At 59.7% G+C, this 57322-nt stretch carries 52 protein-coding genes and 1 riboswitch (2 of these 53 running past the window's edge); of the genes, 16 read left to right on the plus strand and 36 right to left on the minus strand.

Annotated features, from left to right (window positions below):
- The 3 genes in view from pcaH to pcaD are tightly spaced (at most 11 nt apart) and all read right to left on the minus strand, a layout consistent with a single transcriptional unit that may run on beyond the window.
- Window positions 1-240: the start of a protocatechuate 3,4-dioxygenase subunit beta gene (gene pcaH, locus R6X40_RS02660; RefSeq protein WP_318410717.1), read on the minus strand. 510 nt of this gene lie to the left of the window's left edge; only the first 240 of its 750 coding nucleotides appear in the window; the start codon lies at window positions 238-240; its stop codon lies beyond the left edge, outside the window.
- A gap of 11 nt (window positions 241-251) precedes the next feature.
- Window positions 252-656: a 4-carboxymuconolactone decarboxylase gene (gene pcaC / locus R6X40_RS02665; RefSeq protein WP_318410719.1), complete on the minus strand. Its 405-nt coding sequence runs from the start codon at window positions 654-656 to the stop codon at window positions 252-254.
- Window positions 649-1461, minus strand: coding sequence for a 3-oxoadipate enol-lactonase (gene pcaD / locus R6X40_RS02670; RefSeq protein WP_318410721.1), 813 nt, complete (start codon window positions 1459-1461; stop codon window positions 649-651). Before pcaD ends, pcaC begins: the two co-directional genes overlap by 8 nt.
- 94 nt (window positions 1462-1555) lie before the next feature.
- On the opposite strand from pcaD, the gene pcaQ reads away from it, so the two are divergent.
- On the plus strand, window positions 1556-2485 hold the full coding sequence (gene pcaQ / locus R6X40_RS02675; RefSeq protein ID WP_318410723.1) for a pca operon transcription factor PcaQ: 930 nt from the start codon (window positions 1556-1558) through the stop codon (window positions 2483-2485).
- A gap of 143 nt (window positions 2486-2628) precedes the next feature.
- Window positions 2629-4614 (plus strand): adenylate/guanylate cyclase domain-containing protein, encoded by a 1986-nt coding sequence (locus R6X40_RS02680; RefSeq protein ID WP_318410725.1) that lies wholly within the window; start codon window positions 2629-2631, stop codon window positions 4612-4614.
- Window positions 4615-4617: 3 nt separating this feature from the next.
- Here R6X40_RS02680 and R6X40_RS02685 read toward each other — a convergent pair whose 3' ends face one another.
- Together R6X40_RS02685 and R6X40_RS02690 are read right to left on the minus strand one after the other, a co-directional pair.
- Window positions 4618-5274 carry a sulfite oxidase-like oxidoreductase gene (locus R6X40_RS02685; protein WP_318410727.1) on the minus strand — a complete coding sequence of 219 codons (657 nt, stop codon included), beginning with the start codon at window positions 5272-5274 and terminating at the stop codon, window positions 4618-4620.
- Between the two features lie 160 nt (window positions 5275-5434).
- A complete protein-coding gene (locus R6X40_RS02690) occupies window positions 5435-7222 on the minus strand; it encodes an APC family permease (RefSeq protein WP_318410729.1) in 1788 nt (595 codons plus the stop codon).
- 292 nt (window positions 7223-7514) lie between these two features.
- On the opposite strand from R6X40_RS02690, the gene R6X40_RS02695 reads away from it, so the two are divergent.
- Window positions 7515-9884 carry a DUF1989 domain-containing protein gene (locus R6X40_RS02695; protein WP_412178306.1) on the plus strand — a complete coding sequence of 790 codons (2370 nt, stop codon included), beginning with the start codon at window positions 7515-7517 and terminating at the stop codon, window positions 9882-9884.
- A 22-nt stretch (window positions 9885-9906) separates the two neighbouring features.
- On the opposite strand, the gene R6X40_RS02700 is transcribed toward R6X40_RS02695, so the two are convergent.
- The 13 genes from R6X40_RS02700 to R6X40_RS02760 all read right to left on the minus strand — a co-directional run bounded on the left by R6X40_RS02700 (window position 9907) and on the right by R6X40_RS02760 (window position 22021).
- The gene (locus tag R6X40_RS02700) at window positions 9907-10197 is read right to left on the minus strand and encodes a type II toxin-antitoxin system RelE/ParE family toxin (protein ID WP_318410731.1); all 291 of its coding nucleotides are present in this window, start codon (window positions 10195-10197) and stop codon (window positions 9907-9909) included.
- Window positions 10190-10456 carry a type II toxin-antitoxin system ParD family antitoxin gene (locus tag R6X40_RS02705; protein ID WP_318410733.1) on the minus strand — a complete coding sequence of 89 codons (267 nt, stop codon included), beginning with the start codon at window positions 10454-10456 and terminating at the stop codon, window positions 10190-10192. The genes R6X40_RS02700 and R6X40_RS02705 overlap by 8 nt, the downstream gene beginning before the upstream one ends.
- Window positions 10457-10564: 108 nt before the next feature.
- A complete protein-coding gene (locus R6X40_RS02710) occupies window positions 10565-11164 on the minus strand; it encodes a PAS domain-containing protein (protein ID WP_318410735.1) in 600 nt (199 codons plus the stop codon).
- A gap of 127 nt (window positions 11165-11291) precedes the next feature.
- Complete coding sequence (locus tag R6X40_RS02715; protein ID WP_318410737.1) at window positions 11292-12629, minus strand: NAD(P)/FAD-dependent oxidoreductase; 1338 nt, start codon at window positions 12627-12629, stop codon at window positions 11292-11294.
- Window positions 12630-12848: 219 nt separating this feature from the next.
- Window positions 12849-13889 carry a DUF3445 domain-containing protein gene (locus R6X40_RS02720; RefSeq protein WP_318410739.1) on the minus strand — a complete coding sequence of 347 codons (1041 nt, stop codon included), beginning with the start codon at window positions 13887-13889 and terminating at the stop codon, window positions 12849-12851.
- A 107-nt stretch (window positions 13890-13996) separates the two neighbouring features.
- Window positions 13997-14962 (minus strand): PDR/VanB family oxidoreductase, encoded by a 966-nt coding sequence (locus tag R6X40_RS02725; RefSeq protein ID WP_318410740.1) that lies wholly within the window; start codon window positions 14960-14962, stop codon window positions 13997-13999.
- Window positions 14959-15564 carry a dimethylamine monooxygenase subunit DmmA family protein gene (locus R6X40_RS02730; RefSeq protein WP_318410742.1) on the minus strand — a complete coding sequence of 202 codons (606 nt, stop codon included), beginning with the start codon at window positions 15562-15564 and terminating at the stop codon, window positions 14959-14961. The genes R6X40_RS02725 and R6X40_RS02730 overlap by 4 nt, the downstream gene beginning before the upstream one ends.
- A gap of 4 nt (window positions 15565-15568) precedes the next feature.
- Window positions 15569-16702: an aminomethyltransferase family protein gene (locus R6X40_RS02735; protein ID WP_318410744.1), complete on the minus strand. Its 1134-nt coding sequence runs from the start codon at window positions 16700-16702 to the stop codon at window positions 15569-15571.
- Between the two features lie 276 nt (window positions 16703-16978).
- On the minus strand, window positions 16979-17227 hold the full coding sequence (locus R6X40_RS02740) for a DUF982 domain-containing protein (RefSeq protein WP_318410745.1): 249 nt from the start codon (window positions 17225-17227) through the stop codon (window positions 16979-16981).
- A 131-nt stretch (window positions 17228-17358) separates the two neighbouring features.
- Window positions 17359-17595, minus strand: a complete 237-nt coding sequence (locus R6X40_RS02745; protein ID WP_318410746.1) for a hypothetical protein — start codon at window positions 17593-17595, stop codon at window positions 17359-17361.
- A gap of 10 nt (window positions 17596-17605) precedes the next feature.
- Entirely contained in the window at window positions 17606-18826 is a 1221-nt protein-coding gene (locus R6X40_RS02750; RefSeq protein WP_412178307.1) for an aminomethyltransferase family protein, read from the minus strand.
- Complete coding sequence (locus R6X40_RS02755; protein ID WP_318410748.1) at window positions 18823-20415, minus strand: NAD(P)/FAD-dependent oxidoreductase; 1593 nt, start codon at window positions 20413-20415, stop codon at window positions 18823-18825. The genes R6X40_RS02750 and R6X40_RS02755 overlap by 4 nt, the downstream gene beginning before the upstream one ends.
- Window positions 20402-22021 carry an NAD(P)/FAD-dependent oxidoreductase gene (locus tag R6X40_RS02760; protein WP_318410749.1) on the minus strand — a complete coding sequence of 540 codons (1620 nt, stop codon included), beginning with the start codon at window positions 22019-22021 and terminating at the stop codon, window positions 20402-20404. Before R6X40_RS02760 ends, R6X40_RS02755 begins: the two co-directional genes overlap by 14 nt.
- A 147-nt stretch (window positions 22022-22168) precedes the next feature.
- Here R6X40_RS02760 and R6X40_RS02765 point away from each other — a divergent pair, with 147 nt between their 5' ends.
- Genes R6X40_RS02765 through R6X40_RS02780 form a run of 4 tightly spaced genes read left to right on the plus strand, consistent with a single transcriptional unit; the run spans window position 22169 to window position 26085 of the window.
- Window positions 22169-22972 (plus strand): class I SAM-dependent methyltransferase, encoded by an 804-nt coding sequence (locus R6X40_RS02765; protein ID WP_318410751.1) that lies wholly within the window; start codon window positions 22169-22171, stop codon window positions 22970-22972.
- Window positions 22973-23013: 41 nt separating this feature from the next.
- Window positions 23014-23673 (plus strand): transcriptional regulator BetI, encoded by a 660-nt coding sequence (betI, locus tag R6X40_RS02770; protein WP_318411293.1) that lies wholly within the window; start codon window positions 23014-23016, stop codon window positions 23671-23673.
- Window positions 23674-23704: 31 nt separating this feature from the next.
- Window positions 23705-24787, plus strand: coding sequence for an extracellular solute-binding protein (locus tag R6X40_RS02775; protein ID WP_318410753.1), 1083 nt, complete (start codon window positions 23705-23707; stop codon window positions 24785-24787).
- Window positions 24784-26085 (plus strand): flavin monoamine oxidase family protein, encoded by a 1302-nt coding sequence (locus R6X40_RS02780; RefSeq protein ID WP_318410754.1) that lies wholly within the window; start codon window positions 24784-24786, stop codon window positions 26083-26085. Before R6X40_RS02775 ends, R6X40_RS02780 begins: the two co-directional genes overlap by 4 nt.
- Here the strand turns inward: R6X40_RS02780 and R6X40_RS02785 are convergent.
- Genes R6X40_RS02785 through R6X40_RS02795 form a run of 3 tightly spaced genes read right to left on the minus strand, consistent with a single transcriptional unit; the run spans window position 26049 to window position 28871 of the window.
- Window positions 26049-27122: an ABC transporter ATP-binding protein gene (locus tag R6X40_RS02785; protein WP_318411294.1), complete on the minus strand. Its 1074-nt coding sequence runs from the start codon at window positions 27120-27122 to the stop codon at window positions 26049-26051. The genes R6X40_RS02780 and R6X40_RS02785 overlap by 37 nt on opposite strands.
- A gap of 7 nt (window positions 27123-27129) precedes the next feature.
- Window positions 27130-27954, minus strand: coding sequence for an ABC transporter permease (locus tag R6X40_RS02790; protein WP_318410756.1), 825 nt, complete (start codon window positions 27952-27954; stop codon window positions 27130-27132).
- A complete protein-coding gene (locus R6X40_RS02795) occupies window positions 27951-28871 on the minus strand; it encodes an ABC transporter permease (RefSeq protein WP_318410758.1) in 921 nt (306 codons plus the stop codon). The genes R6X40_RS02790 and R6X40_RS02795 overlap by 4 nt, the downstream gene beginning before the upstream one ends.
- Before the next feature lie 248 nt (window positions 28872-29119).
- Between R6X40_RS02795 and R6X40_RS02800 the strand changes: the two genes are divergently transcribed.
- Complete coding sequence (locus R6X40_RS02800) at window positions 29120-30532, plus strand: aminotransferase (protein ID WP_318410760.1); 1413 nt, start codon at window positions 29120-29122, stop codon at window positions 30530-30532.
- 94 nt (window positions 30533-30626) lie between these two features.
- Here R6X40_RS02800 and R6X40_RS02805 read toward each other — a convergent pair whose 3' ends face one another.
- Together R6X40_RS02805 and R6X40_RS02810 are read right to left on the minus strand one after the other, a co-directional pair.
- On the minus strand, window positions 30627-31829 hold the full coding sequence (locus R6X40_RS02805; protein WP_318410761.1) for an aromatic ring-hydroxylating dioxygenase subunit alpha: 1203 nt from the start codon (window positions 31827-31829) through the stop codon (window positions 30627-30629).
- A 188-nt stretch (window positions 31830-32017) separates the two neighbouring features.
- Complete coding sequence (locus R6X40_RS02810) at window positions 32018-32815, minus strand: DUF1194 domain-containing protein (protein ID WP_318410764.1); 798 nt, start codon at window positions 32813-32815, stop codon at window positions 32018-32020.
- A 156-nt stretch (window positions 32816-32971) separates the two neighbouring features.
- Between R6X40_RS02810 and R6X40_RS02815 the strand changes: the two genes are divergently transcribed.
- Together R6X40_RS02815 and R6X40_RS02820 are read left to right on the plus strand one after the other, a co-directional pair.
- Window positions 32972-34261 carry a glucoamylase family protein gene (locus tag R6X40_RS02815; RefSeq protein WP_318410766.1) on the plus strand — a complete coding sequence of 430 codons (1290 nt, stop codon included), beginning with the start codon at window positions 32972-32974 and terminating at the stop codon, window positions 34259-34261.
- 36 nt (window positions 34262-34297) lie between these two features.
- Window positions 34298-35155 carry a (2Fe-2S)-binding protein gene (locus R6X40_RS02820; protein ID WP_318410767.1) on the plus strand — a complete coding sequence of 286 codons (858 nt, stop codon included), beginning with the start codon at window positions 34298-34300 and terminating at the stop codon, window positions 35153-35155.
- A gap of 44 nt (window positions 35156-35199) precedes the next feature.
- On the opposite strand, the gene R6X40_RS02825 is transcribed toward R6X40_RS02820, so the two are convergent.
- Both R6X40_RS02825 and R6X40_RS02830 read right to left on the minus strand, forming a co-directional pair.
- The gene (locus R6X40_RS02825; RefSeq protein ID WP_318410769.1) at window positions 35200-35970 is read right to left on the minus strand and encodes a CbtA family protein; all 771 of its coding nucleotides are present in this window, start codon (window positions 35968-35970) and stop codon (window positions 35200-35202) included.
- A gap of 192 nt (window positions 35971-36162) precedes the next feature.
- Entirely contained in the window at window positions 36163-36339 is a 177-nt protein-coding gene (locus R6X40_RS02830) for a CbtB domain-containing protein (protein ID WP_082512317.1), read from the minus strand.
- Window positions 36340-36386: 47 nt separating this feature from the next.
- Window positions 36387-36657: riboswitch (cobalamin riboswitch) on the minus strand.
- Between the two features lie 265 nt (window positions 36658-36922).
- On the opposite strand from R6X40_RS02830, the gene R6X40_RS02835 reads away from it, so the two are divergent.
- Window positions 36923-38686, plus strand: coding sequence for an EAL domain-containing protein (locus R6X40_RS02835; protein ID WP_318410774.1), 1764 nt, complete (start codon window positions 36923-36925; stop codon window positions 38684-38686).
- Window positions 38687-38707: 21 nt separating this feature from the next.
- Here R6X40_RS02835 and R6X40_RS02840 read toward each other — a convergent pair whose 3' ends face one another.
- Entirely contained in the window at window positions 38708-39556 is an 849-nt protein-coding gene (locus R6X40_RS02840; RefSeq protein WP_318410776.1) for a LysR family transcriptional regulator, read from the minus strand.
- Between the two features lie 183 nt (window positions 39557-39739).
- Here R6X40_RS02840 and R6X40_RS02845 point away from each other — a divergent pair, with 183 nt between their 5' ends.
- The 3 genes from R6X40_RS02845 (at window position 39740) to R6X40_RS02855 (ending at window position 46080) form a co-directional block, all read left to right on the plus strand.
- Complete coding sequence (locus R6X40_RS02845; RefSeq protein WP_318410778.1) at window positions 39740-42187, plus strand: FAD-dependent oxidoreductase; 2448 nt, start codon at window positions 39740-39742, stop codon at window positions 42185-42187.
- A complete protein-coding gene (locus R6X40_RS02850; RefSeq protein ID WP_318410780.1) occupies window positions 42184-44631 on the plus strand; it encodes an FAD-dependent oxidoreductase in 2448 nt (815 codons plus the stop codon). Before R6X40_RS02845 ends, R6X40_RS02850 begins: the two co-directional genes overlap by 4 nt.
- Window positions 44632-44847: 216 nt before the next feature.
- On the plus strand, window positions 44848-46080 hold the full coding sequence (locus R6X40_RS02855; protein ID WP_318410781.1) for an aromatic ring-hydroxylating dioxygenase subunit alpha: 1233 nt from the start codon (window positions 44848-44850) through the stop codon (window positions 46078-46080).
- Here the strand turns inward: R6X40_RS02855 and R6X40_RS02860 are convergent.
- On the minus strand, window positions 46077-46523 hold the full coding sequence (locus tag R6X40_RS02860) for an Lrp/AsnC family transcriptional regulator (RefSeq protein ID WP_318410783.1): 447 nt from the start codon (window positions 46521-46523) through the stop codon (window positions 46077-46079). The two genes, R6X40_RS02855 and R6X40_RS02860, sit on opposite strands and share 4 nt — an antisense overlap.
- 118 nt (window positions 46524-46641) lie before the next feature.
- Here R6X40_RS02860 and R6X40_RS02865 point away from each other — a divergent pair, with 118 nt between their 5' ends.
- Window positions 46642-47199, plus strand: coding sequence for a cysteine hydrolase family protein (locus R6X40_RS02865; protein WP_318410784.1), 558 nt, complete (start codon window positions 46642-46644; stop codon window positions 47197-47199).
- Window positions 47200-47264: 65 nt separating this feature from the next.
- Here R6X40_RS02865 and R6X40_RS02870 read toward each other — a convergent pair whose 3' ends face one another.
- Window positions 47265-47783, minus strand: coding sequence for a hypothetical protein (locus R6X40_RS02870; RefSeq protein WP_318410786.1), 519 nt, complete (start codon window positions 47781-47783; stop codon window positions 47265-47267).
- Between the two features lie 161 nt (window positions 47784-47944).
- Between R6X40_RS02870 and R6X40_RS02875 the strand changes: the two genes are divergently transcribed.
- Window positions 47945-48445 (plus strand): ferritin-like domain-containing protein, encoded by a 501-nt coding sequence (locus R6X40_RS02875; RefSeq protein ID WP_318410788.1) that lies wholly within the window; start codon window positions 47945-47947, stop codon window positions 48443-48445.
- Between the two features lie 43 nt (window positions 48446-48488).
- Here R6X40_RS02875 and R6X40_RS02880 read toward each other — a convergent pair whose 3' ends face one another.
- From R6X40_RS02880 to R6X40_RS02915, 8 genes are all read right to left on the minus strand, one after another.
- A complete protein-coding gene (locus tag R6X40_RS02880; RefSeq protein ID WP_318410789.1) occupies window positions 48489-49601 on the minus strand; it encodes an ABC transporter substrate-binding protein in 1113 nt (370 codons plus the stop codon).
- A complete protein-coding gene (fhuF, locus tag R6X40_RS02885) occupies window positions 49598-50260 on the minus strand; it encodes a siderophore-iron reductase FhuF (RefSeq protein WP_318411296.1) in 663 nt (220 codons plus the stop codon). The genes R6X40_RS02880 and fhuF overlap by 4 nt, the downstream gene beginning before the upstream one ends.
- A 100-nt stretch (window positions 50261-50360) precedes the next feature.
- On the minus strand, window positions 50361-52541 hold the full coding sequence (locus R6X40_RS02890; RefSeq protein WP_318410791.1) for a TonB-dependent siderophore receptor: 2181 nt from the start codon (window positions 52539-52541) through the stop codon (window positions 50361-50363).
- 240 nt (window positions 52542-52781) lie between these two features.
- Window positions 52782-54209, minus strand: a complete 1428-nt coding sequence (locus R6X40_RS02895; protein WP_318410792.1) for a gamma-aminobutyraldehyde dehydrogenase — start codon at window positions 54207-54209, stop codon at window positions 52782-52784.
- Between the two features lie 75 nt (window positions 54210-54284).
- Window positions 54285-55100 (minus strand): ABC transporter permease, encoded by an 816-nt coding sequence (locus tag R6X40_RS02900; protein WP_318410793.1) that lies wholly within the window; start codon window positions 55098-55100, stop codon window positions 54285-54287.
- Window positions 55090-56043, minus strand: coding sequence for an ABC transporter permease (locus tag R6X40_RS02905; protein WP_318410795.1), 954 nt, complete (start codon window positions 56041-56043; stop codon window positions 55090-55092). The genes R6X40_RS02900 and R6X40_RS02905 overlap by 11 nt, the downstream gene beginning before the upstream one ends.
- The gene (locus R6X40_RS02910) at window positions 56040-57038 is read right to left on the minus strand and encodes an ABC transporter ATP-binding protein (protein WP_318410797.1); all 999 of its coding nucleotides are present in this window, start codon (window positions 57036-57038) and stop codon (window positions 56040-56042) included. The genes R6X40_RS02905 and R6X40_RS02910 overlap by 4 nt, the downstream gene beginning before the upstream one ends.
- Before the next feature lie 155 nt (window positions 57039-57193).
- Window positions 57194-57322: the 3' end of an ABC transporter substrate-binding protein gene (locus R6X40_RS02915; protein WP_318410799.1), read on the minus strand. The gene runs 1032 nt beyond the window's last position; only the last 129 of its 1161 coding nucleotides appear in the window; its start codon lies beyond the right edge, outside the window; it ends in the stop codon at window positions 57194-57196.

Below are 57322 nucleotides of genomic sequence, written 5' to 3' on the forward strand. Positions count from 1 at the left end.
GGCGCTTTCGCCGGGCTTGGCAAAATTGTGGATCAGGTCGTTATCCAGTTCGCCGAGCAGGGAATGGCCAAAGACAGGGCCGGTGATCTCGGAAATCGTGCCGTCGAGCGACAGCAGCGCCTTTTGCGGTGAGCGCAGCACAGAGGTCTTGTAGCCGGGTGTTAGGGCAGGCGCATGCCAGGTGCGGTCGCGCTGGAAGAACGCGCCGGTCTCAGGTTTCTTGTTGGAAAGATCGGACATGTCGTTCTGCCTCATGCCGCCTGTTCGGCGTCCATCTGTTCGAAAACCTGCTTGGCGATCTTGATGGCACGGTTGGCGGCGGGAACGCCGGCATAGATCGCTACATGCAGGAGTGCTTCGCCGATATCCTCGCGGCTGGCACCGGTATTGGCGGTGGCGCGCACATGCATTGCTACCTCTTCGTCATGGCCAAGGGCGGCCAGCAGGGCGATGGTGACGATCGAGCGTTCGCGCTTCGTCCAGGTCGGCCTTGACCACAGATTTCCCCAGGCAGCTTCGGTGATCAATTCCTGAAACGGCTGGTCGAAATCGGTGGTCGCTGATTGCGCCCGGTCGACATGGCGATCGCCCAAAACCGCACGGCGGGTGATCAGGCCCTGGCGGTAACGTTCGGTGGACACTGCGGCGTCACTCATGGGCTTCTTCTCCAGACAGAACGGTATCGATAAAGGCGCGTAGCACGGCCGTCAGCGCTTCAGGCCGCTCGACGCAGGGGATATGGCCTGCATCCTTGATGACCTCGTAACGGGCGCCGGGGATGAGTTTTGCGGTCGACAGGACGACATCGGGCGGCGTCGAGCCATCCTGATCGCCGACAATGCAGATCGTTGGAACTGCAATGTGCTTGGCTGCCTCGGTGAAATCGGCATCACGGATCGCAGCGCAGGTGCCGGCATAACCGGCCACCGGCTGGCGGACGAGCATGTTGCGATAGCCATGGTAGGCATTGTTTTCCGGCCGCCGGAAGGCGGGGGTGAACCAACGCTCAAGAATACTGTCAGTGATGCTGGCGATGCCGTTCTGCTCGATGGCAGCGATGCGGGCGTTCCAGATTTCTGCCGTGCCGATCTTGTGGGCGGTGTCACACAGTGCCAGGGCACGCACGAGATCCGGCCGGGCGGCGTAGAGGCCTTGCGCAATCAGACCGCCCACCGACAGGCCGCAGATGATGGCCTGCTTGACGTCCAGCAGATCCAGCAGGCCAGCGAGATCGGCGACGTGTAGGTCCATCGAATAGGGCATGTCGCCGACATCGGAGAGGCCGTGACCGCGCTTGTCATAGAGAACCATGGCAAAATCACCCGCGAACCGGACGATCACATCGCGCCAGATACGGAAATCCGTGCCGAGCGAATTGGCAAAGACCAGCACTGGTTTGTCATTGGCAGCGCCAATGACCTGATAGTGAAGGTTGACGTCGTTGATGCGGGCAAACTGCACGGAAATTCTCCTCGGAAAACAGATTGGAACTTTAATCCGGTTCGGTAAAATGACATTTTATTGCCTATCATTAACTCCTGAGTTATGAGTTGTCATGATCGACGCTCGCGTGAAATTCCGCCATTTGCAGACCTTTGTCGAGGTCGCCCGCCAGAAGAGCGTGATGAAGGCGGCTGGCCTTTTGCATGTGAGCCAGCCGGCGGTGACCAAGACCATTCGCGAGCTGGAAGAGGTTTTGGGCGTGTCGGTCTTCGAGCGCGATGGCCGCGGCATCAAGATCACCCGGTACGGCGAAGCTTTCCTGCGGCATGCGGGCGCGGCGCTGACGGCTCTCAGGCAAGGGCTAGATTCGGTATCGCAGGAGCGTTCCGGCGATGGGCCGCCGGTGCGGATCGGTGCTCTTCCAACGGTCTCGACCCGGATCATGCCGCGGGCCATGGCGAATTTCCTCAAGGAGGAAACCGGCAGCCGCATCAAGATCGTCACCGGTGAAAATGCTGTTCTTCTGGAACAGTTGCGCGTCGGCGATCTCGATTTGGTCGTCGGGCGGCTTGCGGCGCCCGAGCAGATGACCGGGTTTTCCTTTGAACATCTCTATTCCGAGCAGGTCGTCTTCGTCGTGCGCGCAGGACATCCGCTGCTGTCGGCAAAGCAGTCGGTATTCGATAATCTCGGTGTCTACCCGGTGCTGATGCCGACGCGCGCTTCGATCATCCGGCCCTTCGTGGAACGGTTCCTGATCACCAACGGTGTCGCCAGCCTGCCCAACCAGATTGAAACCGTCTCAGATTCCTTCGGGCGGGCCTTCGTGCGCGCCAGCGACGCCATCTGGATCATTTCGACAGGCGTGGTGGCTGGCGATATAGAGGATGGGATACTGGCTGCCTTGCCGATCGATACCAGCGAGACGAAGGGGCCGGTTGGGCTGACGATGCGGGCAAATGCGATCCCTTCGATGCCGCTGGCGATCCTAATGCAGACGATCCGCGAGGCGGCGGCCGAGGTTTCCGCAGGCGGCAGTTGATCGCTCGAACGGCCGGCAGGTCTTTTGAGTGAAAAATCCGATCCCGTTTGGCAGTTTTCCTGTACGATATTGCTACCCGCTGATAACGTGTTTTCAACTCCAAGTTTTGGTTTTCACTGACGTATTCGGGACAGAGGCAAAGCATGACGGACGTAGCGCTTGCGGCTGCCGCAAAAGAACAGCCCAAGGTGTGGACAAAACCTTTGCGGTCTCTTCTCGGACTGGCGATGGCAGCGCTGCTGGTCGCCGTCTCGGGGACGTTGGTCGGGCTCGATTATTGGCGGGCAAGGGATGCTGCGATCATCGATGCGCAGGCGGATATGCGTGCGTTCTCAGAGCGCCTTGTCGATCGTCTCGGCATTCTGTCGGGAAGCACGACTGCGCTGGTGGGGTTTGCAGCGTCGATTGCCAATTCGCTTCTCGTTCCTCCGCCCGATCGCATGGACGACAAGATCAAGCTCCTGCGCGAGATCATCGCCCAGTCTCCCAATCTCGACGGCATCTATGCCGGCTATCCGGATGGATCCTTCATTCAGGCGGTCGATCTCAGGGCGCCGGCGTGGCGCAAGTCGCTCGAGGCACCCGATCTGGCGGTCATTGCGATCAGAGCGATGCAGCCGGATCTCGGCGGGCTGTCCAGCAACCGGCTTATCTTTCTCGACAAGGACGGCGGGCAGATGCTGGAACGCCGCCTGCTGCCAACCGGTTTTGATCCTCGAAACCGGCCTTGGTACCAGGTCGCGGTGAATGGCACGAAGCCGGCGTCGATCGGTCCCTACAATATGGCAACCACCGGTGCACCCGGCATGACCATCTCGCAGGCCCACCGTGGCAATGGTGGTATTGTCATCGGTGCAGATATCGATCTCGGCACGATCACCGAATTTCTCGCACGCGAACGTCTCACCCCGGGCACCGTTGCTTTCATCATGAATGCAAGCGGCAAGCCGATCATTCATTCCGACCGCGCGATGATGAACCGTATGCTGGCGCCAAAGGAGAGAGGGGACCGCGATATCGCCGGAACCGCCGATCCGCTGGTCAGCGGGTTGAAAGCAAGCTTGCCCAAGGACGATGGTGTCAGCTTTGCCGAGATCGGCGGACGCACATACGTTGTCATGGCAACGTCGGTGAAATCGGCGCTTCTTTTGGCCGGACACCGGACGGTTGTTGCGGCACCGCTTGATGAGTTGACCGAGACGGCCAACCGGTACCTCTATCAGGGGCTCGCCATATCCGGCGCAATCGTACTTCTGGGTTTGCTGGGCGCTCTTTTTCTCGCCCGCCTCATCACGCAATCGCTTGGTCAATTGACGGCAAACGCCAACCGGCTGCAGGATCTCGATTTTACCGCACCGAGCCACGTATCTTCGCATGTCACCGAGATATCGACACTCGGACGGGCAATGAGCCGGGCACGCGATGCGATCTTCACCTTCGCGCTTTATGTGCCGAAGGAATTGGTGCGCAAGGGCATCGAATCCGGCCAGTTCGCGGGCCGCGGCGCGCGGCGACAGGAGGTGACCGCCTGGTTTACCGATATCTATGACTTCACGACACTGAGCGAACAGCGGACGCCGGAAGAGGTGGTGGCGCTGCTGTCGGACTATTTCGACATCTTCAACGAGACCGTCAGCGAGCATGGCGGCGAGATCATCCAATTCCTTGGCGATTCGGTTTTTGCCATGTGGAACGCACCGGTTGCCGATGAGCACCATGCGGAAAACGCCTGCCGTTGCGCTCTGGCGGTGGAGCAAAAACTCCGCGTGTTCAACGCCAACCTGAAGGCGCAGGGGCTGCCGGAATTGCGCACCCGCTTCGGCATTCATACAGGCACGGCAGTTGTCGGCAGTGTCGGAGCCAAGGAACGGCTGCAATATACCGCCATGGGCGACACGGTAAACGTGGCGTCGCGGCTTGAGGGCATGAACAAGGTCTATGGCACGACGATCCTTGCCAGCAGCGCGGTGGTTGCGTTGTGCGGAGATGCGATTGCCTTTCGTGCGCTTGGCGAAGCGCAGGTGAAGGGCAGGGCGACGGCGTTGCAACTGTTCGAAGTTGTCAGTGAAAAGGATCACGTGCCGATGTCAATGCACTGTCCGCAGCCGCAGGCACCGGCGCGGACCTGACGATCAATCGTCGGAATATCGCTGTTCGCGCCAGGGATCGCCGAGCATGTGGTAGCCGTTCTTTTCCCAGAAACCGGCCTGATCGCCCACCAGAAATTCGATGCGGCGCAGCCATTTGGCGCTTTTCCAGAAATAGAGATGCGGAATGACGAGGCGCATTGGACCGCCATGGTCACGCGTCAGCGGCTCGCCTTCCCAGGCCGTTGCCAGGATGGCGTCTTCCGAGGCAAAATCGGCGAGCGGCAGGTTGGTGGTGTAGCCATCATAGCCGGTCAGCATGACGAAATTGGCCTCCGGCCTCGGCATCACCAAGTCAAGCAGATCGTGGGTCGATACACCCTGCCAGCGGTTATCGTAGCGCGACCATGTCGTCACACAATGGATGTCCGACAGCTTCTTGCTCTGCGGCAGGCGGTGGAACGCATCCCAGTCGAGTTTTACAGGGTTTTCGACGCCACCGACGATCTGAAGCATCCATTCCGCTTGCTGAATACGTGGCTGCTGACCGAGATCAAGCACTGGCCAGTTCGTGACCAGGTGCTGGCCGGGCGGCAGGCGGTCGGTCTCCGGGCGGGTAATCCTGCCGGTCAGGAATTTACCCTGTTCGGCCCACCGCCGCTTGGAGGCTGTGAGTTTCGTTTCCGGGCTTGTATCGGTCATGATGGGAACTCGCTGCTTGTGCCATGCCGGGGTTGGGCAGCGAAATTACAGGCGTAATCGGCGAACGTGTCAAGGCATCCCGAAAGCCTGCTGCACTCTGAAACGGACAAGGCCGCGCACCCTTCGATGCGCGGCCTTGTCTCACGTTGCCCCGGTCAGGTCAGGCCGGCAGTTGGAAGTAAGCGTTTGCTGCGAGCACCACGGCGAGGCCGCCGGCAAGTGCGACATAGGGCAGAATGCCTGCCTTCTTGACGCCGAGGTCCTGGCCGACGAGGCCCAGATCTTCCATCGCGCCCGCCGGGAATTTTCCGCCGTCACGCACATAGTGGCGATAGGCAAAGACCGGCAGAATGAGGGCGGCGAAGATGAAGCCGACCCAGAGCGCGTTGGAATAGCCCCAGACCTTGGCTCCAGCGCCGAGGAACAGCGCGTTGACGAAGGCGAGAACGGTGTTGAGACCGATCAGCCAGGTCGGTGCCTTCCAGGGGCGCTGGATGTGGCTTGAGTCCATGCGGTGGATCCAGCCGGCATTGAGGTTGAGGAAGTTGAAGATGATGTAGCCGACATTGGAGACGGCCAGCACGAAGAAATAGCCGGCCACGTCAGAGGCGATGGCAAGCAGGATCAGGTTGAAGGCGAAGTCAGTCCACATGGCGCGGGTTGGGGCGCCGTGCTCGTTGACGTGATCGAGATACTTTGGCAGCCAGCCGTCCTTCGAGCCCTGATAGAGGGTGCGCGACGAACCGGCCATCGCCGTCATGATGGCGAGGAACAGCGCCATAATCATCAGGATGACAAGGATCTGCGTGACGATGCGACCACCGTGGACGAGGCTTGCGAGTGCTTCCGCTACGCCCGTGCCATCGACGATGCCGGGTGCGAGCATGCCGGCATGGCCGAGCACGCCCTGGAACGTGAACGGAATGAGGAAGAAGAACAGGCAGCAGAGCAGGCCCGAATAGAAGATGGCCTTGAACGTGTCGGTCTTCGGGTTCTTCAGTTCGCGGGTGTAGCAGACGGCCGTTTCAAAGCCGTAGGTCGACCAGGCGGCGATATAGAGGCCGCCAAGAAACAGCGTCCATCCGCCATTGCTCCAGACACCGTCAATACCGGAATAACCGGCCGTTGGCGGCACCAGATTGGTGATGTTGACGCTGTCTATCTGACCGGAGAAGATCGGATAGAGACCGATGATCAGGAGCGGCAGGAGAACGATGATGGCGAGCCATTTCTGGACGCTTGCCGTTCCCTGGATGCCACGATGCTGGATCGCGAAGATCACCAGCATCAGGATGCCGCCGATGACGAAGGTGGCGTTGAGGTTTGCGGTTGCGAGGAACGGAATGTCAAAGGTGATCAGCGACCAGCTGCGGATCGCCGGGGTGAGGGCAGCGATGGCGTCGGTGGAGAGCAGCGCCGAGATGGCATCCTGCGGTGCCTTGCCGGCATTGGCGGCAAGCCATTCAACGACACGCGGACTGTCGGCCGTCAGTGTTGCCATATTGGCATTGATCCATTCCATCACAGCCGGGGAGGTGGCGCCGGGAATGGGGAAGAGGGCGTTCAGAATGTAACCCGCCGCAATCGCGCAGCCGAGCGACAGTACCGGTGACCAAGCGAACCAGTTGCACCACACCGACAAGGGCGCGATGAATTTCGAATAGCGCAGCCAGGCAGTCGCACCATAGATCGATGCACCGCCGGATTTGTTGCCGAACATGCCGGCGATTTCAGCGTAGGTGAAGGATTGCAGGAAGCCCATCACCATGGAAATGATCCAGACGACGAAGGCGAGCTTGCCTGTCGTGCCTGCAATGCCGCCGATGGAGAAAAGCACAAGCGGCGGTACGCCGGCAGCGACCCAGAATGCCCCTTTCCAGTCCAGCGCGCGGATCAGGCCGGTGCTGGGCGCAGCGGCAGACCCGTCGGTCTCAACGATAGATGCCATAAACAGTCTCCTCGACCAGTTTTGTCTTGAAGCGCGTTTCCGCGCGTCCCCTTTAGGATGGTTTTCGCTGCGGCTTCTTCGCTGGATGGCGCCTGCGTTTTCGCAGTGTCACCATCTGTTCCCGTTACAATTTCGCGACCGCAACTTATCTTCATAGTGAATTTTTTTTCCTCTGGGTCAAGTCTCTCTTTACTTTCGACAGGCTCCTATAGGATAGTTTGGCCATATTGCCGGTGCATAAAGTGGTGCCTATAGACCACTGGACCGACTGTGCCTTCGGGTGGGAGCTGAGATGACCGATTCCGGACGATTTGCCGGCGCCTTGATGCCGCCGCGGCCCAGCACGATTCTGCGGCCGGGCATCCCCGCGCTTGCCGCAGGCGTCGAGCGCTACCGCGTCAAAGGGCGCGGAACGACGGTTATCAAGGTCATGACGGGTGACCGGATCAGCATCAAGGATATCGAGGGCGGCCAGCTTTGCGAGGTCAGCTTCGTCGATGCCCGGGGCCGTTTTAATGCGGCTGGTCTTGGCGTCGGGTTTTCGCGGCCAGCCTATGGGCTCCAGGAGATTCTTGCCCGCGACGAGGACAGCGCGCGGCGAACGTTAGGTGCTTTGAAACGACGAAATGTCGATCCGGCTGGCGCACAGGCGCTGGTGCTGTTCGGTGAAAGTTCATCACCGGGGGCTGCGGCCGAATTGGTCATTGCGCTCGACGGGCTGCTGATTGTTGCGGCTCCTGCGCCGCCAATGGATGCGGAGGCACAGAATACCGCGACCGCGCTGGAATTACGCGTGACGCGTTCGAAGATAGAACGTTCCTATGAGGAAATGCTGCCGGAACCGATGGCCGATCCGGTGCAGGATCTGCGCATTCGGGCGGCACGGGCTTCGGCCTATTTCGTGCGGGCCGGTGAGTTCATTCAGGTCATCGACGTTTCGGGCCGTCAGTGCACCGACTTTCAGGCTTTTTCGGCCCGCAAGGTCGATAAGGGGTTGGATCTGGCGCTCGATGCGACGGTGACGCGGACGTTGCTGGGACGGAGCTATCCGACGCCTGGCCTGCCATCCAAGGCGTTCGACCGGGATTTCGAGCCGCTGGTGGAGATCGTGCAGGATACGGTCGGGCGCCATGACGCCTTCGCGACCGCCTGCAATTCACGCTATTACGACGACATGGGCTATCCGGGACATGTGAATTGCACTGATAACTTCAACCATGCGCTGGCGCCCTATGGCATTGCGCCGCGCAAGGGCTGGGAAGCGCTCAACTATTTCTACAACACCAATGTCGACCACCATAACCAGCTCTATCTCGACGAGCCCTGGTCGCGACCGGGCGACTATGTGCTGATGCGGGCGCTGACCGATCTCGTCTGCGTGTCGTCGTCCTGTCCTGATGATATCGATGCGGCCAATGCGTGGAACCCGACCGACATTCATGTCCGCACCTATTCGGACAAGGAAAAATTCTCGCGCGCCGTCGCCATCCGAATGACCCCAGATGCAGAGCCCGAAATGACCCAGGAAACCGCCTTCCACCCGCGCCTCTCAAGCCTGACCCGCAATCATGTGGAATATCGCGGCTACTGGCTGCCGAACCGATTCAACAATGAAGGGCCGATCGAGGAATACTGGGCGTGCCGGGAAAAGGCGGTGGTGATGGACCTGTCGCCGCTCAGAAAATTCGAGGTGACTGGCCCGGATGCGGAGGCGCTGCTGCAATATTGCGTTACCCGCGATATTCGCAAGCTGTCACCGGGGCAGGTGATCTATACGGCGATGTGCTACGAGAACGGCGGGATGATCGATGATGGCACGGTGTTCCGGCTGGGTGACAACAATTTCCGCTGGATCGGCGGCGATGATCTGAGCGGCATCTGGCTGCGCGAGCAGGCGGAGAAGATGGGCTACAAGGCCTGGGTCCGTTCATCCACCGACCAGATGCACAATCTGGCGGTTCAGGGGCCGAACAGCCGCGAGATCATCAAGGAAATCATCTGGACAGCGCCGTCGCAGCCATCGATTGGCGAACTTGAATGGTTCCGCTTCGCCGTCGGCCGCATTGGCCATTTCGAAGGTGCGCCGGTGGTTGTTTCACGCACCGGCTATACCGGCGAACTCGGCTACGAAATCTTCTGTCATCCCAAAGACGCGCTCACCGTTTTCGATGCAGTCTGGGAAGCGGGTCAGAAGCATGGGCTGAAACCGATGGGGCTGGAAGCGCTCGACATGGTGCGCATCGAGGCGGGGCTTGTGTTTGCCCATTACGATTTCTCTGATCAGACCGATCCTTTCGAAGCCGGTATCGGTTTCACTGTTCCGCTGAAATCGAAGACCGAGGATTTCATCGGCCGCGAGGCGCTGATCAAGCGCAAGGAAAACCCGCGCTACAAACTGGTCGGGCTCGATATCGACGCCAATGATGCGGTCGGCCATGGCGATACGGTGCATATCGGCCGGGCACAGGTTGGCGTCGTCACCAGTGCGACGCGCTCTCCGCTTTTGAAGAAGACGATTGCGCTGGCGCGGATGGATGTGCTGCATTCGGAGATTGGTACGGAGGTGGAAATTGGCAAGCTGGATGGCCAGCAGAAGCGGTTGCCGGCGAAGATCGTGCCGTTTGCCCATTACGATCCGCAGAAGCTGAAGCCGCGGTCGTGATGGGGATGGGCTCGGTAAGTCCTTAGAGTTTCAGAAGGCGAACGCTTTTTGCTGGCACGAGTGCGAGGATGATGAGGGTCTCTCTTGCTTCTTCGTAGAGAATGATATGGCTCTGATGCTCGTGCCGCCGTACACCTTCGCCGATCAATGGGGCGAGCCGTCCCATCTGCGGACGCGATGCTATCAGCTGAAAACAGCGGTCCAGTTCATCCTTATAGCGACGGGCCTGAGCTAGGCCGAACATTTCGATGCCATCGAGAAACAGAGCGAGCAGGTCATCTTCGGCACGCTCAGTTAGCGTGTAGCTAATCACGCACAACGCCCCTTGCTCTGGCAAGGCGCTCGGCATTTTCGAAAATCTCGTCGATGCTTTGCTTGCCGGGTCCGCTCGAACGGGATTCCGCAACGATCTGGCGCAAGTCTTCAATCGTCAGTTCCTGATCTTTGCGGGATCGATCGCGGCGCACGAGATCGCGCACATAGTCGCTTGTGCTAGCGTATTCGCCCTTGCTGATCTGGGCTTCGATCCATTGTTTCATGGGATCAGGCAGGGATATGGTCATGGTTGCCATGCGGAGTACTCCTTTCGGGCATTCTATCATGGATAAGAAGAAATCACAAAAACGCTTATTGTGAGCTGTGCGACCCGTCAGAGTCTTGCGCTCCGGATCTGAAACGGGTCAGCCCGATTTGCCTTGCGCCGTCGCAATCTGCCGCGCGACCGCTTCGGAATCGTTGGCCAGCGTGCGCATTTCCGAGGCGAGGACGGCGAAGCCGGCGCCGGCTGCTCCGGCGCGGGCCGCCTCGATGCCGGCGTTGACGGCGAGCAGTTTCAGGTAGCGCAGGGAATGCAGGATTTCAGCGGTGCGGGAGGCGGTCGCGCGCATGTCGGCGGTCTGTTCGTCGATGCGCTGGTAGAGGGATTCGATATTGACGATACTGCCCTCGAGATAAAGCAGTTCGCCATTTTCGTTCCAGACGCCGCCACCGGTTTCCGTGACCCAGATGAAATGACCGCTGTTGTGGCGGATACGGTATTCCAGCGTCCAGTCGGTGCGGTTTTCCAGCGCCTTGCCGACGACCGCGTCCATGGCGGGTACGTCCTCCTCGCACATGATCGAGGTGAAGGTGCGCACACGGTTGCCGACGATCTCGTCGGAGGGATAGCCGAAGATCCGTTGAATACCGTTGGTCATGTCGAGCATCGTATAGTGCTCGTCGGCCCGGCAGCGATAGAGAAACCCGTTCATGCGACCGAGGACACTGCTCAGAAAGTCCATGGCTAATCCGGTCATGGCTGGAGGGGTGGTAAAAGACGGGTGATTTGTTGGGAATATATTGGCGAGCTAAAATCATTACGCCGAAGGCCGGGGAAATGGCCTTCGGCGGTCTTATCGGGAAATGCGGTCAGTTCTTCAGATAGACTTCCAGCGTATCATCCATCGCTTCCAGCCACGGCGTGTGATGTTTTGGCGCCATGGTGCCGGTCATCAGCGATTTGTAGGCATTGTCGCGGAAGCCCATGATGTTTTCGCCCTTGTGGTGCTCCCATTCCATAAACGTCTGATTGGTGCCTTCGACATCGAACTTCGGATAGTCGGTGTCCGCAAGCAGTTCGATGACATAATCGCCCTGGAACCAGATCATCTGTTCGGCATCTTCAAGCGTTTCCTCGCGGGCACGCCATGTGTCGAAATGCGCCTTCATCGCGTCCTTTGAGGGGAGCTTGATCCGGTCCATGATGACATCACGGGCGAACCAGGCCTGGGCGTCGAACATGTTGAAGGTGTAGAACTGGTCCTGCATGCCGATATACATCAGCTGCGGATTGTCCTCGTAGACGACGCCCTTGTAGAGGTTGTCGGACCACAAGCGATTGGCGGTCTTCAGGCGCAGATCGTCGGGCAGGAACGGGAAGTGGTGGAGATAGCCGGTGCACAGGATCAGCGCGTCGACTTCCTTGGTCGATCCGTCAGCGAAATGGGCTGTCTTGTTGACCAGTTTCTGCAATAGCGGCCGCTCTTCGAAGCGTTCCGGCCATTTGAAGCCCATTGGCTTGGAGCGGTAGGTGGTGGTCACGGATTTCGCGCCATATTTCCAGCATTGCGATCCGATGTCCTCGGCCGAATAGGAACGGCCGACGATCAGCACGTTCTTGTCCTTGAACTCCAGCGCATCGCGGAAATCATGGGCATGCAGGACGCGGCCGCCAAAGGTTTTCACGCCTTCGAAATAGGGGACGTGCGGAGTGGAGAAGTGGCCGGAGGCGACGACGACGTAATCGAAGATTTCGTCGTACATCACGTCGTTGACCCGATCATGGGCAGTGACGGTGAAGGTCTTGCTCTCCTCATCGAACCGGACCATGCGCACCGGTGTCGAGAAGCGCACCCATTTTCGCACGTCTGCTTTTTCAACGCGGCCTTTGATATAGTCCCAGAGCACGGCGCGGGGCGGGTAGGAGCCGATCGGCTTACCGAAATGCTCCTCGAAAGAATAGTCGGCGAACTCCAGGCACTCCTTGGGGCCGTTCGACCAGAGATAACGGTACATGCTGCCATGGACTGGCTCGCCATATTCGTCGAGGCCGGTGCGCCAGGTGTAGTTCCACAGGCCACCCCAGTCGGCCTGCTTTTCGAAGCAGACCACTTCGGGAATATCCGCACCCTTCTGGGCGGCGGACTGGAAGGCTCTCAATTGGGCGAGGCCCGAAGGCCCGGCGCCGATCACGGCTACTCTGGTCATATGTGTCAGTTCCCTTTGTTTTCAGGCGTTTTTTGTCGCCTTTGTCTTGATAGTCGCAGGGCCGTTTTTCTCTCCGTCATCCTCGCGCTTGTGGCGGGGATCCAGCAGCGGCGCGTCCGCGCCGCTAGAAGACTCTTTTCACGCGACGGACGTCGCGTGGCTGGATTCCTGTGACAAGCACAGGAATGACGGAGTGAGAGGATTGCCCTCATCAGATCCTCAATCCGGATAAATCCCCGCACTCGTCGGTGCGCCGTCATCATATTTCGCCAGCCAGTCGATCATGATCGGGCGGTTGCGGGTGAGGCCCTTGTAGTCGATGATTTCTGGCGGCAGGCTTTTGAGGACGCGTGGCAGGCGGCGGCCCCATTTGGGGACGGTTACCAGTTCGTCGAGGCTGATCAGGTAGCAGCGGATGACGAAGAGGATGGCGTTGGAGCGCGGCAGGCGCCAGAGGCTCTGCAGTTCGACGCGCAGGTGCATTTTCTCGCCGACATTCTCGGGCGTCACGGTCAGGCGGTCCGGACCCCATTTGTGGTAGTTTTCCGGCGAGGTATCGAGCCGCGGATTGACGGTCATCGTCCAGTTGAGGCGGCGGGTCGGCTTGCCTTGCTGCAGGTTGAGCAGGAATTTCAGTGCCCGGTCGAAGACGCCGATCTGGTGGGCGAGCGGCACGGGGCCATGCCATTCCATGAAATTCATGCCGATATCGAAATCGAGCGACCAGTCGGCCTGGGTGGTGACCATGCCGGCATCCATCCAGAGATTGTTGTCGCGCTGATCGACGATGCAGAAATCGCCCTGGGCCTGGCGGGTGATGTATTCCATCGGCGGATAGGGCAGGGTGGATGGGTCGCCGAAGGTGAAGGTGTCGTCGATCCCCATCGGCCGGTTGATCCAGCGCCAGCGGTCGCCGTTCTTTGTGAGAGTGAAGTGCGCGGGGTAATCCTGTGCCTGATGCTCCATCAGCAGTTCCAGCACGTCCCACTGCGCCGCCATCATGTGCGGCAGGGCCTGGCATCGCAGCGGGTCTTCCTTCAACACCATCGCCCGGTCCTGCATCTCGGCGACGTAGTGCTCGTCGACGTCGATCAGGTTTTCAAAGACGCTGTCGGCCTTGCCGCGGGTATGCGGCTCCATATTGACGGAATACATGTATTCGTCGCGGTCGAAGGGGAAGGGAAAGCGCCTGATGTTGGTGAGGCTGTTGCGGAAGGTGAAGTCGTTGCGGAACGTTTCGCTCCTGAACGTAATGGTCATCTGTCCGGCCCTCCGGGGTTCGAGCAGTTCCAGGAAAAGTGCGAAGCGGTTTTCCGTTTGGAACTGCGGCAAAACAATTGGATAAAACGCCTTATCGTCGAGGTGTTCTAGAGTTGAAGAACGAGTTGCTGGCCTTTGAAGCGCGAGACGCAGATCATCACTTTCTTGCCGGACGCCTTTTCCTCGTCCGACAGGTAGATATCGTTGTGCTCGAGCGCGCCGTCACAGGACGAGACCTCGGTTTCACACTGGCCGCAGGCGCCGCCGCGGCACATGTAGGGGGCATCGCAGCCATGGGCCTCGGCGGCCTCCAGAATGCTCTGGTGCTCGCCGACGGTCATATGGATGTTGGATTTTTCGAGGAAGACCTGGAACGGTAGACCGGCCGGCGGTGCAAGGAAGCGCTCCGAGTGCAGGTTTTCCTTCGGCCACCCGGCTTTAAGCCCAGTCATCAGCACGCCGTCGATCATGCCGGCCGGACCGCAGACATAGAGATGCGTGCCGAGTGGCTGGTTTTCGACGATTTCGGCGACGGGGATATAGGTCTTTTCCTCGTCGACATAGATCTTGATGCGGCGCGGGCCATATCGGTCGAGCAGCTGTTGCCAGTAAGCGCCGTGCGAGCGCGAGCGGATGGCATAGTGCAGTTCGAAGGCGATATTGTCGCGGCTGAACTGTTCCATCATGGCGATGAACGGGGTGATGCCGATGCCGCCGGCAAACAGGATGTGCTTGCGGCCGCGATGATCCGGGGCAAACAGGTTGACCGGCTGGCTGACTGTCAGCTGGTCGCCGGGGCGAACCTGTTCGTGCATGAAGACCGAGCCGCCGCGGGAATTGGGAACTCTGAGCACGCTGATTTCATAGGCGCTGTTGTCGTCCGGATTGGACATCAGCGAATAGGGGTTGCGGCGCAATAGGCCGTTGTCGTTCATCGAGACGACGACATGGGCGCCGCCGGAAAAGAACGGCATGGGATGGCCGTCCAGCCGCTCGAAGCGGAAGCGCTTGACCAGATCGGTCACCTGGGTGACGGCTGCGACCCGGACGGGCATATCGGTGTTGAGGCTCATGGGAACATCTCCTCAGGTGCCGGGGCAGTCCCCGGTTCTTCCGCATCGATGTTGACGCCCTGGAAGGCGCCGAGGCGTCTGGAGTAGTGGTCACGAACCAAAAGAGGAAGTCCGCAATGGCTGCAGGCAAAGGGGCTGGTCGTCACATTGTCGGTGATGCCCTTGCAGTGCACACACTGCACCCGCCGCGCCGTCGAGCCGCGATGCTCGGTGTGGATCGAGTTGAAATCGATGCCGAATTCCAGAGCCACCTGCATGATCTGGCCGATGAAGCCTTCGGTGCCGGAGATATAAAGCCGCGTTCCCATCCGGGCCTGCTCAAGACAGGCGCGCAGACGAAACAGCAGCGGCTGTAGTGTCGGCGCCTGCCAGAAGATATCGGCCGACAAGGCAGACAACGCCGCGTCATAGGCTTTGGGCGCTGCTCCTGCGGCTAGATATAGGATTTCCGATCGTGTCAGGAAATCCGTGCCCTTGGTTTCCACCTGATCGGTCAGGGCTGCCGCCCCTTCGCCCTCGAGGACGAAGAGGTGGCGTTTGGCGTAGGGATCGATGTCGAGCCCTTTATATTCTGGCCTGCTTTTGATCCCTTGAACGAGCATACTGTCAGCCCTGCGCCGTCCGTTTCGTCTTTTTCGGATCATCGAAGGTGATGGTGTGGGCGATGGCCGACGCGCTGACGGTCTTGCCCTTTACCTCGAGCTTGGTGCCCTGGACGGCATAGGGAACCTCGACGCGCATGATCGCCATCGAGCGGTTGGTCAGTTTGGAATAGGATGGGCAGGTGATGACGCCGACCTTCTTGTCGCCAGACCACACTTCGTCGCCAAGATCGGTCGGGCCGTCGGATTCGACCAGCAGGCCGAAGATCTTGAAGCGTTCCTTGCCCTTGAGACGCGCGTGTTCTTCCGCGCCGCGAAAACCGGTCTTGCCGGGGCTGACGGTGAAATCGAGACCGAGCTCCCACAGGCTGTCGCCGGGCTGCTCGTTGGCGAACGGATACATCTGCGAATTGTCGTAGGGGTAGAACAGCAGATAGCTTTCGACCCGCAGCATGTCGAGAACGCTGAAGCAGACGGGGATGATGCCCATCGCCTTGCCTTCATCGACGATGCGGTCCCAGACCATGCCGGCATCCTGGCCGCGCACGAAGATTTCATAACCGCGCTCGCCGGTATAGCCGGTACGCGAGATCATCACCGGCGCGCCGAACAGCGTCGTCTGCATGTGATGGAAGTATTTGAGATCGCGGATGCCGGGCACGTATTTTTCGAGATAGTCGACGGCGAGCGGTCCCTGTAGCGACAGGTCATGCAGGTCGTCGTCGAACAGGACGGCGCAATTGCGGCCCTGTGCCTGCTTGACTATTTCCTCGAAACCGGAACCCGAGCCATGCACCAGCATCCAGGAATTCGGGCCAGTACGGTAGACGATGCAGTCATCGGTGAAATGGCCGCGATCATTGAGCATGCAGGCATAGACCGACTTGCCGGGATAGACCTTGGTCATGTCGCGGGTGGTGATGTATTCCAGAATGGCAATCGCATGCGGGCCGACGAGATGGACTTTCTTCAGGCCCGAGACATCCATGATGCCGGCCTTTGTGCGCACGGCGATGTGCTCTTCGGAGATATCCTTGTCGTAAGTCCAGGCGGTTCCCATGCCGCTCCAGTCTTCAAGGTTTGATCCCAGTGCCCGATGTCGGTCGCCCAAGGCGGAAAAACGCCAGCTAAGTGCCATGATTTGTTCCCTTATTTATTTCACTCTGTGGAAATAATTATTCCTGAGTATATTCGCGTTTTTGGGAACGGCAAGCCCGCGATGTGGATTTCTCGCTGGAAAGTGCAGTGTCGCAAACGGCGAAAGTCATGACGTTTTCGCGTTTCAACGGGACACGGTGAGGGCATTCAACGCCGGAAACGGCGTGTTTTCAAGTGGCGAATCTTGGGGCAATCCCAAAAAGAAAATGCCCGGACAGAAGGTCCGGGCATCGACGATCATCAAAAGTCGCAGGAATCAGATGAGTACGCCTTCTTCCTTCATGGCTGATACAAACGAGGCCCAGGCTTTCTGCGGACTGCTGATACCGTCGAGGGCGTCGAGGCAATGCTGCAGGGCGCGGCGATAGGCAAGGCCACGCTTGCCCGGCCACCGGCGCAGGAATTCGACCGCATCCCAGGCGGTAGCGATGATGTTTTCCTGGCTCTGTCTGATGATCACTCTGACGGGGGTTGGAAAGCGTTTGTAACTCAACGTCGTCCTCATGCTTCTTCTTGAAATTGCAGCACTCAAACGTTCGAGATTCGAGAAGGTTCCAGAGCAGGATTCATTTCGGAATCTGCTTTTGAAACGATGTTCTGAACTACGGTTGACCCGATTTGCCACACGGACGGAGATCAGCGGGCGGCGAGCATCCGCTCCATCCAATCCGCCCCGATCTGCCATCGCCGCAAGACATCCAGCGGGTCTTCGGCATCGAGCCGCGAACAGATGCGATAGACCTCCAGCACATCGGCGCTCATTTCTCCCTGATGGTAGAGAAAGGTTGCGGCGGCATAGCGGGTGCGGCCGGACCATTCGATTCCCGGCGGCGTCTTGACGAGTTCCCAGTTCTGGCGCGTTTCGTCGTCCATTTCTTGACCGTCAGAACTGGCCGGGCGGGGAGGCGGCGCGGCGGTCGAGCTTGATGAAAGGTCGCGGCACGATGCGGGCGCGTTTCATCATCTTCTGGTATTGCAGTTCGCGCAAAGCGTAGATTTCCACCCAGAGGTCTTCGGTGAGGCGCGTGCCATAGGGCCGCGTCAGGCTGGCGATGGCGATATTGCGCTTGGCAAGCGGCGACCAGATGGCGGCGCTGACGAGGCCTGCCTCGTACTTTTTCCGGTGATAGATGATTGCCCCGTCGGCCGGAATATTGCCTTCAATTTCAAGGCCGACGAGCACGTGCTTCAGAGTTTGATTCCGCCGCGCTTCAAGTATCGCTTTACGTCCGTTGAAGTTCGGCTTCTCAGGATCGACCAGCCAGTCCAGCCCGATCTCATCGGGCAAACGGGCGCGGTCGGCGCGCAGCGTCGTCTCCGCCGTCATGAAATCGGCGTTGGCGACGATGAAGCCGGCCTCGATACGGGCGCGGTTGAGCGCGGCATAACCAATGGCGCGGATACCGTGAAGCTGTCCAGCAGCCCAGAGACGATCCCAGAGGCTCAACGCTGCTTCTGCCGGGATGAAAAGTTCGTAGCCGAGATCACCGGTGAAGCCGGTGCGCGAGATGGTGACGGTGCCGTCCTCATGCGGGAAATCGGCGAGCTGGAAGGGTTTCAGACGTTCGATGCCGTCAAAACCTGCCTTGGACAAGACGGCAAAGGATGTCGGACCCTGCAAAGCCAGTCCGGCGATCTGTATCGTCTCCTCCTCGACCATGACATCAAAGCCGATGGCGCTGTCGAGGAGCCAGGGCAGGTGGCGTTCCTGGCAGCAGAGGCGGAAGGTTTCGGTCGAGAGGCGGAACAGCGTGCCGTCGTCGAGCACATGCCCGTGGTCATCGCACCAGGCAGTGTAATGGACCCGGCCAATGCCGAGCTTGGCGACGTTGCGGACGGTCAGGCGGTTGAGATAACGCTCCGCATCCGGCCCGGCGATCCGGTATTTGACCATCGGCGAGATATCGAACAGTGCCGCCGTCGAGCGGATCGCGAAATATTCGAGTTCTTCGTCGAAGACGGAATGCGGTGCCTTGTAGCCGGCCCAAGTGTACCAGTCATTGGTCTCGCTGAGGGCTGCGATACGTGGATGGAACGGGGTCTCGAATCGCGGCGTGGCAATATGGCTCTGCAGCGCGCGGCGGGTGTTCATCTCCAGCATCATGCTCTGTCTCCCGAAAGAATGTGGCGCGCGGCGAGAAGCCCCGGCAGGCCGGAAATGCCACCACCCGGATGTGAACCGGCGCTGGCCAGATAGAGGCCCGAAAGCGGCGTCATGTAGCCAGAGGCAGCATTGACCGGGCGATTGACCAGCAATTGATCGGCCTGCAATTCCCCATGATGCCAATGTCCGCCGGGCAGATTGTACTGTGTTTCCATATCGGCAGGCGTCATCAGGCTTTTGGCGATGATGCTCTTGTTCAATCCCGGGGCATAGCGTTCCAGTGTTTCGAGGATGATCTTTTCAAATGCCGGTTTGCCGTTTTCCCAGCCACCTTTGAGGTCATAGGGTGCGAACTCGACGAGGGCTGAAAGGGTAGCGCTACCGGAGGGGGCGAGCGCCGGATTGGCGAGGCTCGGCAGGGTGATCTCCATCACCGGATCGCTCGAGAATTCGCCATATTTTGCCGGGTTAAACGCGCTTTCGACATGGGTGATGGAGCGGGCGATGACCATCCGGCCGCGATGGTCATCCGCCGCGACGCCGGTGAAAATGGGCAACCGGTCGAGCGCCAGATCGAGCTTGGCGACATTGCCCCTCGATCGAATATTGCTGACGGAGCGGGCGAAGCCGGTTCCGAGTTCAGCGGTGTCGCAGAGCTTTAGACAGGTCGCCTGTGGATGGATGGCGGAGACGATGATGGGGGCATTCAGCTGTTCGCCATTGTCGAGCACGACGCCGGTTGCCGTGCCGCGATCGGCAAGGATACGGGCGACTGCCGTTCCAGTACGGACGGAAACTCCGGCCGATATCGCGGCCTTTTCGAAGGCCGGAGCAAGCGTGTTCATGCCGCCCTGGGGGATATATTGTGTGCCTGTCCTGCCGCCGGTTTCGCCGGTCAGGCGATAATAGAGGCCGAGCAGGGAGGTCGGCGAGCGTGGGCCGAGATGGATGCCAAGCGTGGCATCGAAGGCGACGAGGCCCTTGAGCCGGTCATCGCTCAGATATTCGTCGGCGACATCTGCGACGTTCATCAACAGCATGCGCAGGAAATCGCGGCCTTCTTCCCGGCCTTTGGTGATCAGGCTGAGGCCTGCACCGGCAAAGGATCCAAGATTGCGCATCCCGACTTTGCCGATCTCCGGCGGGCGGCGTTTGAGGAAGCGCTTGAGAATGCTGGCCTGGAATATCAGCTTCTTGCGCATTGCCGCAAAGGCTTTGGCCTCGGCCGGGCTGGCGCCATCGATGGTCTCACCATAGGCGCCGCGTAACACGGCGTGTTTGCCATCTGCGGAGAGTGCGACGGTCGGCAGTGGCTCGACGGATTTGGTCTCGAGCTTGAGCAGCGTGGCGACATCCGGATCAAGCCGGTTGACGATATGGGCGAGACCGGTGGAGCGATAGCCGGGGTGGAATTCGAAACCGCGGAGAGTGCCACCGGTGCTTTCGGCGGCCTCCAGAACGACGACCTTGCGGCCGCTCTGGGCAAGCAGGGTAGCTGCCGTCAAGCCATTATGGCCGCCGCCGATGACGATGGCGTCGAAAGTGGCCGGCGAGGTGGATGGTGTCCGGGCGAGATCAGATGACGTCATGGGCCGGGCTCATTTCAGCGGGTTTGCGTTTCATGTCGCGCAGGATTTCGGCGGCGGCATTGCGGCCGGGGGCGCCCATGACGCCGCCACCGGGATGGGTGGACGAGCCGCAGAGATAGAGGCCGGGCACCGGCGTTCGATATTGCGCGTAGCCGGGCACCGGGCGGTTGAACAGCAGCTGGTCGAAGGTCAGCTCGCCCTGGAAGATATTGCCTTCGGTAAGGCCGACTTCCGCTTCGATCTCGCGTGGCGTGCGCACTTCCATATGCAGGATACGGTCGCGGAATCCGGGGGAATAATCGGCGATCTGGCTGACGACGGTCTCGGCAAAGGCATCACGGTCGGCGTCCGTCCAGTCGCGGCCTTCGAGTTGCGGCGGGCAATATTGGACGAAGCAGCTCATGAAATGTTTGCCCGGAGGCGCCATAGTCGGGTCGAGCGTCGTCGGAATCACCATGTCAACGAAGGGGTCGGCGGAATACTTCCCGGCCTTCCAGTCGTCATAGGCGCGCTCCATGCGTTCCATCGAATCGGTGAAATGCAGGTCGCCGCGAATACAGGAGGAATTTTTCGGCAGGGCGGGAAATTCCGGCAGGCTGTCGAGCGCGATGTTGAGCTTGCCGGACGAACCGCGCATCTTGAAGTGCTTGACGCGGTGGACGAAGACATCGGGCAGGGCGTCTTCCTCGACAAGCTTCAGGAAGGTGCGCTTGACGTCGGCATTAGACACCACGAGGTTGCCGCGCACTTCCTCGCCATCGGCAAGGACGACGCCGGTGGCGCGGCCGCTACGGGTCATGACCTTGGCGACATCGGCCCCGGTTCGGATCGTGCCGCCCGATGCCTTGAAGGACGAGGCGAGTGCTTGCGTGACTGCTCCCATCCCGCCGCGGGCATAACCCCAGGCACCGACGGAACCGTCGACTTCACCCATGTAATGATGCAGCAGAACATAGGCTGTGCCGGGCGACATCGGGCCAAGGGCGGTGCCGATGATGCCGGACAGCGCGAGATAGGCCTTGATGACGTCGGTCTCGAAATATTCGTCGAGGAAATCGGAAATCGACATGGTCCAGAAGCGCAATGTTTGCGCCATGTCATGGGCGGAGAATTCACCGAACTTCTTGCCGAGATAGAGCAGTTCGGAAATGTCGCGAGGCTTGAACGAGAACGGGTCGGGGGCTGTGCGCATCAGCAGTGGCTGAATGAAACGGCATTGACGGGTGACGTCGCGGGCGTAGCGGTCATAGGCCTCGGCGTCGCGCTTGGAATAGCGGGCGAATTCGCGGCGGTGGCTGTCATGATCGCGGTAGGAGGCGATATAGTCGCCGTCGCGGGTAAACACCGCGCCGCCCTCGTAGGCGATGACCTGAAGTCCATGTTTCGGCAATTCGAGGTCCCGCATGATTTCCGGGCGAAACAGCGAGCAGACATAGGAACAGTTGGAGTAGAGGAAGCCCGGTGTCAGCTCGCGGCTGGTGGCGGCGCCACCGACCCAATCGTTCTTTTCGAGCACCAGCACATCCAGTCCGGCACGCTGCAGATAGCAGGCCGCGACCAGGCCGTTATGGCCGCCTCCGATCATCACCACATCGTATTTTTTCATATGGGCTGTCTCCCTCATTGTGAAAAATCTGGCATGAAAAGCAGAATGTTGTCCAGTTATATTGAATGAATATTCAGCAAGTATGTTGCAATCCTCTGATTATGCGATAGGATTTCGTGTCAGAGGCCATGCGGCAGGAAAGACGGGATGATCGAAACGTCAGCGCAGGAACCGGAATATGACGAGGCGGCGATCCGCTTTCTGGGGGTTCTCTGGGGTGAGGGCTATCTTTCGCCGGGTGGACCGGAGGAGGTGGACAGGGTTCTGGCCGGTCTCGATCTGTCCGGGAAGCGCATTCTCGATCTGGGCTGTGGAGCAGGCGGCATCACGCTGCATATCGCCCAAACCTATGGTCCCGCGCATATGACCGGCTTTGATGTCGAACTGCCGGTGATCGAAAGGGCTCGTCTTGCTGCGAAACGGGCGAGGCTGGCGGCGGATGTTTCCTTCGTTCAGGCAGCGCCTGGAAAACTGCCATTTGCCGACGCGAGCTTTGACATCGTCTTTTCCAAGGACGCGCTTGTGCATGTGGCGGATAAGGAGGCGATCTTTCGCGAGATTTTCCGCGTGTTGAAACCGGGCGGCACCTTTGCCGCGTCCGACTGGATGATCGGTCATGATGGTGAGCCATCGCCGGACATGCGGGATTATCTGGCCGCTGAAGGACTGAGTTTCGGAATGGCATCGGCATCGCGCTATCTGTCGGCGATGCAGGTTGCCGGTTTCATTGAAACGAGGGCTGACAACCGCAACGGCTGGTATCGCGAGGTGGCACGTCAGGAGCTTGCGCGGCTGCAAGGGACGCTTCACGCCGCGGCCGTCGAGGCGGTCGGTGAGGCCTATGTCGCGAAGAACATTCACACCTGGACGGCCATGCAGAAGGTTCTTGACACCGGTGAGCATTGTCCCACTCATCTGCGCGGTGAAAAACCGGGCGGGAACGTGTCATGAGCGTCGTTCTCAGCCTGAAAGGCAAGAAGGTAGCGGTGAGAATGAAGGCAGTGTCTGCGGCGGTGCAAGCCGGCGAGAGCGATAAGCGTGGCCGCAAGGCATCCAAGGAAACACGGCGCCAGCAGTTGATCGAGGCGACCATCGATTCGCTTGCCAAGCGTGGTTATTCCGAGACGACGCTGGCCGATGTCGCCGATGGCGCCGGCCTGTCGCGTGGCATCGTCAATTTTCATTTCGAGAGCAAGGAAAAACTGCTGATCGCCACGCTGCAGTTCATGGCCGACGAATATGCCGCCCATTGGGGTGCGGCACTGGAGAAGGCGGGCGAGGCGGCGTCCTCGCAGCTCTGGGCACTGGTGGCAGCCGATTTCGACCGCAAGATCTGCACCAAGCGCAAGCTTGCAGCCTGGTGCGCCTTCTGGGGCGAAGCCAAATCGCGGCCGACCTATCAGGCGCTCTGCGGCGCCCGCGACGTCAAATATCAGGATCTGTTCGTTGCGCTCTGCGCCCAGCTCAAAGCCGAGGCGCCCTATACCTATGACGCCGAAACCATCGCGCTTGCACTCAGCGCCATGATGGAAGGCCTGTGGTTCCGGCTGATGATGGGCGACGGGCTGACACGCGAAAAGGCCCACGGGGCGGCGATCGAATATCTGGTCTCGGTTTTTCCGGGCCATATGACCCATCAGGGTCCGAAATAGGGAACAGCTGAAAACGGCGAAGGAGACCGGCATGCGAGTAATGGGAATGGTCAGGCATATGGGCAGGGCGGCGTTGCTGGCCTCGCTGATTTCCGGCGCAGCTTTTACCGCGCGTGCCGCCGACAATATCACCGTCTTCGACTGGTCCGGTTATGAGGACCCGGCCTTCCATCCGGCCTATGCCGCAAAATATGGCACGGAGCCTGATTTCAGCTTCTTTGGCGATGAGGAAGAAGCATTCCAGAAACTGCGCTCCGGCTTCAAGGCCGACCTTGCCCATCCCTGTTCGCAGAGCGTCAACAAGTGGCGCGAGGCAGGCTTGCTGGAACCCCTCGATACCTCCAAGCTCACAGGCTGGAATGATGTCTTGCCCGGCATCAAGGCGATGAAAGGGCTGATGACGTCCGACGACGGCACAGCTTGGTTCCTGCCGTTCGAGTGGGGCAACACGGTGCTGACCTATCGGACCGACACGGTGAAGCCGGAAGAGGTTCAGTCGCTGAAAGCCTTTGCCGATCCGAAATTCAAGGACCGGGTCTCGATCGGTGACAATGTCGATGATGCCTACGCGCTGGCTAGTCTTGTCATCGGTGTGAAGGACTGGACGAAGATGACCGACGCCCAGTTTGCGGAAGCATCCGCCTTCCTGCGCGAAGTGCACAAGAATGTCCGGCTCTACTGGACCGACAACACGGAAGTCAGCCAGGCGATGGCGAGCGGCGAAGTCGATCTGGCCTGGGCGTGGAACGAGACTGTGACGACACTGCAGAAGGATGGCGTGCCGGCTGATGTCAAGCGGGATACGACGGAAGGGCTTTCCACCTGGGTCTGCGGCTACGTTCGGCTGAAGGGGGCTGAAGGCGACGAAGCCAAACAGTATGATTTCCTGAATTCGATCAGCGATCCGGCCATTACCACATATCTGGTCAATGACTGGGGCTACGGCCATTCCAACGGCAAGGGCATGGCAGCGGTGGATCCGAAGATCCTGGCGGCGAAGGGCTATGCCGATGTCGATAAGTTCGTCGACAAGACACTGTTCCAGTCACCGATGCCGACTGAATTGCGCCAGAAGATGATTGCCGAATTCGAGAAGATCAAGGCAGGCTATTGAGCGGATATGATGCAGACGTGATTGTCGTGGGGGCCGGTTTTACCGGCCTTTCGGCGGCAGATGCGCTGGTCTCGGCTGGCCTCGATGTCATCGTGCTGGAAGCGCGCGACCGCGTTGGCGGGCGGGTGGAGGCAGCGGCTTTTGCTGATGGCGTGTGGATGGATACGGGCGGACAGTTCATCTGCGACGAGATGCCCAATGTGATGGCACTAACGCGGCGGTTCGGTGTACCATTGGCGGAAACGCCGCTGGAAGGCGCCTTTCTGGTTCAGCCGCAGGCGTCTGCCGGGACTGGTTCGTCCTTTGCAGAATCCGGACGGATCCGCGCCCGGGCCAATAGGATCGATCCACGCGATCCGAATATTGCCGGGCTGACGGCGGGCGAATGGCTTGCCCGTCAGAGCGATCCGCCCAGCGCAAAAGCCAGCTATCAGGCGATGGTCGAGGGCCTGTGGTGCCGCGCGATCGGGGAAATCCCGCTCTGGTATCTGATCGACAATGACCGGCGCACGATCAGCAATGGCAACGAACTGCAGTATTTCGCCGAAGGAACGATCCATGCTGCAGCTGAGGCTTTGGCCGCAACACTCGGCCGGCGCTTGAGGCTGGCTACGCCTGTCGTCCGGATTGCCCGTGCAGATGGTTCGGTAGAGGTGGCGACGGGCGCAGGCGAAACGTTGACCGCGCGTCAGGTGATCATTGCCGTGCCGCCGGTGATGGCGTCACGCATCGTGCATGAGCCCGGCCTGCCAGCGCCACTGACTGGTGCCTTGGCCGCCTGGGAGAGCGGCACGGTGATCAAGGCGCTGGTGCGTTATGAGCGGCCCTTCTGGCAGGATCGCGGTTTGAGCGGCATGGTCATGTGGCGCGATACGCTTGGGCTTTTCGCCTGCGACGTCAGCAGTGCGCAGGCAACGGCGCTGGTCGTGTTTGCTGGCGGTCCGCTGGCGGTCGATTGGAGCACGAAGGGAACCGCGTTCATCGAGACGGAAATTCGTCGCCGGCTGGTGGAGGCCCTGGGAGAGGCTGCGGCCGATGTCACAGGGCTCCTGATCCGTGACTGGGTCGGCGATCCCTGGAGCGGGGGCGGCTACAGCGACGTGATCACCGATCTTGCTGCCTATGATGCGGAAGACATTCTTCGCGCTGGCGTGCCTCCGGTCTACTTTGCTTCATCGGAACTTGCGTCGTCATTTCCCGCCTATATCGAGGGCGCCATCATTGCCGGCCGCGAGGCAGCTGTGCGGGTAATCACGGCCCATCAATCCGCCATTGCCACCAGTGCGTCCGGATCGTAGGCCAGCCGGATGGGCGCGCCGACCGGAATGTCGTCGGCGCCAAAATTGTTGGTTTCTGATACCGATAGCGGTTTTTCGAGGCCGGGCACATCAACGATCAGGTGGGTGATCTCGCCAAAATAGTGCCGGTCGACCACATGGCCGGTAACCTCACAGTCCGCCTTGGCGTCGTCCCACAGAACCCGCAGGCGTTCCGGCCGGATGCCGATGGTGGCCTGGCCGTTGCTGGCGGCAAAACCCTTGGGCTTGGCGATCGTGACATTGCCGAAGCGGGTGGTCTCGACGGAGAGATTGACGGCGCTTTCGCTGATGATCTTTGCCTGCATGAAATTCATGCCGCCGAGAAAATCCGCGACCTGACGCGTGAGGGGATGCTGGTAGATCTCCTTCGGCGTCGCCACCTGGGCGATCCTGCCGCCGAACATCACGGCGATCCGGTCAGACATGGCCAAGGCCTCATACTGATCATGCGTGACCAGCACGAACGTGATACCGACGGCTTTTTGCAGGGTGCGCAGCTCGACCTGCATTTCCTCGCGCAGCTTCTTGTCGAGTGCCGATAGCGGTTCGTCCAGCAGCAAAACCTTCGGCCGCATCACCAGCGCCCGGGCAAGGGCGACGCGCTGGCGCTGGCCGCCGGACAGTTCGTGGGCCTTGCGTTTTCCAAGATGCGAGAGCCGCACCTGTTCCAGTGCATTGCTGACGCGCTGGCGTTCGTCGCCTGCATTCAGTTTCAGGCGTTTCAGGCCGTAGGCGACGTTTTCCTCGACGTTCAGGTGCGGAAAGATGGCGTAGTTCTGGAAGACCATATTGGTCGGCCGCTTGTTGGGTGGCAGGTCGATTGCGGATTGGCCGTCGATGCGAATGTCGCCGGAGGTTGGCGTATCGAAGCCTGCGATCGAGCGCAGCAGGGTGGTCTTGCCGCAGCCCGATGGGCCAAGCAGCGAGAAGAACTCGCCAGCGGCGATATCGAGCGTGACATCGTCCAGCGCCCGGTAGATGCCGTAGTAGCGGCTGACGGCGTCAATTTCGATCATGGGCGTATCAGCCATGGGCGGCGGCTCCAGCTTTGAGGCGGTTTTCGGCACGGCGGCGCAGGATTTCGGCAGTTGTGACGAGGAGGATCGACAGAGCAATCATCAGGCTTCCGAGCGCGAGCACGCTTGGCAGCTTGGCGGCGAAACGCAGCTGCCCCCAGATATAGACTGGCAGTGTCGGCTCTGTGCCTGACAGGAAGAAGGCGAGGATGAACTCGTCCAGTGAAATGGTGAAGGAGACCAGCAGGCTGGAGATGATGGCGGGCGACACCACCGGCAGCGTTACCCGGCGGAACGTGCCGATGGCCGTTTCTCCGAGATCGAGCGAGGCTTCCTCCAGCGAACGATCGAAACCGTCGAAGCCGGAGATCAGCACCGACAGAGCATAGGGCAGGCAGAACACCGTCTGGCCGAGAATGACTGTTGCCAGCGACAGTTCGATACCCAGCTGCAGCACGATCATCAGCAGTGACACCGCGACGATGATTTCCGGCAGGAACAGCGGCGCCATCAAGAGGCCGGTTGCGGCGCGCTGGCCGCGGAATTTGTAACGGGTGACGGCGCGGGCGGCGCAGATGGCAAGGCCGGTCGAGAGGATGGAAACGCAGAGGCCGACCACAAGGCTGTTGCGTGCCGCATCCAGCATCGCCGTATTGCCCCAGAGTGCGGCGTACCATTTGGTGGTGAAGCCGGCGAGCGGGAATGTGGTCGATGCGGCATTGTTGAACGAGAAGATCGGCAAAAGCAGGATCGGCAGGTAGAGGAAGGCAAGGTAAGCCGTCACGTAGACAGGCAGCCAGCGGGACTTTCGAATGCCGTGCCGACCGCTCATTTGATCCGCCTCACGAAGAGTTTCAGTGCCAGCACCATGCAGCCGGCCATGGCCGATACGATCAGCATGGTTGTGACGGAGAGTGCGGCGCCGAGCGGCCAGTTGGCGCCCTTGCCGAACTGCGCCTGGATAGCGGTGGCGATCATGACGCCGTCCTTGCCGCCGACCAGTTTTGGCGTGACGTAATCGCCGACGGTCGGGATCATCACGATCAGGAAAGCCGAAATGACGCCCGGCAATGACAGCGGCAGGGTGACGCGCAGAAAGCTCCAGACCTTGTTGTCGCCAAGATCATGCGCCGCCTCGATCAGCGACCGGTCGATCTTTTCCAGCGAAACATAGATTGGCAGGATGGCAAAGGCAGCCCAGCTGTGGACCAGTGTGATGATGACGGCGTTGGAATTATAAAGCAGCGAGGCGACGGGCTTGTCGATCAGGCCCGTCGACATCAGTCCCGTATTCAGCACGCCCTGATAGCCGAGGATGACCTTCCAGGACATGACGCGCAGCAGGTAGCTGGTCCAGCAAGGAACGGTGATCAGGAACAGCCAGAGGTTCTTGTGGACGCCGCCGTGGAAGGAAATGAACCAGGCGACGGGATAGGAAAAGGTGACGGTGATAACGCTGACGGCAAGCGAGATGGTGAGAGAGCGCCAGAGCAGGTCGCGGTAGATCGGTTCCGTCAGCGCGACGCGATAATTCTCAAGCGTGAAACTGCGGTCGATGGTCAGGTAATCCTGGGACCAGAAGCTGTAGGCGATGACGATGAGAACCGGCAGAAAGAGCAGTGCCAGCGCGTAGAGCAGGGTCGGCGAGATCAACGTCAACCCCTTTGCCTCGTCGCTTGCCGCCCAGCGGCGGCTCCCGGCAAGGGGCTGTTTGTTCTCCGCTTCAACGGAGCCTGGCAGCGCCACCATCAGCGCCGCCTTTCCGGCGATATGCCGGTACAACAGTGAAAATACAGGGATCGCATCATATCGTCCGTCCCGGGCGGTTTTCCGCCGTTCTTTGTTCCCGGACTCAGAATGAGCGCAAAACGGGATTGAACGCAAGCCTTTTTTCTGTCAATATTGATTGAACGGACATTCAAAATAATAGGAATTATTATTTTAATTCAGATGTTTGAATTGAAATAGTACTGTAAAAATACATGTGGAGATGACAGATGGCAGCGAAACGTGAAGATGTGATCGGTTCCCTCGAGACATCGGAAAGCATGGTGGCGCTGGCCAAGGACCATCTCGTTCAGCCCTGGCCGACGGCCGGTGAAATCGGCGCCGAGGCGCGCGGCGGCATTGTCAGCGGCGACGGCATCTATGTTACCGACGGCGAAGGACGCAGACTGATCGATGGTCCTGCCGGCATGTGGTGCGTCAATGCCGGACACCGGCGCAAGGAACTTGCTGACGTGCTCCACCAGCAGGCCATGGACCTTTCCTACAATTCGCCCTGGTACACGATGAACGAGCCGTCGGTCACGCTGTCGGCCCGGCTTGCCGGTCACGCGCCTGGCGATCTCAACCACGTCTTCTATACGACGGGTGGTTCCTCGGCGGTCGAGACGGCGCTGCGCTTCATGCAGTTTGCAAACAATGTGAAGGGACGCCCGGAGAAGAAGCTGATTGTCTCGCGGCAGGGCGGCTATCACGGATCGACTTATCTTTCCGCCTCGCTGAACGGCCGTCCGCGCGATCATGACTGGATGGACAGCGCCAACGAGCAGGTGATCAAGCTTTCCTGCCCCAATCCTTTTCGCCGGCCGGAGGCTATGAGCGAGGCTGAATTCTGCGATACTCTGGTCGAAGAGTTTCGGGCGGTCATCGAGGCAAGGGGGGCTGATTGCATCGGCGCGTTCATTGCCGAGCCGGTGATGGCGTCCGGCGGGGTCATCGTGCCGCCGGATGGTTATCTGCGCCAGATGCGGCAGCTTTGCTCCGACAACGATATCCTGTTCATCGCCGACGAGGTGGTGACGGCTTTCGGGCGGCTTGGGCATGTCTTTGCATCCAAGGATGTCTTCGGTATCGAGCCGGACATGATCACCTTCGCCAAGGGTGTGACCTCCGGCTATTTCCCGCTCGGTGGGGTGATGATCTCGTCGCGCCTGTTCGAAGAGCTGCGCCGCTCCAACCATCCCGATGCGATGTTCGCCCATGGGCTGACCTATTCCAGCCACCCAATTGGTTGTGCCGTTGCGCTGAAGAACCTCGATATTCTGGAGGAGGGCTTGCTCGATCATGCGCGTGCGATTTCTGGCCATTTTCAAGCGAGCCTGAAGACGCTCGAAGACTTACCACTGGTCGGTGAAGTGCGCGGCGTCGGGCTGATGGCCTGTATCGAATGTGTCGCCGACCGCCTGCATAACAATCCGCTGATACTGGATCTCGAAGTTGGGAAGCGCATCGACAAGCATTGCCAGGAGCTTGGGCTTCTGGTGCGGCCGCTGATCAACATGTGCGTGATGTCGCCGCCGCTGATCATCACCGTGCCTCAGATCGACGAGATGACGGCGATCCTGCGCAGCAGCATCCGCCAGACGATGGACGAGCTGGTGCGCGAGGGGCTCTGGCACGGCTGAGGGAAGACACTCTTTTGAGTGTGGCACTCATTCCCCGCCACGCTCAATTTTAAAGGGCCGGTTTTTCCGGCCCTTTCTTTTGTGGTTTATGGTTTTACGGCTTGGTGGATCGAAGCTCGTCATTGATGCCGACCATGTCCCGCTCATCCGGTGCCTTTGGAAGATTCATCACCGGCAAGACCGCCCGCAGGTGGTCGTGGTGGGTGCGCACCCCATATTCCAGATCAGACAGGTAAAACCCGTTGAACGCCTTCGATGTCATGGATTCGTTCGACCAGATGGTCAGCTGAACGTCCTCAGCCTGCGTGTCGCGATCGATGCGGTGGGCGAGGTAGCGGGCGGCACGCTGGTTCCGGGTCTCGTCGCGGTAGCGGTAGATGCCGCCGCGCAGCACGGTTTCGCCGGTCGAGAGCGGGAATTCCTGATAGAACTGCACGGCCTCTGGCGTTACGGCGATCACTGCATTGGCAAAGATGCCGTAGTAGATCCAGGCCTTGCGCAGACGCTCGGGCAGGTGCGCCGCTTCCGGGGCGATCCTGACATAGTTGCGCACACTCCAGCGCCGCCCGGCATGGGGATTGTAGGTGGCGAACGATCGGCAGAGGCCGTTGACGAAGGGTTCGTCATAATAGCTCGAGCCGTAGAGATCCTGCAGTGCCGGGTGGGCCATCGCCACGTGATAGCCTTCGTTGTCGACGTCACGCACCGACTTCCAGTTGACCGGCGAGGCCTGGGTCCAAATGTTGCCTGCAGGCACCATGTCTTCGGTCTTGTATTCTGCAAGTTCGGCGGTGAAGGGTTGCATCAGTTCGGCGACGGAGGGCTGCGGGCCGGGCGCGAAACGGATGAAGACGAATCCCATCCAGACTTCCAGATCGAGCGGGATCAGTCCGAATTCCTGCTTGTCGAGCGGCGGGAAGGAGCGGGGGCGGGCGGCACCGCGCAGCGTCCCGTCGAGATTGTAGACCCAACCGTGGAACGGACAGACAAGCGCGTTGCGGCACGTTCCCCTGTCATCAGCAACCACGCGCGAGCCGCGATGGCGGCAGATGTTGTGGAAGCCGCGCACCACGCCGTCCTGGTCGCGCAGGATCAGGGCGCGCTCGCCGACGACATCCATGGTGATGTAATTTCCGGGTTCCTGCACGTCCGAAACGTGGCAGGCGATCTGCCAGTGCTCGCGGAAAACATGTTGTTTTTCAAGCTCCAGCAGCGCGTCGCTGTGGTAGCACCAGCCGGGCAGGCCGCTCCGGTCCCAGTCATTGGGAACGGTGATGTTGCGGGTCATTTCGTTCATGAATTTCCCCATTATTTGCTGAACGTTCATTCAATATAATCACATTTTCCTATAAATAGGAATAGGTTGCGAAACTGCGGGGAGCGCGAATTTTCTGTTGGTATTGATTTTCCGGCGGCAGGGCAGGCAATGCCTGACGATGCGATGCATTGGCTCATGGTCTGGCCGGTGCCTGCGAGGCGGACGTCCTACTTATCCAGTTCCGGATAGACTCGGTCCAGGAAGCCAGGGCGCAGCTTTTCACCCATCATGCAATCGGATGGCGGAGGGGTTTGCACGGGGATGACGCGTGCTGGCTGCTGGCGGCCGCTGACTTCCATGATCAGCTTCTGGCGAATGGCAACGGCGAAATCTTCCGGCTGGTGGACCGGCAGAACAAAAGAGCCGGGGCCGCCAATGACGCAGTCGGCATAATAGCGATCAAGCGAGCCTTGTGTCCCTGACGGACGGATGAGAATGGCAAGGCCGTTGATGACGATGCCGCTGGCAACGGCTGCGTTGCGCGCCGGATTGACGGGAGGCCCGAGATTGTTCGGCCCATCGCCGGAGATGTCCACCACCCGGCGCATCGCATCGTAAGGGCTGGCTGATATCAGTTTCGATGCGAAGGTGATGGCATTGGAAATCGACGTGCCGCGGCGGGTGAACACCGGCCGGGAGGCAAGATGTTCGGCAAGGTCTGCAGCATCCTTTGCGTCGTCAATCAATTGCCAGCCAATGACAGACGTCTCGTTGACGCTGCCTGCCCATTCGAAATAGCTGACGGCGATACGGCCGTTGAGGCCTGCCGTGACCGCATTGATAAACTCCGGGTGACGCAGGGCCTCGACATAGCCCATGCGCTGCACTTCGGCCTCTTCAATATCCATCGAGCCCGACATGTCGACGGCAAGCACAAGTGCGACATCGATCTGAGCAGTGTCGGCGACCGGCGTTGCAATTGCAGTGCCTGAAATCGTCAGAAACATCGCAAGTGTTGTGAGCATCAGGTCATCCAATCGCCTCTGAGGATCGTATGAAACTAAAATGTAACACAGATCGTAAGTGAGGCGACTGTTCCGGATGCGGATGACTTCAACAATCGGTGATTTGTACCGGCTCTCATTTTTAGTAAACTTTCGATCGACTGGAGTAAGCCTGCAATGCTTCTGAAAAACGAAACCGACACGGTCATTCTCGACCGGTTGCAGCAAGCGGCGTTCGGGTACTTTCTAGAATTCGTCAATCCCGAAAACGGTTTGATTGCTGACACATCGCTGCCCGGCGCGCCGTCGAGTATCGCCGCGACCGGCTTTGGTCTTTCCGCCTATCCAGCCGGCGTCGAGAGAGGGTGGATGAGCCGCGAGGACGCTGCGGCAAGAACGCTTGTCACCCTGCGGTTTTTTGCTGAAAGTCCGCAAAGCCGCAACAAGGATGCCACCGGCTACAAGGGGCTCTACTACCACTTTCTCGACATGAAAACCGGTCTGCGGAGATGGCGTAGCGAGCTTTCGTTGATCGATAGCGCGCTGCTGATCGCCGGTATGATAACGGCGGCGGCTTATTTCAATCAGGACGACGAGGTCGAGACGGAGATCCGCTCTCACGTCGATATGCTCTATGCGCGTGCAAATTGGGCCTGGGCTCTGGACGGCGAGGGGGCCTTGTGGCTCGGGTGGAAACCGCGAACCGGATTTCTGCCGTATCGCTGGGAATCCTATAGCGAGGCGATGATCCTCTACACGCTGGCGCTGGCCTCGCCATCCTATCCGATCGGCAAGGAAAGTTATGACGCCTTTGCCAGCAAGTTCGACTGGATGACGGTGAAGGGCAAGCCGTTCCTTTACGCCGGGCCACTCTTTATCCACTTGTTCTCACATGCGTGGATTGATTTTCGGGGTATCCGCGACGCGGCTGTCGCGGCGCATGATACGGACTATTTCGAAAATACCTGTCGCGCGATTGCTGTCCAGCGCGACTATGCGATCGCCAATCCCGGCGGATTTACCGGCTATGGCGCCGATACATGGGGGCTGACATCGTGCGACGGCCCGCAACGCCCGCGCCGTTTGCAGGACGGACGGCGCCAGCAGTTTGCCGGTTATGCTGCACGCGGTGCGCCGCTCGGGCCGGACGACGGCACGATTGCGCCCTGGGCGCCGCTTGCATGCCTGCCATTCGAGCCTCAGGCTGCGATGTCGGCGACACGGCATATGCTGTCGAGCTATCCCGATGTTATCGACGCAGGACGCTTTCTGGGCAGTTTCAATCCAAGCGTTCCCGGCAAGACGGCGGAGGGGTGGCTTAACAACCGCAGCGTTGGTCTCGACCAAGGGCTGCTGGTGATGATGATCGAAAACCATCGCAGTGGCATTTACTGGAACCTGCTGCGTGAAACGCCGGTTATCCGGCGTGGCCTTAGACGGGCAGGCTTTTCCGGCGGCTGGCTTTAAGGTACACGGGCTGCCAGGAGATAACGGGCGGCCCCTGTGGACGAGAACCGAGATTCAGGCAGTTTTAAAGAGGATGATGGAAGACAGGCAGATGCCGCCATCGCCTGGCAGGCGGAGCATTTTCCGCAGGTCGCTGTGTCTCGGGAACGGGAAGGTGGTGGTTTTCTGCAGGTCACCGAGGCATGGCACGGTGATGGCGATATGGTCGAGTGCCTGCTTGACTATCAGAACCGCTTTGCCACCGGGATGGATGACCGCGTCAAAGGCGCCCATCTCATTTCCTTCTACAGCCACCATCTAAGCATAGCGGCTGCAGCAATTTATTTGCGGACAGGGCTGGTTGCTGACCTGCGCCCGGATCGGCTGACGTTCCGGTTTGAACCTATCGTTCCGCATGACCGCGTTCCACCGGTGGAAATTTGCCCGTCGGGTGTCTGCCGCTTTCATTTTCGCTTCGCAGGCTTTACCCGCATTGACCACTGGGCGGTGCTTTTTCACGATATGTTCGTCGAAAGCTTCATTCCGGTGATCGAGGCGCTGCAGGGCCGGACCGGCCTATCCCCGGTCGCACAGTGGCGGCTGGCTGCTGATGGCATTGCCGGCGCTTTTCTGGAGGTCGGCGCGGCCTTGGGCGAAGAGGAATGCGCAATGACTGCAGCCCTTGCCATCATCAACCGGACGGGCTCGCCACTCTCGTCCGACGTTGTGCGATACACTAGGCTCGACGCCGTTTGCGCTGGCGTTGCGGTCGAGCGTATCTTCCGGCTGCGAAGCGGCTGCTGTCTCAACTATCGAACAGAGGGTGGGGATTTCTGCGATGTCTGCGTGCTTCTCGACGAGGAGACGCAAAAAAGCCGCCTGCGTGCCCATGTCGAGCGCACCGGCGGCTTCTGATCGCCGCTACCGCGCAAGCAGTGCCTGCGCGGTAGAGATAGGGCTCAAGCCGATTTCAGAAACCGGTCGTTCAGGTATCCCGAGATCACACCGAGCACGATCCAGAATGCCAATGTCGTTGCCAAGGCGGCGACCGCGAACTCTGCACCGAGAACAGCCGGAACCGGGCTCGAAATGTCAGACGGCTGCGGCGCGCCGTAGACATGAGGTGCTGCGATCAGGACAAGACCGATGATCTTCGCAAGGATTTCACCGCGCAAGACGATGAGATAAAGGCCGGCGACAGAGAGAGCGATGGTCGCGATCCACCAGATCTGCCGGTCATGAAGATCGGCGGCGGGGAAGCCCGGCAACTCCGGCGGCAGGCCGATGGCGGGCAGAAGGTGAACCGTCAACCAGCCGCAGGCCCCCCAGAGAGCACCGTTGCGCAACGTAATCGGATAGTTGAAGGCAAGGCTGGCACCCGCGAGCAGCAGACCAAAGCCTGCGCCGGCCACGAGATTGGCGAGCAGCGTCCCAGAAAAGCGGCTCATGCCGAACATGATGCCGCCCTCATCTTCGTGCTCCCCCTCATGTGCGTAAGCGGGCGTGATCGGTGAGAGTGCCGACAGCATATCGCCGATCACCGACGACCGGTCGAGCGAGGAGTGCTGCTGGCTTTCTGTGCCAGCCGGCGGTTCGGCTGCTGGTTCCTTGACTTCATATTCCTCGGCATGAAGGATGAGCGGGACCACGCGCAATTCCTGCGCCGCCGTCATGAAGACGCCCGCAATCAATCCAGCCACCAATGCGGCCAGAAGTGTTTTGACAATCATTTGATACCCCCAAGTTCAAGCGGAGCAGATCTATCGTTGGTGCCCAACGCTTGTTGTGTTTCAATTCCCATGCGAAAAAATCGCCCAATGCCGAAGCAGGGGCGCACTTCATCGCCGCGTGATTTCCCGATGAAATCCGCGATCCTTGTTGTCGATGTCGTGCGGAAAGCGCAGGGCCTTCCACAGCCTACATCAATGGCAGGGGAAGCCGTAGGAATGGCGAACGTCGTGTGCGGTGTCATGCAGCACGGCGGAATTGGCAAGGCCGGCACCGAAAACCAGGAAGCCGCCGATCAACAGGGCGAGAATAGCGGTCGTGATGCGGTCGTTGAGAGAAAGCGGAACGCTTGAAACTGTAGTCGTAGCCATGACAACCTCCGTGATGGCGCGTGGGAAATATCCCACCCAATTGGGCACCATGCCCTTCATCAACCGGCAGGTTTCCTGGCTCGCGGCGTCAGGCGCTTTCGCGCCAAGGAGCCTGCCTCACCTTCCCGGGGCAGGGGCACAAGGCCCGTCGCCGCAGTGGCTTCTACCGGATGAACGTACCGGCATGACAAACTCTGACCGCTCTACAGTCGCGGGGTCGGCCGTGATAAAGATGCCCAGAATGGGTCCATCCGTCACGTTCCCATTTACTCCCCGAAAGCACCTCGCTCCCAGAGAACCAATTGATGCAATGATGATTATGCCGCTGCCCCGGTCATGTCAATTCAACGCTGCGACCTCCAGTAGCGCATTGCCGCCTTCGATTTTTGCGTTCCCCGTCGAAATTCGATATGCAAGATGTCGTTAAAAGCGCCTAAGTTGCAGATGGTTTATTTGAAGCAACACTTAATGGTTGATTGTTTTGAAAAATGCTCTTCTCTTCCAATGGAACAATAGTTCTTTAGGAACCTTGGTGTAGAATGCGGCGGCGCTGAAACGCGAAGAATCCTTCATAGAGAAAACCATGAAAGCGGCGAGGTCCGAACAGGAATTCCAGAATATTCTTCGCCGCTTGGGAATTGCGCTTGACGCTTCTCAGATCGGTGTGTGGGAGCACGATACGCAGAAAGACGAAGTCGTCTGGGATCTGCAGATGCACCGGCTCTACGGAACCGGAAAGACGCAAAAGCGCGTCAAGGCGGAGGTATGGATGAACGCGATCCATCCCGATGATTTTGCCCAGGCCCAGGCCGATTTCGACAAGGCGATCGCAGCCAAGGATGTCTATTCCTCGGAATACCGGATCGTTCTGCCCAACGGTGAAATCCGCTACCTTCGGTCTCGCGCCTATTGTTTCGAGGAAAACGACAATATCACCCTCATCGGGGCCGAATGGGATGTCACTGCCGATGTATTGCTCAATCGCGAATTGCGGCGGCAGAAGGCGATTGCCGAAGCGCGCGCGGTTGCTCTTGAAGCGAGCACCGGGCGGATCGAATATGCGGCCGAGCACGATTACCTGACAGGGCTTCCCAATCGCCGGTTTTTCGACCGGCGATTGGGCGAGCTTGCCAGCGATACCGGACTGGAAAAGCTGGCAATCCTGCACATCGGTCTCGACCGGTTCAAGCAGATCAACGATACCGCCGGCCATTCGGCCGGAGACGATGTCTTGAAATCCTGCGCCAAGCGGATTGAAGCAGGCGTGCCGAAGAACTCGTTCATTGCGCGGGTCAGCGGAGATGAATTCGCGGTTCTGATTGCAAATTTTACGTCGCTGGATGATCTCAAAAGCCGGGCAGAGCGGTTGACGCAGCAATTGAAACAATCGGTTTGGCACAATGACGAGGAGTTGCGTACTGGCGGGTCGATCGGGGTCGCCGCTGCCAGCGGCCGCCATATCGCCGGGCTTCTGGCCGAGTCCGATATTGCCCTTCACCGCGCCAAGAAACTCGGCCGGGGGCGGGTTGAGGTGTATTCGGCGCAATTGAAGGCGCAACTCAACAACGAGCAACGGGTCGGCAGGCAATTCGCTCATGGACTGGAGAAGGGTGAATTCATTCCCTACTATCAGGCGCAGATCGATGCCCGCACCCGGCGTGTTGTCGGGATGGAGGCTCTGGCGCGCTGGCGCCATCCGAAGCGCGGACTGATTCTGCCGGGCGAGTTCATCAAGGTTGCGGGTAATCTCGGCCGGCTGGACGATCTCGATTCCGCAATATTGAAAGCAGCGTTGAAAGACCGCCAAAACTGGATAAGGCAAGGCGCGCATGTGCCCCGCATCGCTGTGAACGTATCGGCCGCCCGGTTGTCGGATCCGCTTTTGATTGACGAACTTCAACGTCTCCATGTTCAGCCGGATATGCTGTCATTCGAGTTGCTGGAAACCATTTTTCTCGACGATAGCGAGGATGATGTGTTTTCCAACGTCGCCGGATTGAAGGCCATGGGTATCGATATCGAGATTGATGATTTCGGATCTGGCCACGCGTCGATCATCGGGTTGGTAAAGCTGAAGCCGCGGCGGATGAAGATCGACCGGCAACTGGTTTTTCCGATCACCACGTCCCGTGAGCAGAAACGGCTCTTGCGCTCGATCATCGATATCGCCAAGGCGCTCAATATCGAGGTGATTGCCGAAGGCGTCGAGACGCTGGAGCACGCCAAACTTTTGACGCGCCTCGGATGCGATATCCTGCAGGGGTATGCGATCGCCTATCCCGTTCCGGCCGCCGATATGCTGGCGCGTCTGATGCAGGATCAGGAACTGGATCTGGTCGCGCCTTGATGAGCCAGCCGCTCGTCGTCCCTATTGCCCCAACAGGTCTTGCATGGCACCGATGATGCGGCGGTGCTGGTGTGCGTGGCGTGTGCGGATGCTGGTGGCGGCGTAGACCGTCTGTTGTATCGGCGGTGCGTCCGTGATCGGGAAAGCCGCACCTTCGCCTTCGAGCTGCAAGGCTGTTCTGCTTGTGACGTAGGCAGAACCTCCCAGTGTTTTCAGCAGGTCCGTGATGGCGATGTTCTGTCCCGAGGCCAGCGGGGCGGATGAAAGCTGCGGCAGAGCCAGCCGGTGTGCCCGGTCGAAGGCTGGTGAATAGACGGCCTGGATATATTTTTCCGGCAACAGTTCGCCGACCGTCCGCGCCGTGGTGCCGACCAGGGTGTAGGTCATTTCACCGATACGCTCATAGTGAAGGTCCGGCAGATAATGCGGCGTGTAGAGGATGGCGAGATCGAGATCGCCAGCGGCGAGATCACGGTTCATCTGGTTGGAATAATCGGCTTCCATATAGATCGACGTTGTCGGTAAGTCGGCGCGAACGGCCGACAGCCATTTTCCGGCAAAGGCTTCGGCCAGATCGTGCTGGATGCCCAGCCGCATGGAACGCTCGTAGGTCCCAGCATTTTCAACCGCCCGCGTTGCCTCGTGCCACTGATGCTGCAGCGCCTTGGCGTGATCGAGGAACCGTAGGCCGGATGCTGTCGGCGCCGTGCCGCCCTTGTTGCGGGTGAAGAGCTTGCGGTCGAACTGGGCTTCCAGCGCCTTGACGCGGTGGGAGACGGTGGATTGCGTGATGTTCAATCGCTCGGCCGTCCGGTTGAAACTGCGGGTTTCCATCAGGTCGAGGAAGGTTTCGATGAGGTCGATCTGCATGGTGTGGCTAGCTTTTCTGCATTGAAACCCCTCCCCAACCCTCCCCTTTGTGGGGAGGGTTGGGGAGGGGACTTGTTTCTGAATTTGCAATCTAATCGAATTCTTCGATCAATAAAGCGAATTCCATCTGCTTGATGAACGTGTGCTTCGTTGCGAAAACTGGTCCCAAACAAGGGAACAGACATGTCGAATTTGCCGTCTTATGCGCGCGTCGTGATCATCGGGGGAGGTGCGGTCGGCGCGTCTGCGCTTTACCATCTGGCCAAGGCCGGATGGACGGACTGCGTGCTTCTCGAAAAAAACGAGCTGACGGCCGGTTCCACATGGCATGCGGCGGGCAACGTGCCGACATTCTCGTCGTCCTGGTCGATCATGAACATGCAGCGCTATTCGGCTTCGCTCTATCGCGAGCTGGGCGATCTCGTCGATTATCCGATGAACTATCATGTCACCGGTTCGATCCGGCTCGGCCATTCGAAGGAGCGGTTGCAGGAGTTCAAGCGCGTTGTCGGCATGGGCCGCTATCAGGGCATGGACCTCGATATCCTATCGCCCGACCAGATCAAGTCGAGATATCCGTTCGTCGAGACGCATGATCTGACCGGCGCTCTCTACGATCCCTATGACGGCGATATCGATCCGGCCCAGTTGACGCAGGCGCTGGCCAAGGGCGCGCGCGATCTGGGCGCGAAGATTTTCCGTTTCTGTCCCGCCACCGGCGCGCGCCGGGAAAACGATGAATGGGTGATTTCCACGCCACAGGGCGATATCCGCTGTGAGAAGGTGGTCAACGCCGCCGGTTATTACGCCCGCGAAGTCGGCAAATGGTTCGGCCGCGATGTTCCGATGATGGTGATGAGCCATCAATACATGCTGTTTGAGGAAATCCCCGAACTTGCGGCGTGGTCGAAGGAAGCCGGGCACAAGCTGCCGCTGCTGCGTGATGTCGACAGCTCCTATTACTTGCGGCAGGAAAAGACCGGGATGAACCTCGGACCCTACGAGAAGAACTGCAAGGCGCACTGGATCACCACGGACGATCCGATGCCGGAGGATTTTTCCTTCCAGCTTTTCCCTGACGATCTCGAGCGGCTGGAATGGTATCTGAACGATGCTGTCGAGCGCGTGCCGATCCTCGGTACCGCCGGACTGTCGCGGATGATCAACGGGCCCATTCCCTACGCGCCGGATGGCAACCCGCTGATCGGGCCGATGCCGGGTGTGCCGAATGCGTTCGAGGCTTGCGTCTTCACCTTCGGCATCTGCCAGGCCGGCGGTGCCGGCAAGGTGCTCGCGGAATGGGTGACCGAGGGGCAGACTGAGTGGGACATGTGGTCCTGTGATCCGCGCCGCTTCACCAGCTTTATCGATCAGGATTATTGCATCGCCAAGGGCACGGAAATCTATGGGCATGAATATGCCATGCATTTTCCGAAACACGCCTGGCCTGCCGGCCGCAACAAGAAGCTGTCGCCGATCCACGACCGCATCGCGGCCCTAGGCGCGCAGTTCAAGCCCTACAACGGCTGGGAGCGGGCCAACTGGTACGCCAAGCCGGGCGACGACCTCTCCGAGGAATCGACGCAGACATGGAACCGGGCAGGGCCATGGCAGAAGCGGATCGAGGAGGAATGCCTTGCGGTCACCAATGCCGCCGGTATTCTCGATCTTCCGGGCTTCTCGCGGTTCCGCCTGAAGGGCGAGGGCGCCCGTGATTGGCTGCTCGGCCTCACCACCGGTAAGGTTCCGAAGCCGGGCCGTATCGGTCTTGCCTATTTCTCCGATGACAAGGGCCGCATCGTCACCGAAATGTCGGCCATGGCGCTGGAGGAGGATTTCTTCTTCCTGATCACGGCAGCAACGGCGCAGTGGCATGATTTCGAATGGCTGAAAAAGCATCTGCCGAAAGATGCCGCCTTTACGCTGGACGACGTCACCGAAAGCTTCAGCTGCCAGATTTTGTCCGGTCCCAAGTCACGCGATATTCTCGCTGACGTCTGCGAGGCCGACCTGACCAAGGGGTGGCTGATGCATCAGTCGGTGCAGATTGCCGGGCTCTGGTGTCAGCTGGTGCGGGTGTCCTTTGCCGGTGAACTTGGCTGGGAGATTCACACCAAGATCGATGATACCGCTGCGATCTTCGACACTGTCTGGGCGGCGGGCCAGAAGCACGGCCTGAAACCCTTTGGTATGGAGGCGCTGGACAGTCTTCGCATCGAGAAGGGCTATCGCGCCTGGAAGGGTGATCTTTCGACCGACTATACCATCCTGCAGGGTGGGCTTGAGCGTTTCGTCGATTGGGCCAAGCCCGACTTCAAGGGCAAGACGGCGCTGGAGCGCGAAAAGCAGCAGGGTGTCACTAAGCGGTTTGTGACGCTGGTTGTCGATGCAGGAGATTGCGACGCGCCCTACATGTCGACGCTGTGGCATGGTGGCAAGGTGGTCGGCGAAACGACATCCGGAAACTGGGGCTACCGGATCGGCAAGTCCGTGGCGCTCGGGATGCTGCGGGCCGATCTGGCGGTACAGGGAACCGAAGTCGAGGTCGAGATTTATGGCGACCGCTTCAAAGCCGTCGTGCAGGCTGACGAGCCGCTGTTTGATCCCAAGAATGAAAGACTGCGCGCATGAGCAAGGCTATCCCCAAAAAGGCGCGCGCGGTCATTATCGGTGGCGGCGTCTCCGGCTGTTCGGTCGCCTACCATCTGGCGAAACTCGGCTGGACCGATGTCGTTCTTCTGGAGCGCAAGCAACTGACCTCGGGCACCACCTGGCATGCAGCCGGTCTGATCGGCCAGCTGCGCGCCAGCCAAAACATGACCCGGCTCGCTAAATATTCGGCCGATCTCTACACCAAGCTGGAGGCTGAAACCGGCATCGGTACGGGCATGCGCCAATGCGGCTCGATCACGGTCGCGCTGACGGAGGAGCGTAAGCAGGAAATCTACCGGCAGGCCTCGCTCGCCCGCGCCTTCGATGTCGATGTGCGCGAGATTTCGCCGGATGAAGTCAAGGCGATGTATCCGCATCTGAACATCTCGGATGTTACCGCCGCCGTGCACCTGCCGCTCGATGGCCAGTGCGATCCGGCCAATATTGCCATGGCGCTCGCTAAAGGCGCACGTCAGAACGGCGCGACCATTCTCGAAGGCGTCAAGGTGACGGCAGTCCACAAGAAGGATGGCCGGGTTTCGGGCGTCACTTGCGAGCAGAACGGCGAAACGTTCACCATCGAGACCGACAATGTCGTCAATGCGGCCGGCATGTGGGGCAGGGAACTCGGCAATATGTCGGGTGTCACAGTGCCGCTGCATGCCTGCGAGCATTTCTATATCGTCACCGAACCGGTCGCCGGGCTGCAGCGTCTGCCTGTTCTGCGCGTGCCGGACGAATGCACCTATTACAAGGAGGATGCCGGCAAAATGCTGATCGGCGCCTTCGAACTGAAAGCCAAGCCCTGGGGCATGGACGGGATCAGCGAAGATTTCTGCTTCGACCAGTTGCCGGAGGATTTCGATCACTTCGCGCCGATCCTTGAAAAGGCCGTTAGCCGTATGCCGATGCTGGAAACGGCAGGGATCCACACCTTCTTCAATGGTCCGGAAAGCTTTACGCCCGACGACCGATATTATCTCGGCGAAGCGCCGGAGCTGAAGGGGTACTGGGTTGCTGCCGGTTACAATTCCATCGGCATCGTCTCTTCCGGTGGCGCGGGCATGGCGTTGGCGCAATGGATGAACGATGGCGAGCCGCCGTTCGATCTCTGGGAAGTCGATATCCGCCGGGCGCAGCCGTTTCAGAAGAACCGCACCTATCTGAAGGAGCGCGTCACTGAGACGCTCGGTCTGCTCTACGCCGACCATTTCCCCTATCGCCAGATGGCAACCGCACGCGGTGTTCGCCGCACGCCCTTGCACGAACATCTGAAGGCACTTGGGGCCGTGTTCGGCGAAGTCGCGGGCTGGGAGCGGGCCAACTGGTTTGCCAAGCCCGGTCAGGAGCGGGAGTATAAATACAGCTGGAAACGGCAGAACTGGTTCGAAAACCAGCGTGACGAACATCTGTCGATCCGAAATGGCGTTGGCTTGATCGACATGACCTCGTTCGGCAAGATCCGCGTCGAGGGCCGCGATGCGCTTTCCTTTCTGCAGAAGCTCTGTGCCAACCAGCTGGATGTCGCCACCAACCGCATCGTCTACACGCAGATGCTGAATGCCCGCGGCGGTATCGAGAGCGATCTGACGGTCACCCGTCTCTCGGAAATCGCCTTCCTGCTGATCGTTCCCGGTGCCACCTTGCAGCGCGATCTTGCGTGGTTGCGAAAGCATCTTGCCGACGAGTTCGTCGTCATCACGGATATCACCGCATCTGAATCGGTGCTTTGCGTCATGGGCCCGAAGGCGCGTGACCTGATGCAAAAGGTCAGCCCCAACGACTTCTCCAATGCCGCCCATCCTTTCGGCACGGCCCGCGAAATCGAAATCGGCATGGGCCTCGCTCGCGCCCACCGCGTTACCTATGTCGGCGAACTCGGCTGGGAACTGTATGTCTCCACCGACCAGACGGCGCATGTGTTCGAGACGCTGGAAGCGGCGGGGACGGATATCGGCCTGAAGCTTTGCGGTATCCATACGCTCGACAGCTGCCGCATCGAAAAAGCCTTCCGCCATTTCGGCCACGACATCACCGACGAAGACCATGTGCTCGAAGCGGGGCTTGGTTTTGCGGTCAAGCCGGGCAAGGGCGATTTCATCGGCCGGGATGCCGTGTTGAGAAAGCAGGACAAAGGCTTGTCACGCCGGCTGGTGCAGTTCCGGCTCACCGATCCGGAGCCGCTGCTGTTTCACAACGAAGCTGTGGTCCGTGACGGCAGGATCGTCGGCACGATCACCTCCGGCAATTACGGCCACCATCTCGGCGGCGCGATCGGGCTTGGTTATGTGCCTTGCAAGGGCGAGAGCGAGGCGGATGTGCTGGGCTCGAGTTACGAAATCGAGATTGCCGGGACGCGGGTGAAGGCGGAGGCCTCGCTTGCGCCGATGTATGATCCGAAGTCGGAGCGGGTGCGGGTTTAGGCGAGGTTCCCTCTTCTCCCCTGCGGGGAGAAGTGCCGAGCGCATGCGAGGCGATGAGGGGGCGGTTCGGCAGATGTCGAATATGCCGCTCCCCTCATCCGACCCTTCGGGTCACCTTCTCCCTGTAGGGGAGAAAAGGGAGCCTTACCGCTTCCACACACTGAATGCGCGCGCCGGAACGCGGTTTTTCCGGATGTTTTCAAGGAGATGAAAGCCATGCTCGCGCCAGAATCAAAGATAGCGGACAAGCCCCTCGACCGCATCGACCAGCTCGTCGCCGAGCATAGGCCCGGCCATGGTCTGACCCGGCCTTTCTACCGGGACGCGGATATCTATGAGCGTGATCTCGAGCGCGTCTTCCGCCGTCACTGGCACTGCGTCGCGCATGAAAGCGTCATCCCGAAACCGAACGATTTCGAGGTCTTTCGCATGGCGTCCGAGCAGGTGATTTTGACGCGCCATGCGGATGGTTCTGTTCACGCCATCCTCAATGTCTGCCGCCATCGCGGTGCCGAGGTCTGCACCAAGGACAAGGGCAATGCCCGCGTGTTCGTCTGTCCCTATCATGCCTGGACCTATGGCAATGATGGATCTTTGCGGGCCGCCCGGTTGATGCCGAAGGATTTCAAGCGTGAGGACCATGGGCTGAAGAAGCTGCATGTCCGCGTCGTCGAAGGACTGGTCTTTATCTCGTTTGCAGAAAATCCGCTGGATTTCACCGAAGTCGAAAATCTTCTGCATGCCACCTGCGGCCAGTATGGCTGGGGACAGGCGAAGGTGGCCCACCGGCAGAGCTATCCGGTCGATGCCAACTGGAAGCTGGCGGTCGAAAACTATGTCGAGTGCTATCACTGCGGTCCGGCGCATCCGGAATATTCGCAGACCCACGCGCTGGAACAGCCACTGCACATGATCGAGGCGCTGAACGCGGCGATGGAAGAGCGCACCTGCGCGCTCGGCATCCAGGTCGGCTCCGGCGATCACTGGCAGACGTCGGAAAATGGCAAGGAAACCATCCATGCGTTCCGCTATGCGCTTTATGATGGCGTCAAGACCGGCAGCCAGGACGGTTCGCCTCTGGCGCCGCTGATGGGCCGCTTCACCGAGTTCGATGGTGGCGTGACCTCCGTCCACCTCGGCGGCACGTCCTTCCTCGTCTGCTATCCCGACCATGGCATGATCTACCGCTTCATTCCGAAGGGGCCGGAAGCCTGCGAGATGGAATTGATCTGGCTGGTCAACGGCGAGGCGCAGGAGGGCGTCGACTACGATCTCGAGAAGCTGAAATGGCTCTGGACCGTCACCACCGACGAGGACAAGTCGATCATCGAACACACCTCGCGCGGCGTCCGTTCGCATTATTTTGTGCCCGGCCCGATCGCACCGATGGAGCAGAACGAGCTGCGTTACATCAATTGGTATCTCGACGAGATCAGCCGGGCGAACTAGCCGCCCCGGCGGTCGAAATGGGTGCGCAACGCGACATGGGTCTGCACGGTCGCAACACCCGGGATCGTGGCGATCTGCCTTCGGATCGTGTCGAGATCGCCATTAGTTCCGCACTCGACCAGGAGCATGAGATCGGTGGCGCCAGCCAGTGACCAGCAGCTGACGACCTGCGGGATGCCGGAAATATGCGGCACCACATGGTCGCAATTCTTGCCTTGCTGGAAACTGACGGCGACGAGCGCGCGGACGCCGGGATCATGGGTCTCGGCGCCGAGCCGGATCGTATAACCGGCGATCACATTTCTGCTTTCCAGCCGGCGCAACCGCTCATGCACAGCACTGCGCGACAAGCCGCTGCGCTTGGCGAGCGCCACAAGGCTTTGGCGGGAATCGCTCCGCAGGGCCGCGACCAGCAGGCGGTCTTTTTCATCCAGGTCGATCATTTGCTTGCCTCTTGCGCAACACACCGGACAAACAGCCGGTTCTCCGCCGTCTTGCTCAGTGAAACCGGATGAAATGGCAACTAGTTTCCACTTGCAACAGGCAAGGAGACACTGTCCGATGAAACTTTCCGATAAAACGGCGTTGATACCGGTGGATATGCAGCAGGCATTCGATCATGCGCCATGGCCGAAGCGCTGGAATGACAAGGTCGATGCCAACGGCCTTTCGCTTCTCTCGGCCTGGCGCGGGGCAGGCCGGCCGATCGTTCACGTCCGGCACGATAGCGTCGAAGAGGGATCAACGCTTGGTCCCGGCAATCCGGGCAATGCCTTTCGTCCCGGTTTCGAACCGCAAAATGGCGAGCCACTGGTCACCAAGAGCGTCAACGCTGCCTTTATCGGCACGGATCTCGACCTGCGCTTGCGCCGCGCCGGGATCGATACGATCGTCGTCTTCGGGATCTCGACGGACATGTGCGTTTCGACAACGGTGCGGGTCGGTTCCAACATGGGCTATAAGGTCATTCTCGTGGAGGACGCCTGCGACTGCTTTGATCTTGCCGACAGCGATGGCGTGCAGATCGCCGCCGCCGATATCCATCGCGCCCATGTGGCAACGCTTCGCGCGGATTTTGCGGAGGTTGTGACAACGGCGGGGATCGTCAGCAGGATCTGACGATGGACGGAACGGCTGTCTCGAAAGATCGCCGCTCCCTCTTGGCTTGCCAGCAGCCGGTGTCCTTAAGGCATCCGGCCGCGAACTTCGGTCACTTTGTAGGACCATTTCGGTGCCGCCGGTTCGACGCCGTAGGGGTTTGGGAAAGTGAAGAAGGTTTCGAATGCCTGGCTCTGTCCCGCCGGAATGCGCGCCAGGATGAGGGCAGCATCTTGGCCCACAGTCTTGCACTGGTCGTTCGGGCAGTCTTCCAGCGTCACGGAAAGCCGGAAATATTCGAGATTGAACCCGCTCTTGTTTAAGACCGTGCCGGTCGCGCGATAGCTCGTATCCGGCCGGTTGCGCGCAAAGGTCATGCCTTCGAGGGCGATGTCCTGCGGCGTCAAGGTTGGTTGGATTTGTTGTGTTTCCGGATCGGCGATGCTGGTGGACTTGCCGTCGTTGATCCAGATGACAAAAGCAGAGATCAATCCTGCTGCGACCATCAGGCTGAGCACCGGTTCGGCAAAATGCCGGAAGCGCGACGAGCGCATGGCGAAATATACGATCAAAAGGCCTGCAATCGCAGGGAAAATCCAGATCATCAAAGTCCTCCGGTCTTCTATATAGGCGGGCTGGTGCCGGGAGGGAAGCACTCTGCGGGACGATGCGGCGAAAGTCTGGGGATGGGGGAACAAAGCCGATGTTCACTCGTTTCCTGCTCGTCGCCCCCGACATGTTTCAATTGCGGAAAAGGAAGAGACCAATGGCCGAGAAAGCCCTGGAAGACCTGTTCTATGACATGCTCAAGGATGTCTACTACGCCGAACGCAAGATCCTGAAAACCCTGCCTAAAATGGCCAAGGGCGCGCAGAGCCCAAAGCTCAAGGCCGCCTTCGAAAAACATCATCAGGAAACCGAAGGCCAGATCGAGCGCCTGCAGCAGGTGTTTGAAATTTTTGGCAAGCGTGCCGTCGGAAAGACCTGCCCCGCCATCGACGGGATTGTTGAGGAAGGCGAAGAAATTCTCGAGGAATTCAAGGGTTCGCCAGCGCTCGATGCCGGCCTTTTGGCAACGGCACAGGCTGTCGAACATTACGAAATGGCCCGCTACGGCACGTTGAAGACCTGGGCCGGAATGCTTGGCCTGAAGGATGCAGTCAAGCTGTTGGATGAGACCCTGCAGCAGGAAGGTGCGACCGATCACGCGCTGACTGCGCTGGCCGAAGCTTCGGTCAATGCAACAGCGATGAAAAAGGCTGCGTGATCAAAAACACAAAAAAATGGCCGGATTTTCATCCGGCCATTTTCTATTTCAAGCTGACCCAGTAGGCCCCGCGGAACGGAACGGCGGCAAACCGCGCGTTGATTTCCTTCAGACTCTGATCGGGATCGATATCGGCAAACATCTCCGGCCTTAGCCAGTGGGCAAAGGCTTCTGCGGCCAGAATATTCAGCGGCACCGCGTTGAAGAAATTCCACAATCCATGTACCCGGCCGTTCTGGACGCCCGAGAGGTTTGCCAGAACCGGGTTTTTCACGGCCTCGCCAAGCGTCCTTCGGGCCTCGTCGGAGGCAACGCCGGGACCGACGGAAAAGGCGCTGTAGGTACCGCCTGGCGAGGCGGTGGCGATGTAGACGTCCGGGTCGGCTTGGATCAGGTATTCGCTGCTGACGATGCCACCTTGGCGCGGCAGGTTCTTGTCGGCAATGTTGCGGCTGCCGGTGATGCCGATGAATTCGCCAAGGCCGCCGGTGCCATAGGCAAAGCAGCAGCGATCTGGATTGGGGAAAGCATCCATCAGCACGGTCGGACCGGGCTCGGGATTGGCGGCGACCCGGTCGGTGATACGCTTCAGATGTTCCTCGTAGAAATCGGCAAAGGCGTTTGCCTGTTCTTCCCGTTCAAAAATCTTGCCGAGCAGGCGCATGTTCTGCGGCGTGTTTTTCAACGGATCGCTGTTGAAATCGACGACGAAAACCGGAACGCCGGTGCTTTCCAGATACTCGATCGCCCGCTTGCCGAGTTCCGTATCGGCCTGCCAGTTGGCCATGACGGCAAGATCGGCCTTCAAGGACAGGATGGTCTCGAACGAGAGGCCGTCACCGGTGCCATCACCAATGATCGGCACATCCGCGAGGGCCGGGAATTTTTCGACGAAATCCTTGTAGATTTCCGGATTGTCGCCCTTCATGTCACCGGACCAGCCGGCAAGCAGGCTCACCGGGTCTGGATGGATCAACGACAGCGCGACCAGATTGAAGCCGCTACCGAGCAGGATGGCTTTGGGCCTTTCCCTGATCGTCACCTGGCGGCCAATCCCGTCGGTCAAGGTCAACGGCCAGCGCTCCCCGGCACTGGACACAGAGGTAAAGGCCAGAAACAGGCCGAGTGTCAAAAGAAGGAGGCGTTTCACAATCATCGCTTTCTTTGGGCGGGAAGGGCGCAGAGTTCGCCGCAGCTCGGAATGCCGGGCAGAAGATAGCGCAGGCAACAGACCTTGCGGCGGCAAACGGTTTGTTCGCCATCCACCTCGTGACGCAAACTGCCGAGGAAGGGATTTGGCGAGCCATCGGGCAGGTGCGTTTCCGAAAAAAGCGACCGTGACGCCCAGGCATCGCTTGCGCGTTCCCGCTCCGTGGCATTGAAGGCGTAGTTGATGTAAACGGCCGCATTGTTCCAGGCGAGCTTCGGTGCAATGCCCGCCTGTGCCTTCAGTTGCGCGACAATCTCGGCAAGGTGCTGGCTGATCAATGGCGTGACGAATGCGAGAAGATTGTCATTCTCTCCTTCGCTCCAGTCGCCTTCGCTGTTCAGGCCAAGCGCACGCGGAAGCCCGTCCTCGGCAAGTGCGATGGTCATGTTCCGCATGCTGACCGGCAGGGCGTGATCGGCGCGGCGCGCAACGATGTAGGGGATCGTCAGCATCGAGAAATAATAGAGCGACCACATCGAGGCGACGGCACGGCGATCTGTTCCCCCATGGGCCGCCGCATAGGTGTCGAGTGCCGCGGCAAAACCGCCCGAGCCGAAGAACTCCGGCAGCGGAACGCCACCCTCCAACTCGGACGACAGCATCATCTTCTCGCCGCACCACGCATGCTCACCGGCAAACACCGCCTTCAGGCCGGATGGCCTGAAGGCTGTGTTTGTGTCGTGGTTGGCGGAAAGGCTCAACGGATCACCAGCTGTATTTCAGCGAGCCGATGACAGCCCGGCCCTGGTCGCGGTAGCAGAAACCCGCCGAGCAGACATCTTCGCGTTTGTCGAAGAGGTTGGTGGCATTGACCTGCAGGCGCAGGCCTTCGTACTTTTTGTCGATGGCGGCGAAATCATAGTGGGCGGAGGCGTCGAACAGGACGCGCGCCGAATTGCGCGTCGTATTCTGGTCGTTGCCATAGCTTTCGCCGAGAAACCGCGCACCTGCTCCGAAGCCAAGACCTGCACCGAAGCCGTCTTCCGGCAATGTGTAGTCGGCCCAAAGCGATGCCATATGGCGCGGGATCGAGGAGACGGAGTTGCCGACGGTATCTGCCGGGCCTTCGGTGATCTTAATGTCCGTGTACGTATAAGCGGCAACCAGTGAGATGCCATTGTCGAGGCTGGTATTCGCCTCAAGCTCGAAGCCACGCGAGCGTACCTTGCCGCGCTGAACCTGGATATTTGCAGGCCCCGTCGGCAGGTTCACGACTTCGTAGTAGAGGCTGTTCTCCTGGTCAATATTGAACAGAGCGGCCGTGATCATCGTGTTGCTGTTGGGCAGCAGATATTTGACACCGATCTCCTGCTGCTTGCTCTCGGTCGGCTTGAACGGCTGGTTGGTTTCCCTGTTCAGGCCTGCATTGGGCGAGAAGGCCGTGGAATAGCTGATATAGGGGGCAAGGCCAAAATCGGTTTCATAGGTAAGTCCGATACGACCGGAGAATTCCTTGTCTTTCTGGGATACGGTGTTCGTGGCCTTGGTGGTCAGATCGATCGTGTCGGTGTCGGTCGAAACCCAGTCGTAACGAGCGCCTGCCGTCAGCGTCCATGCGTCGTAACGGATCTGATCCTGCAGGTATGTGCCGAGCTGCCATTGGTCCTGATCGACACGGCTGGTGAAAGCGATCGGATCTGTCGGGCGGCCCTTCGTGGGGTTGCTGATGTCGAGCGGTGGCGTGGCGCCATCGCCATTCAGGGAGCGGAAGCGCAGCTTCGAATAATCGATGCCAGCCAGGAGCGTGTGTTCAATCGGACCGGTGTCGAACTTGGCTTCCATCTGGTTGTCGATGACGATGGAGGTCAGGCGCTCGTCGAATGAGCCGGCGCTACTGTCGAGCAATGTCGGATCGATTTCATTCGGGGCATAAGCGAAGGCCCAGTCGGCATCGGTGTTCAGCGTCGAGACGCGGACGTTCTGGCGGAAGGTGAAGACATCGTTCAACCGATGTTCGAACTCATAACCGAGGCGCGCCTGCGTCTGGACGGAATCGTTGAAGTCCGGGTTGCCGGCGAAAATGTCGGTGACCTTGCCGGTCGGATCATTGTAATAGGCGGCGGTACCGCCGGTCTTGCTGCGGGAATACTCGCCGAGAATGGTCAGTTTGGTGTCTTCATCCGGCTTCCAAGTGAAGGCGGGGGCGATATAGGCGCGGTCATCCGGCACACCGACCTGTTCGGTATCGGCGCTCCGCAGTAGGCCGGTCATGCGGTAGTAGAGCGGATCGGTGTCGTTGATCGGGCCGGAAAAATCGAACTGGCCCTGATAGCGGTTGTCGGAGCCGTATTGCAGCTGCAATTCCCGCAGCGGCTCTTCGGTCGGCCGCTTGGTGATCAGGTTGAAGAGCCCGCCAGCGCCGGATGCACCGTAGAGTGCCGATGACGGGCCGCGGAGAATGGAGACCCCTTCAAGGCCGTAGGGCTCGGTTTTGAACACTGACGAACTGGCGCCCGGCTGACGCAGGTTATCGCGGAACACGCCGTTATAGGTGACGTCGAAGCCGCGGACCGTGAAACTGTCGAAGCGCGGATCAAAGCCGTAGCCGCCGACGCGCGCACCGGGCGTGTAGGCGACGGTATCGAGCAGGGTCTGCGGATTGCGGTCTTTGAGTTGTTGTTCGGTGATAGAGGAAATGGATTGCGGCGTCTGCAGAAAAGGCGTGTCGATCTTGGCACCGGTGGCGCTGCTTGTGCCGACATAGCCGTCAGCCGTGATAACACCGCCGCTACCGCCGGTGACAGTCAGGGTCTCGAGGGTTGTTGCACCATCAGCCGTCGTTGTCGCCGCGTCTTGCGCAAAAGCTGTCAGTGACAATGCGAACAGCGAAGTGCCTGCAAGGGCGAGACGGACAGTCGACCGGGTGACGCAACGAAGTCTGGGCATATCAAGCACTTTCTGGATAGACGGGTATTAATAAGGTGACCCGTTCTATCAAGATTCATTTCACAAGAAAGTGAAATGCATGACTATTATACTCATGTTTATGGCGGCGTGGTATTTTCGCAACATTTCGACAAATCGTCCAGAGTATTCCGTGGTTTACCCAAACGTGCAAAAGCCGCGCTTTTGACGGCGCGGCCTTTGATGCTGTTCCGCAGAGCAGGGCTCTGGCGATATCCACGATTACCCGTGGTTGATCATCACGTGCCTGACGGCGGTGTAGTCCTCCAGCGCATAAATCGACATGTCCTTGCCGTAGCCGGATTGCTTGACGCCGCCGTGGGGCATTTCGTTGGTCAGCATGAAGTGGGTGTTGATCCAGGTGCAGCCATATTGCAGGCGCGACGCCGCCTTCATCGCCTTGGAGATATCCTTGGTCCAGACGGAGGAGGCAAGGCCATAGTCGCTGTCGTTGGCCCAGGCGACGGCCTGATCGTTTTCGGTGAAGCGGGTGACGGAGACGACGGGGCCGAAGACTTCGCGGCGGACGATCTCGTCTTCCTGCGTTGCACCGGCAACCACGGTCGGCTGGAAGAAGAAGCCGTCCTTGCTTCCCGCTGCACCGCCGGTGGTGATCTCGATATGCTTCTGCTCGGTGGCGCGTTCGACGAAGCTTGCCACCCGGTCGCGCTGGCGTTTGGAGATCAGCGGGCCGATCTCGTTTTCGGTATCGTCGGCCAGACTGTACTTGATTGTCGAGACGGCCGAGGTGAGGTCGGCAACCAGCTTTTCGTAGATGCCGTCCTGCGCGTAGATGCGGCAGGCGGCGGTGCAGTCCTGGCCAGCATTGTAGTAGCCGAATGTGCGGATGCCGTTGACGACGGCTTCGAGGTCGGCGTCGTCATAGACGATGACCGGCGCCTTGCCGCCGAGTTCCAGATGGGTGCGCTTGACGGTTTTCGCGGCTGCCTGCAGCACTTTCTTGCCGGTGGCGATATCACCGGTGATCGAGACCATGCCGATCTTTGGATGGTTGATCAGCGTATTGCCGACCGTATCGCCTCGGCCGAGGATGACGTTGACGACGCCTTCAGGCAGGATATCGGCGAGCAGGCGGGCCATCTTCAGTGCCGTCAGCGGCGTCTGTTCGGACGGCTTGAACACGACGGTATTGCCGCCTGCAATCGCCGGGGCCAGCTTCCAGGCCATCATCATCAGCGGATAGTTCCATGGCGCGATCGAGCCAATGATCCCGACCGGATCACGGCGGATCATCGACGTATGGCCGGGCAGGTATTCGCCGGCGACGGTTGCATGAAGGTTGCGGATGGCACCGGCAAAGAAACGCCAGCAATCGACGATGGCAGGCAGTTCGTCATTGCGCACGGCGTTGATGGGCTTGCCACAGTTGAGGGCTTCCAGCGCTGCAAAGGCATCGGCGTCCTTCTCGATCGCATCGGCGATCTTCAGGAGGTAGCCGGAACGTTCGCCGGGCGTCGTCATCGACCAGGTGACGAAGGCTTTCTCGGCAGCATCGACGGCACGCTCGATCTGCGATTGCGAGGCCTCGGCGAGATCGATGATTTTTCCGCCGGTGCGCGGATTGAGGATCAGTTCCTCGGCTTCGGTGCCGGCTTCGAATGTCGATCCGATCAGCAATTGCGTATCCATAGACGTTCTCCCTTGTTTGCTGGCGCCTGTTTTTGTCGGAAAACCGGTGTCCATTTTTCCGAAACAGACGCGGGATTATTTGCCGGCTCCGGCGATCTGGTCGCCGTCGCGCGTGAGGTAATAGGCGGCCAGGATCGGCAGGAAGGTGACAAGTATCACCACCATGGCAACGACATTGGTCACCGGCCGCTGGCGCGGGCGGATCAGTTCTTCCAGCATCCAGATTGGCAATGTCGATTGCTGGCCGCCGGTGAAGGTGGTGACGATGACCTCGTCGAAGGACAAAGCGAAGGCGAGCATGCCACCGGCCAGAAGGGCCGTGCCGATATTCGGCAGGATGATGTGGCGGAAGGTTTGAAAACCGTCGGCGCCGAGATCCATCGAGGCTTCGATCAGCGAACCGGAGACTCGGCGGAAGCGGGCGACGGCATTGTTGTAGACGACGACAATGCAGAAAGTGGCGTGGCCGAGCACGATGGTCCAGAACGAGAAGGGAATATCGGCAAACGAGAAGGCCGAGCGCAGCGCGATGCCGGTGATGATGCCGGGAAGGGCGATTGGCAGGATGACCAGCAGCGAGATGGTCTCGCGGCCGAAGAACCGTGTCTGGCTGACGGCGGCGGCGCAGAGCGTGCCGAGGACGAGTGCAATCGCGGTGGCGATGGTCGCGACCTTCACTGACAGGAAAAGTGCTGCCCAAACATCCGGCCGGTTCCAGGTGACGGCGAACCATTGCAGCGTCAGGCCAGGTGGCGGAAACTGGTAGCTCTTTTCCTCGGTGGTGAAGGCATAGAGGAAGATCAGCAGGATCGGGATGTGCAGGAAGGCGAGGCCACCGATCGCCGCGATTTTCAGGCCGAGCGGAGCGGAGGTGGAGCGGTCAGAGCGCATCGAAGGCTCCCATGCGTTTGGCCATCCAGAGATAGAGGCCCATGATGACGATCGGGACGACGGTGAAGGCCGCAGCCAGCGGGATATTGCCGGCCGTGCCCTGCTGGGCGTAGACGGCCTGGCCGATGAACAGCCGCGACGAGCCGACGATCTGCGGGATGATGTAATCGCCAAGCGTCAGCGAAAAGGTGAAGATCGAACCGGCGACGATGCCGGGCAGCGCCAGCGGAAACAGCACGTATCGAAACGTCTGGCCGGGATTGCCGCCAAGGTCTGACGAGGCCTCGATCAGGTTGCCGGGCACACGTTCCAGTGCTGCCTGGATCGGCAGGATCATGAACGGCATCCAGACGTAGACGAAGACAATGAACGTGCCGGTATAGCTGACCGAGAGCGAATTGCCGCCGATGATCGGGAGTGACAGCCAGGCATCGAGAAGCCACTGCAGATGCAGCTTGGTGAAAGCCCAGGTGAGGATGCCTTCCTTGGCGAGGATCAGCTTCCAGGCATAGATCTTGACGAGATAGCTCGACCAGAGCGGCAGCATGATGCCGAGATAGAACACGGCCTTCCACTTTCCCTTGGCATAACGTGCTGCGTAATAGGCGATCGGAAAGGCGATCATGGCGGAAAAAATCGTGACCACGGCGGCCATCGTCACGGTGCGGACGATGATGTCGAAATTGGCGTCCGAGAGCAGCTGCTTGTAGGTCGCCAGCGTGAACTCGTAATTGATCAGGCCCGAGAAATCATCGATCGAGAAGAAGCTCTGCAGCAGCAGGGCAAACAGCGAGCCGAGATAGATGACGCCGAGCCAGAGCACCGGCGGGCCGAGCAGGATCAGCAGAAGTACATGCGGATGCTTCCACAGGAAATCGGAGATCCGTCCGGACAGTCCCGGCCGGTTCGGCAGCATGGTTGCTTCAGTGGCCAACGCGCTCATGCGACCTCCATCAGGTGAAGATCGTTGCGCGAGAAGGCGAGCTGCACTTCGGCGCCGATATCAGGAACCGGCATGGCGGCGGGGCTGGCGACGATGATTTGTTCGCCGTCGCAATCAACGCTGACACGGTTGGTGGCGCCGAGAAAGCTGCGGGCAGTGACCTTACCCGGTAGCGTCAGCTGCTCGGCCCAGGATGTGCCGATGGCGATGGCTTCCGGGCGCAGGCTGGCGGCTTTCGCGGGAACGCCGAGCCTGGCGCAGGTGGCGCTGGAGAGAACATTGGACGAGCCGACGAAATCGGCGACGAAACGGGTCTGCGGCCGCTTGTAGATATCTTCCGGCGTGCCGAGCTGCTGGATCCTGCCATCGTTGAAGACGGCGATCCGGTCGGCCATTGACAACGCTTCGCCCTGGTCGTGGGTAACGAAGACAAAGGTAATGCCAAGCGATTTCTGCAGGGTCTTCAGCTCCTCCTGCATCTGCTCGCGGAGCTTGAGATCCAGCGCACCAAGCGGCTCGTCGAGCAACAGCACCTTTGGCTTGTTGACGAGCGCGCGGGCGAGCGCCACGCGCTGGCGCTGGCCGCCGGAAAGCTGGCCCGCGCGGCGTTGGCCGTAGCCGGGCAACTTGACCATGGCGAGCGCGTCTTCCGCAGCTTTCCGCCGCTGTTCCTTGCCGACGCCCTTGACCATCAGGCCATAGGCGACATTGTCGAGGATGGAGAGATGCGGGAAGAGGGCATAGTCTTGAAACACCGTGTTGACGCTGCGGCGATAGGGAGGCACACCCTCCGCTGTCTCACCAAAAATCTCGATATGACCGCCGGTCGGCTGCTCGAATCCTGCCATCAGACGCAAGCATGTGGTCTTGCCGGAGCCGGAGGGGCCAAGCATGGCGAAGAACTCACCGGCTGCGATTTCAAGATCGACCGCATCGACGGCTTTGACGGTGCCGAAATGGCGGGACACGTTTTCGAACAGGACGGCGGCGGTCATGGGGACTCCGGAAATTTAAAAGTACCGGCCCCTCATCCGGCCTGTCGGCCACCTTCTCCCCGTAAACGGGGCTGGCGGCAGGCTCAATCATTCCCTCTCCCTGTTTACGGGGAGAGGGCTAGGGTGAGGGGCATTGCGATAGAGTGTGTGGTGGCTCAACGTCCGCCGATCACGCCGATATAGTCGGAGACCCAGCGGTGGTAGGGGACGCACTCAGTTTCGCTGGCGCATTTCGAAGTCGGGGTTCTCCAGAACTTGACCTTGTCGAAATCATCGTAGCCGTT

Origin of the sequence: Rhizobium sp. PL01, from assembly GCF_033447125.1 — a bacterium.
In the GTDB taxonomy this organism is placed as follows: Bacteria; Pseudomonadota; Alphaproteobacteria; order Rhizobiales; family Rhizobiaceae; genus Pararhizobium.

Coding starts and splice junctions, on each gene's coding strand:
- pcaC (WP_318410719.1), bottom strand. CDS start 656: ATGAGTGACGCCGCAGTGTCCACCGAACGTTACCGCCAGGGCCTGATC.
- pcaQ (WP_318410723.1), top strand. CDS start 1,556: ATGATCGACGCTCGCGTGAAATTCCGCCATTTGCAGACCTTTGTCGAG.
- R6X40_RS02680 (WP_318410725.1), top strand. CDS start 2,629: ATGACGGACGTAGCGCTTGCGGCTGCCGCAAAAGAACAGCCCAAGGTG.
- R6X40_RS02685 (WP_318410727.1), bottom strand. CDS start 5,274: ATGACCGATACAAGCCCGGAAACGAAACTCACAGCCTCCAAGCGGCGG.
- R6X40_RS02690 (WP_318410729.1), bottom strand. CDS start 7,222: ATGGCATCTATCGTTGAGACCGACGGGTCTGCCGCTGCGCCCAGCACC.
- R6X40_RS02695 (WP_412178306.1), top strand. CDS start 7,515: ATGACCGATTCCGGACGATTTGCCGGCGCCTTGATGCCGCCGCGGCCC.
- R6X40_RS02705 (WP_318410733.1), bottom strand. CDS start 10,456: ATGGCAACCATGACCATATCCCTGCCTGATCCCATGAAACAATGGATC.
- R6X40_RS02710 (WP_318410735.1), bottom strand. CDS start 11,164: ATGGACTTTCTGAGCAGTGTCCTCGGTCGCATGAACGGGTTTCTCTAT.
- R6X40_RS02715 (WP_318410737.1), bottom strand. CDS start 12,629: ATGACCAGAGTAGCCGTGATCGGCGCCGGGCCTTCGGGCCTCGCCCAA.
- R6X40_RS02720 (WP_318410739.1), bottom strand. CDS start 13,889: ATGACCATTACGTTCAGGAGCGAAACGTTCCGCAACGACTTCACCTTC.
- R6X40_RS02725 (WP_318410740.1), bottom strand. CDS start 14,962: ATGAGCCTCAACACCGATATGCCCGTCCGGGTCGCAGCCGTCACCCAG.
- R6X40_RS02730 (WP_318410742.1), bottom strand. CDS start 15,564: ATGCTCGTTCAAGGGATCAAAAGCAGGCCAGAATATAAAGGGCTCGAC.
- R6X40_RS02735 (WP_318410744.1), bottom strand. CDS start 16,702: ATGGCACTTAGCTGGCGTTTTTCCGCCTTGGGCGACCGACATCGGGCA.
- R6X40_RS02740 (WP_318410745.1), bottom strand. CDS start 17,227: ATGAGGACGACGTTGAGTTACAAACGCTTTCCAACCCCCGTCAGAGTG.
- R6X40_RS02745 (WP_318410746.1), bottom strand. CDS start 17,595: ATGGACGACGAAACGCGCCAGAACTGGGAACTCGTCAAGACGCCGCCG.
- R6X40_RS02750 (WP_412178307.1), bottom strand. CDS start 18,826: ATGATGCTGGAGATGAACACCCGCCGCGCGCTGCAGAGCCATATTGCC.
- R6X40_RS02755 (WP_318410748.1), bottom strand. CDS start 20,415: ATGACGTCATCTGATCTCGCCCGGACACCATCCACCTCGCCGGCCACT.
- R6X40_RS02760 (WP_318410749.1), bottom strand. CDS start 22,021: ATGAAAAAATACGATGTGGTGATGATCGGAGGCGGCCATAACGGCCTG.
- R6X40_RS02765 (WP_318410751.1), top strand. CDS start 22,169: ATGATCGAAACGTCAGCGCAGGAACCGGAATATGACGAGGCGGCGATC.
- betI (WP_318411293.1), top strand. CDS start 23,014: ATGAAGGCAGTGTCTGCGGCGGTGCAAGCCGGCGAGAGCGATAAGCGT.
- R6X40_RS02775 (WP_318410753.1), top strand. CDS start 23,705: ATGCGAGTAATGGGAATGGTCAGGCATATGGGCAGGGCGGCGTTGCTG.
- R6X40_RS02785 (WP_318411294.1), bottom strand. CDS start 27,122: ATGATCGAAATTGACGCCGTCAGCCGCTACTACGGCATCTACCGGGCG.
- R6X40_RS02790 (WP_318410756.1), bottom strand. CDS start 27,954: ATGAGCGGTCGGCACGGCATTCGAAAGTCCCGCTGGCTGCCTGTCTAC.
- R6X40_RS02795 (WP_318410758.1), bottom strand. CDS start 28,871: ATGGTGGCGCTGCCAGGCTCCGTTGAAGCGGAGAACAAACAGCCCCTT.
- R6X40_RS02800 (WP_318410760.1), top strand. CDS start 29,120: ATGGCAGCGAAACGTGAAGATGTGATCGGTTCCCTCGAGACATCGGAA.
- R6X40_RS02805 (WP_318410761.1), bottom strand. CDS start 31,829: ATGAACGAAATGACCCGCAACATCACCGTTCCCAATGACTGGGACCGG.
- R6X40_RS02810 (WP_318410764.1), bottom strand. CDS start 32,815: ATGCTCACAACACTTGCGATGTTTCTGACGATTTCAGGCACTGCAATT.
- R6X40_RS02815 (WP_318410766.1), top strand. CDS start 32,972: ATGCTTCTGAAAAACGAAACCGACACGGTCATTCTCGACCGGTTGCAG.
- R6X40_RS02825 (WP_318410769.1), bottom strand. CDS start 35,970: ATGATTGTCAAAACACTTCTGGCCGCATTGGTGGCTGGATTGATTGCG.
- R6X40_RS02830 (WP_082512317.1), bottom strand. CDS start 36,339: ATGGCTACGACTACAGTTTCAAGCGTTCCGCTTTCTCTCAACGACCGC.
- R6X40_RS02835 (WP_318410774.1), top strand. CDS start 36,923: ATGAAAGCGGCGAGGTCCGAACAGGAATTCCAGAATATTCTTCGCCGC.
- R6X40_RS02840 (WP_318410776.1), bottom strand. CDS start 39,556: ATGCAGATCGACCTCATCGAAACCTTCCTCGACCTGATGGAAACCCGC.
- R6X40_RS02845 (WP_318410778.1), top strand. CDS start 39,740: ATGTCGAATTTGCCGTCTTATGCGCGCGTCGTGATCATCGGGGGAGGT.
- R6X40_RS02850 (WP_318410780.1), top strand. CDS start 42,184: ATGAGCAAGGCTATCCCCAAAAAGGCGCGCGCGGTCATTATCGGTGGC.
- R6X40_RS02855 (WP_318410781.1), top strand. CDS start 44,848: ATGCTCGCGCCAGAATCAAAGATAGCGGACAAGCCCCTCGACCGCATC.
- R6X40_RS02860 (WP_318410783.1), bottom strand. CDS start 46,523: ATGATCGACCTGGATGAAAAAGACCGCCTGCTGGTCGCGGCCCTGCGG.
- R6X40_RS02865 (WP_318410784.1), top strand. CDS start 46,642: ATGAAACTTTCCGATAAAACGGCGTTGATACCGGTGGATATGCAGCAG.
- R6X40_RS02870 (WP_318410786.1), bottom strand. CDS start 47,783: ATGATCTGGATTTTCCCTGCGATTGCAGGCCTTTTGATCGTATATTTC.
- R6X40_RS02875 (WP_318410788.1), top strand. CDS start 47,945: ATGGCCGAGAAAGCCCTGGAAGACCTGTTCTATGACATGCTCAAGGAT.
- R6X40_RS02880 (WP_318410789.1), bottom strand. CDS start 49,601: ATGATTGTGAAACGCCTCCTTCTTTTGACACTCGGCCTGTTTCTGGCC.
- fhuF (WP_318411296.1), bottom strand. CDS start 50,260: ATGATGCTGTCGTCCGAGTTGGAGGGTGGCGTTCCGCTGCCGGAGTTC.
- R6X40_RS02890 (WP_318410791.1), bottom strand. CDS start 52,541: ATGCCCAGACTTCGTTGCGTCACCCGGTCGACTGTCCGTCTCGCCCTT.
- R6X40_RS02895 (WP_318410792.1), bottom strand. CDS start 54,209: ATGGATACGCAATTGCTGATCGGATCGACATTCGAAGCCGGCACCGAA.
- R6X40_RS02900 (WP_318410793.1), bottom strand. CDS start 55,100: ATGCGCTCTGACCGCTCCACCTCCGCTCCGCTCGGCCTGAAAATCGCG.
- R6X40_RS02905 (WP_318410795.1), bottom strand. CDS start 56,043: ATGAGCGCGTTGGCCACTGAAGCAACCATGCTGCCGAACCGGCCGGGA.
- R6X40_RS02910 (WP_318410797.1), bottom strand. CDS start 57,038: ATGACCGCCGCCGTCCTGTTCGAAAACGTGTCCCGCCATTTCGGCACC.